This window comes from Chryseobacterium sp. JK1, from assembly GCF_050632815.1.
Taxonomy (GTDB): domain Bacteria; phylum Bacteroidota; class Bacteroidia; order Flavobacteriales; family Weeksellaceae; genus Chryseobacterium.
Genome location: NZ_JBODRU010000005.1, coordinates 230,687 through 284,148, shown reverse-complemented (window position 1 = coordinate 284,148; position 53,462 = coordinate 230,687). Strand labels below are relative to the sequence as shown.

Below are 53,462 nucleotides of genomic sequence, written 5' to 3'. Positions count from 1 at the left end.
ATTCCGAACACAGAAGTTAAGCCCACCAGCGCCGATGGTACTGCTAACGCGGGAGAGTAGGCCGCCGCCAGTTTTTATTTTATTTTTAAAAAATCCTTTATCTTAACGATAAAGGATTTTTTTGTTATATACATACAATCCCTTACCTTCCTCTCTTTCTTATACCTAAACACTTCTATACCCATATACTCACGTACTCTTACACTCTTATATACTTATAGCTTATAAAGATCTCAATACTAAGGAATGGTAAAGAAATACATTTTTAAAATCTAAAATATCTTTTTAAGTATAAATAAAAAAACGGCTACCCCAGAACTGAGATAGCCGCTTGTAGTCTATAATTTGTTTATCATACTTGTATAACCCCTAAATTAAATTTCTCTGTAATAGGAGAGTGGTTAGCTGCTTCTATTCCCATAGAGATCCATTTTCTGGTATCTGCGGGATTAATAATGGCATCTGTCCATAATCTGGCAGCTGCATAAGTTGATTCTGTCTGTTTCTGATACTTTTTAGAAATAGTATCTAGGATTTCATTATGTTCTTTCTCTGAAATTTCTTTACCTTGTTTCTTCAAAGTAGATTCCTGGATCTGAGCTAAAACTTTTGCGGCTTGTGCTCCTCCCATTACAGCAAGATCAGCCCAAGGCCATGCCACAATTAATCTAGGATCATAGGCTTTACCACACATTGCATAATTTCCAGCTCCGTAAGAGTTACCCGTAATAATGGTAAATTTAGGAACAACTGAATTTGCGACAGCATTTACCATTTTTGCTCCGTCTTTAATAATTCCACCATGTTCAGATTTTGACCCTACCATGAAACCGGTAACATCCTGTAAGAAGATTAAAGGAATTTTTCTTTGGTTACAGTTCGCAATAAATCGGGTCGCTTTATCTGCTGAATCAGAGTAAATAACTCCACCAAACTGCATTTCTCCTTTACCGCTTTTTACCAGTTTTCTCTGGTTTGCTACAATTCCTACGGACCAGCCATCAACTCTGGCTGTAGCACAGATGATACTTTTACCGTAATCGGGTTTATACTCTTCATATTCGGAGTTATCCACAATACATTTAATGATTTCAAGAGTATCATATTGTTCAGCTCTCGAGACTGGCATAATTCCGAAAATATTTTCCGGGTTTTCTTTTGGCGGGAAACTTTCGATTCTGTCGAAACCGGCTTTTTCGTTGCTTCCGATGGATTTCATGATATTTTTAATTCTATTCAGAGCATCTTTATCATCTTTAGCTTTAAAGTCTGTAACACCTGAAATAGAACAATGGGTTGTTGCTCCTCCTAAAGTTTCGTTATCTATGCTTTCTCCGATAGCAGCCTTTACAAGATAGCTTCCTGCAAGGAAAATAGAACCTGTTTTATCAACAATCATAGCTTCGTCGCTCATGATAGGAAGATAAGCTCCTCCAGCAACACAACTGCCCATTACAGCAGAAATCTGGATGATTCCCATAGAGCTCATCTTAGCGTTATTTCTGAAAATTCTCCCAAAATGTTCTTTGTCTGGGAATATTTCATCCTGCATTGGAAGATAAACACCCGCAGAATCTACCAAATAGATAATCGGAAGTTTGTTTTCCATAGCAATTTCCTGTGCCCTCAAGTTTTTCTTTCCAGTGATAGGAAACCATGCACCTGCTTTTACTGAGGCATCATTTGCAACAACGATACACTGTCTTCCCGAAACATACCCGATCACTACAACTACCCCTCCGCTAGGACATCCTCCATGTTCTTCGTACATTTCATAGCCGGCAAATGCACCAACTTCTATGGAATCTGAATCTTTATCGAGAAGATAATCTATTCTTTCTCTTGCAGTCATTTTTCCCTCATCACGAAGCTTTTGAAGCCTCTTTTCACCACCGCCTTTTTTGATCTCGGCAAGTAAGCGATTTATTTCAGATAATTTCAATCTGTTCTGATCTTCTCGTTTATTGAATTCGATATCCATAAAATTTTCAATTTTTTATGCTTAAAGATACTATTTTTATGAGGAATATGAATGGGAAGTAAAACAAGCGTTTAAAAGTTTGGTTTTTAGTAAATTGTGAAATTTTTAACAGTAAAATATTTTTAAATAATTTATATTTTTTCTAACTTTACAATAGAGTAACAGAGGTGATATTCTCTGCTAAATACTCTAAGTTCCTAGTTTATTTTTTTAATAGTTTATTATTTGAAGGCCCTGAAAGTTTAATAAATTTTCAGGGTTTTTTGTATTCTATTAAAAAAGAAAGACATTTTTTATTTTTGTTAACTTTTTTTAGATTAAACTTATCTTTTTATCAAAATTTGTCAATGCTATTTGTAAATTTGCATGTTAAAAATTCAAAGAAGATAGGTTATGCATAAATTGGCGCTTTTCAGGTTGCATTTAATAGTATTTTTATGGGGATTCACTGCAATTTTGGGGAAACTGATTCATGCCAATGCACAGATTCTGGTATTCTACAGGATGTTATTTGCAGCAGTATTTCTTTTTGTATTTATAAGAGTCTTTCGGAAGGAAAGTATAAAAGTCTCAAAGAAGATCTTTTTCCAGCTGGCGGCTATAGGTTTTGCGATGGCGCTTCATTGGTACTGCTTTTTCTATTCAATTAAAGTTTCCAATGTTTCCATTGCTTTAAGCTGTCTTTCATTGTCCACTCTTTTTGCTTCGATATTGGAGCCGATCATCTTTAAGAGGAAGATCGACATTTCGGAGGTCATCATGGGGTCCGTTATTGTAGCCTGTATCCTATTAATTTTTAAAACAGAGTTCCATTTTAAAGAAGGAATCATCTATGGTATTCTGTGTGCAGTTTTCGGGACTATTTTCTCTGTTTTTAACGGTAAAATGTTTGGTAAAACAAGCTCCGGAAATATTATATTTTATGAAATATTCTGCGGATGGTTTATATTAATGATTATTTATCTATTTTCCGGACAAATTTTTCAGATGGGTGAAATAAACTACAGAGATCTGGCGTTAATATGCTTGTTAGCCAGTGTGTTTACGGCTTTCCCCATGCTGGAGTCTGTTAATTTAATGAAATACATATCGCCTTTTACTTTAATTTTAACAGTTAATTTGGAACCTGTCTACGGAATTATACTAGCTTTTTTTATCTTTGGGGAATCAGAACATATGAGCCCTATTTTTTATATCGCTTCAGCTGTTATGATACTGGCAATCATAGTAAATGGATTAATGAAAGCCAGAAAAACTAAAAACTTAAACTAAGCATCAAATTTATATGATGAAAAAATATTTTTTACTTGCATTTTCACTGTTGTTTGGGGTGTCTCAGGCTCAGATTATCAGGAAATATTCCAATGAATTCTTAAATATAGGAGCCGGAGCCCGAGGATTGGCAATGGGAGGGGCAGTGATCTCCAATCAGGATGATGTATATGCACCAATGTGGAACCCTGCAGGTTTGATGGCTATTGATAAAGACTGGCAAGGTGCTGCTATGCACGCGGAATACTTTGAGTCTATTGCAAAATATGATTATCTGGCCTATGCTAAAGTACTAGAAGAAGGTGTTTTCGGAGTTTCTGTGGTAAGACTTGGGGTAGATAATATCCTGAATACTACTCAAATGATTGACTCGGAAGGAAACATTGATTATGATAAAATTACAAAATTCTCACAGTCTGATTACGCAGCGATTCTTTCTTACGCATTCAGACCGGGAGGTAACCCAAATCTTGACGTTGGGGTGAATGCCAAAATCGTCTATAGAAATGTGGGCAAGTTTGCTAATGGCTATGGTTTTGGTTTTGACGTAGGAGCTATTTATAAAGGAAATAACGGATGGAAGTTTGGGGGGATGCTTCGTGATATTACCACTACGGTCAACTTCTGGAGTATTAATCAAAAAGAGCTTTCTACCGTAGTAAATGGGGAAGAATTTAACCCTGCTCCGAAAGATAAAATGGAGCTTACAATGCCAAAACTTAATGTGGGAGCCAGTAAATTGTTTGAAATCAACAGCAGTGTATATGTATTGCCGGAAGCGGGGATCAATGTAGATTTTGCTAAAACGGCCTCTTTAATTTCAACCGATTTTGCAAGTATCAGCCCATATGCCGGAGCAGAACTGGGATATCAGAAAATGATTTTTGTGAGACTGGGGATCAACAGATTCCAGTCGATTACAGATATAGAAGACCTTAAAAGAAAAGTTTCCTTTCAGCCGAGTGCAGGTATTGGGATAAGATATAGAGGACTTACACTGGATTATGCAATTACGAATTCAGGGATAGGAGGATCTAATTTTTATTCTAATTTCTTCTCATTGAAGCTGGATATGGGAGCATTCAGAAATGATTAAACGGTAAAAAAATGAAAAAGATTTCAATGCTAGTGCTGGCAATCTGCTCAACAGGAGTTTTTGCACAAAAAGTTTCAGACTATAAGTATGTTTTTATTCCTGAGAAGTTTCAAACTTTTAAAAAGAGCAGTTTTGGATTGGAAGCTGCCTTAGCCAAAGCTTTAGAGGGAAAGAAGTATGAGGTTTTAACAGAAAGTATGGATAAGTGGCCATCAGAAGCAAGGAATAATACCTGTAATGTTCTGAATGCCGAAGTTTTGAATGATAAAAGTCTATTCACCAATAAAGTAATCTTACAGTTCAAAGACTGTAACAAAAATGTAGTCCTGGAATCCAAAGGAAGTTCCGATATTAAAGAATTTGAAGAAGGATTTGCAGATGCATTGAATCAATCTTTAACCAAGGTGAGCGTTTCCAACCCTGTTGCAATGTTACCGGCTCGCACTGCAGAAACCACTCAGGTTGCTCAGAGTAATACCGTGTCAGAATCAACAACAACATCAACCCCTCCATCGTCCAATAGCTTTTCTAATGGAAAAACAGATGTACAGAAAATAGAGATTGATGCTCATCAGTTTATTTTGGCAAAATCAGGAAGCTCGGTTCCGTTTGCATCTTTTAAAGCCACTTCAAAAAAAGAGGTATTCATTGTAAAACTAGCTGATGGAAATACAACGATTGGGTACTTTGAAAATGGAAATATTGTTATAGATATTCCTCAGGCGGATGGAAGATTCTCCAAAGAAGTTTTCAAAGGAAAATAATTCTCTTATAGAACATAAACATATAAAAGGCTCTTGAAAAAGAGCCTTTTACGTTCAGATATGTTGATGTGTTTTTTCCAGTTTCTGTGTACGAAACTATTAACAAACTAACCTTTGAATACGCAACTATTCTCTCTTTCCAGCCATTCAGCATCGATGATGATAAATGTGAAAAATCAAACAAATCCTTTATATTGCTAAACAAAGACACAATAATACCTTTGAATTTAGCAATATTTTCATGGGATTATTGTTTTTAGTTGATATGACTAATTTATGAAAAAAATATTAATAATACTGTTATTTGATAAATAATTTATTTTTTAACAATTATTTTTGATTATTTTTATTTCTAATTGGTGATTTTTTTAATGTTTTATATCTTTCCATGAAATAGAATAATATCCTTTATCTGTGGGATAAAAGATGATTTCTTAAGAACAGTCTGCAGACTATTTATTCATTGGTATTGAAGAATTCCCAGATGACTTTAGCTTTACTTTTGCCCAGAATTTCTTCTAAGGTTTCCAGATTGGATTCTTTGATTCGTTTTACGGATTTTAGCTTAGAAAGCAGTAATTCTATTGTTTTTTCTCCCACACCGGGAATTTCCTCCAGTTCTGATTTGATGGTAGAATTTTTTCTTCTGGTTCTGTGATGTTTTACCCCGAAACGGTGTGCTTCATCACGCACTCTTTGTAGAATCTTTAATGTTTCAGACTTTTTGTCAAGATATAACGGGATTGAATCTTCAGGGAAGAAGATCTCCTCAAGCCTTTTCGCAATGCCTACAATGGTAATTTTTCCGTAAAGTCCTAAAAGGCGTAAACTTTTCACAGCGGAGGATAACTGGCCTTTTCCTCCGTCAATAAGAATCAGTTGAGGAAGGTTTTCCCCTTCATCCAGCATTCTTTTGTATCGGCGGTAGATCACTTCTTCCATCGTAGCGAAATCATTAGGCCCTTCTACAGTTTTAGGATGGAAAATTCTATAATCAGATTTACTTGGTTTACCATCTTTGAATACCACACAAGCCGAAACCGGGTTGGTTCCCTGAATATTTGAGTTATCAAAACCTTCAATATGTCTTGGCTCTACAGGCATTCTTAGCAGCTTCTGCATTTCAGCCATGATTCTGTTGGTATGTCTCTCAGGATCTACGATCTGAACCTGTTTCAGCTTTTCCAGACGATATTCCTTCGCATTTTTCTCAGACAGTTCTACAATTCTTTTTTTGTCACCTACTTTCGGAACAATCAGTTTTACATTTGGTATTTCTACGGATAGATGGAAAGGGATGAGAACCTCTTTGGAATCTGAACCAAACTTCTGTCTGATTTCAATCAGAGCTTCTTCCAGGATATCTTCATCTGTTTCTTCCAGTATCTTTTTGATCTCTGTGGTGAAACTCTGGATGATATTTCCATTTCTTATTTTAAAGAAGTTTACATAGGCGGCCGTTTCATCACTCGTCATTCCGAATACATCCACATCGTCAATATTAGGATTTACAACCGTATTTTTAGATTGATAATCTTCAAGGATGTCCAGTCTTTCTTTAATGATCTGTGCTTCCTCAAACTTTAGATTAGAGGCTAGTTTCATCATTTGGTTCACCAGATACTCTTTCGCTTTTCGGAAGTCTCCTTTTATAATTCCGCGGATGGCGTCTATCTTTTCATCATAATCTTCCTTACTCTCAAGATCTTCACAGGGACCTTCACAGTTTTTGATATGATATTCAAGACATACTTTGTATTTTCCTTCAGCAATTTTAGCCGGTGAAAGGTTCAGATTACAGGTTCTAAGCTTATAAATATGTTTGATGGTGTCCAGCAATACTTTTGCAGGACGTACTTTTGCATAAGGTCCATAATATTCCGAGCCATCTTTTACCATATTTCGGGTGAGGAAGATTCTTGGAAATTCTTCATTTTTAATACAGATCCATGGATAGGTTTTGTCGTCTTTCAACATGACATTGTAAAACGGCTTGTGCTCTTTGATCAGATTATTTTCCAGCAAAAGAGCATCATATTCACTATTCACAATGGTAGTTTCCAAGCGCTGGATCTTACTCACCATTATTTTGATTCTGTACCCCGGAAGGTTTTTATTAAAATAGGAGAGAACCCTTTTTTTTAGATTTTTAGCTTTCCCTACGTACAATAGTTGTTCGTTTTTATCATAATAACGATAAACGCCGGGTTCGGATGGTAAAGTTTTGAGCTGTAATTCTAAAGAAGGATTCATATAACAAAATTAAGGAAACTTTCCCTATTTTGAAAAAAGAAAACCTGCAGAATATTCTGCAGGCTTTTTTACGATAATGATATATTTTATGATTGACTCATTTCTGTATAAGTGTAGATCAGGAAGCTCAGATTATTCCAATCTACAGAATTTTTAGGATACTTTTTCATGAATTCAGCATTGTCTCCAAAAAGAAAATCATAATTGTCTTCAAAGTCATCCTTGTGAAGCCACATTACTTTATTCCCTTTCTTCACATAATAAGATTTGATAACACCTCCTCCAAAGGCAGGAGCGCCCACAAAACCAGTTGACATCGTTTCAGAAGCAAAAGGATCATGATAAACAGTAATGAATTCATTAAACTCAGGATTGATGACCTGCATCAGGAACGTTTTGCTCTCTTTTTTATTTTTTAAAGAAACTGTTTGATTTTCGTAGGGAACGGCTTCGTTTGTTACAGATTTACTATATTTTTTAGTGCTGTAATTTCTCATATTGGAAATGAACTTGCCTGCTTTTCTGGATTTTTCAATCTCTGTGGGGTATAAATACATTTGAGAAATTTCTGAGGCAGCAAACTTTATCGGCTTTCTTGTATCAACATCTTCCATCGTTATAGATAGAATCTGACCCCGCTGTTTTTCCCATGATTTAGTGTATCCCTGATGTTCTGTATTATCTTTTAAGATAAAGGTGGAAACCTTTTTATCTGTTGCCGTATCAAAGCCTTCGTTAAAAAGATAACGGTTCATTTCTTTTTTTTCTTCCTTAGAATACTTTACTTTTTGCGCAAATGTAGATGTCCCAGCAACGCATAAAGCAAGTACTAATGTTTTCAGTCTCATGTATTATTGTTTTTAATTTCGGAGCCAAAAGTAGTAAATTAATTCACGCAATTTTATAAAAATATAGAAGATTGAAATTTAGTTTTTCCAATTATTGTTAAATGCTTAATTTTAAGAAAATTTTTTAGAAATGATATACGGAGTAGATGTTTTTACTTTCCATGATGTTCTGGAAATCTGTAAAAAACCCAATAAAGCCAAGCTGAATAAAGCGGCTAAAGAACAGATCTTAAAATCTCAGAAAAATGTACAGCAAATAGTAGAATCGGATAGATGTGTATATGGCATCAATACCGGATTCGGGCCTTTGTGCGATACCAAAATATCTGCCGACGAAACAGCTCAGTTACAGTATAATCTTATCATTTCCCATGCAGTGGGTGTGGGGAAACCTATTCATAAAGAACTTTCCAAAATCATGATAATTGCAAAAGTTCATGCATTATCAAAAGGATTTTCAGGAGTTTCTCTGGAAGTTATTGAAAGGCTGATTCTTATGCTGGAGAAAGATATCATTCCTGCTGTGCCGGAACAGGGATCTGTGGGAGCTTCTGGTGACCTTGCTCCTTTGGCTCATCTTGTGTTGCCTTTATTAGGGCTAGGACAGGTTTGGGATGGTGATCAGGTTGTAGAGACCATAGATGTTTTGACTAAGCACGGTCTTGAACCATTGGCGTTGGGACCTAAAGAAGGATTAGGATTGATCAATGGTACACAGTTTATTCTGGCCCATGCTATCAAAGGACTGGAAAAATTTGAATATCTGCTGGATCTTGCAGATATGACTGCTGCCATGAGTATTGAAGCATACAGAGGTTCTGAAAGTCCATTTAAGAAAGAACTTCATGAGATAAGACCTTTTGAAGGAAGTAAAAAAGTAGCGGCAAGAATGCTTAAATTCTTAAAAGGATCAGAAAATATGAAAGCTCACGAAGACTGTGAGAGAGTTCAGGATCCTTATTCCATGAGATGTGTGCCACAGGTGCATGGAGCCAGCAGAAATGCTTTTGAACATCTTAAAGCAATGGCAGAAACAGAATTGAATTCAGTAACAGATAACCCAATTGTACTAAGTGCTGAAGAATCTATTTCCGGAGGGAATTTCCACGGACAGTTGATGGCCTTACCTTTAGATTATGCTACACTGGCTGCTGCAGAGCTTGGAAATATCTCTGACAGAAGAAGTTATCTGCTGCTGGAAGGAAAATACGGACTTCCAAGATTACTGACAGAAAGCTCAGGGTTAAACTCAGGATTTATGATTCCTCAATATACTTCGGCTGCTTTGGTGACTGAAAATAAAACACTATGTTTCCCGGCCTCTGCAGATTCTATTCCTACAAGTTTAGGTCAGGAAGATCATGTTTCTATGGGAAGTATTTCGGGTAGAAAGTTCAATCAGGTTCTTGGTAATTTAGTGAATATCTTATCCGTAGAATTAATGTTTGCCGCTCAGGGATTGGAATTCAGAAGACCTTCCAAATGTTCTAAAATCATAGAAGAAAACTTTACCATTCTTCGTTCAAAAGTTTCCAAACTTGAAGATGACAGGCTGATTGGTAAAGATATGCTTGCCATTGCAGAATTGATTAATGAGAGAAAGTTTATTGTTGATGTAAAATAGATCATGAAGAAAGGTATTATTTTATGCTTATTTTTGATTGGGATAAATACTTTTTCTCAGTCAAATGAAGCAAAATTGAAAGAATTGATCACTTTAACAAAATCAGATAAGATGCTGTCTATGGCTTTTCAACAGTTTATGAACCATTATAACAATAAGTATAAAGATTTACCGGATAATTTTTGGGATGAGTTTAAAAAAGACATGTCTACTGATAAAATTTTCGCTTTGTACATTCCTGTCTATAAAAAGTATTTTACTGATGCGGATGTTGATGAGCTCATTAAATTTTATAAAACCCCGGCAGGTCAGAAAATGATTGAAAATATGCCAAACTTAATGAAAGATTCAATGGAACTTGGGACTAGTTATGCAGAAGCATTAGATAAAAGGGTTAATGATAAATTGAATAAACATTATAATTTTCAAAATCCTCCTCCACCAGCTCCATAAAAATAAAAAGCTTCCTAAAGGGAGCTTTTTTGTTTCCATAAATCTTTAAATCCTTCAATTTTTAAATCAAATAAAAATGCACATCCTCAGAACAAATTCCTCCAATACAGATTTTCAAAACCTTGTAAAATCCCTTGATGCCACTTTGTCTGAGCATAATGGAGAAAATGATGATTTCTTTGCTCAGTTCAATACCATTGACACTATCAAAAACTGTGTTGTAGCTTACATAAATGATATTCCGGCTGCTTGCGGAGCCTTTAAACCGTTTTCAGAAGATACCGTAGAAATAAAAAGAATGTTTACCCATCCGGATTTCAGGAAAAAGGGACTGGCTTCTGCCATCGTAAAGGAGCTCGAGATCTGGGCTAAAAATTTAGGATTTAAAAAAGCCATCCTGGAAATTTCTGTTGATCTGAAAAATGCTATTTCCGTCTATGAGCAAAGCGGATTTTATAAGATTCCCAACTATGGACATTATGCAGACATTGAAAGCAGTGTGTGTTTTGAAAAAATATTATAACTGTATGTAAAGTATGTATTGTTAAATTGTTAATGAATTAACGAAATGGTTTGTTTATTAATGTGAAATATGTAAATAAATTATCTTTTGTATTTATACTTTGGTTGTAAATTAATATTCATGTAATGCTAAATTCATTTTTTTTGAGATTATAATTCCCGGTAAAGTGTTATATTGTGCCTCCAAATAAAATTATAACATATGAAAAAAACTGTATTCCTATTAGCAATATTCTTTGCTTTAAACTCTTGTACCAGGGAAGACCTTCAAAATGAAAATGCCAAAATTGAAATGTCTCAAAGAGATCCACTGACGGATAAACAGATCAATGAAAGAATCAACCAGGCCATCAAAAAAGATGGAACGTTCAACTGGAGAAATGAATCCGATCACTTTTTATGGAGCGCAATCCTCAATGGTAACAGAATGGTATCTATAGGATTTGGTTCTTCTAAAGATGATTTCGACAGAAGCAAGTCGCCAAACAGTGGTGATATGGAAAAAGAGCTTCTGGCTGTTATCAAAAAATATGAAGGAAAAGATGAGAGAGAATTTGTTCTCCTTTCCGATAAGTACCTCAACCAAATGGATGTGGTTATTGCAAAAGAAGAAACTATTACAGCTCTTCGTCAGATGAAAACCATCCGATATGTAGAACCTGCTGACTATCATTATTTCGAAATTGAATCCAAATATAATACTGCTGCAAAATCTTCAGGCAGCGGATCTTCAGGATGTGGTTTTTCATCTTCAACTTTAAGTGCAGTAGATTATACCTCAACAACGCCAAGTGCAAAAATTCCATGGGCTTTCACCAAACATAATATTCCTGATGCATGGAGCTATAGTACAGGAGCTGGTGTTACCATCGGACTTATTGATACAGGAGTTTCTCCGGAACAGACTTTGTTGGGAGGAAGTTTTAATAACGGATCTTCTTCAGGAAGAACAATTTCTAAAATTGGAGTATTTAATTCAGATGGTTCCGCGGATCAGTGTGGGCACGGGACTAAAATGGCTTCTGTGATGGCCGCTCCAAGAAACAATGCAGGGTTACCTGTTGGAGTTGCCTATAATGCTAACTTAATTGCTTACAGAGCAGCCGAAAATGTTGTATTGGAAACTTCCAATGAGCAGACTGCCGTAAAAACAGCTTTCACAGAACTGGGGAACAATACCAATGTGAAGATCATCTCAATGTCTATGGGACATATATTTTCAGTAGGAAAAATAGAAGACGGTGTAAAATATGCTTATTCTAAAGGAAAACTTATTTTCTGTGCCGGAGGAACATCTACCAGCTTTACCAATTTTGTAGGCGTTATTTTCCCGGCTTCAATGCCTGAAACACAAGCGATCACAGGAGTAAAAGAGAATACATCTAACCAGAAATGTGATGTTTGCCACTCAGGAAGCCAGATCGACTTTACCTTCCAGATGGAAAGAGCTTCAGGAAATACAGTACCGGTTCTAAGCTATTATAACGGACAGGCTGATTATGTAGGAGGTTCTTCTGTAGCGACTGCTGCAACAGCAGGTATTGCCGCTTTAGTATGGGCTAAAAACCCATCATGGACAAGAGATCAGGTTCTAAATAAAATGAGACAGGCTGCGACTTACTACCCGAATGTAAACTCAAGCTATGGATATGGAAACATTAATGTTTTAAAAGCTGTCCAGTAAAATATTGTCTTTTCAAAAAAAAATAGGTTATCTCAAAACGGGATAACCTATTTTATTTTCAGCAACGGATACACCAAATTTATGAATGTATTCGTCGCTGAAAAAAATTTTATAAAATTAATAGGTTGATGGGTTCTTCCTACCCAATCCTTACACTTGTCATACTCAATGAACCACCAATAAGTTCATCATTGAATAAAGTAAGTTCTTCAGATTGATCTTTCAGTCCCAACGTATATAATAACGGAAGATAATGATCAGGAGTTGGAACGGCATATTGCAGAAAAGTTCCCTGTTTCTGATAGTCGATAATATTTTGAAAATTTCCATCCAGAAGCCAGTTGTTGGTTTTTTCTCTTGCTTCTACAGCCCAGTCCCATCCGGCACCTACCGTATTAATATTCTTCCAGTCAATCAAACGCAGATTGTGAACAATATTTCCGCTTCCGATGATAAGAATTCCCTTTTCTCGAAGCTTGTTCAATCTTTTGGCCAGATCATAATGATACTGCGGAGGTTTTGTATAATCAATACTCAGCTGAATAACGGGGATGTCTGCGTTAGGATACATATGCTTGATGACGGACCAGGCTCCATGATCCAATCCCCAGTTATGGTCTTCTTCTACATCAACCGGTAGCAGAAGCTCAGTGGTTTCTCTGGCAAGTTCCGGATTTCCGGGAGCAGGATATTGTACATCAAACAATTCTTTGGGAAAACCGTAAAAATCATGGATCGTTTTGGGCATATCCATTGCCGTTACAAAGGTACCCTGAGTATACCAGTGAGCAGAAATACAAAGAATAGCATTAGGCTTGGGAATTTCGGTTGCCGCTTTTCGGAAACCCTGTACAAACTGATTTTCTTCAATGGCATTCATAGGCGAACCGTGCCCCAGAAATAAAACGGGCATTCTTTGAGTATTACTGAAATGGTCACTTATGTTTTGAAGATCGTTGAGGTTCATAAATTTTGAAGATTAAGGTAAAATAAAAGGTTCAAGGCTTTTAGACAAATCCCTGAACCTTTCACATATATGTTAAAAAACTATGCTTGTTTTACAAACTGTAATTCTCCGGCGATTTTTACATCATCACTTACCATTACACCTCCTGCTTCAAGAGCTGCATTCCAGTTAAGTCCGAAATCTTTTCTGCTGATTTTTCCTTCAAAAGAGAACCCAGCTTTTGTATTTCCCCATGGGTCAACGTTGATTCCTCCAAAATCTACGTCAAGGGTTACTGGCTTTGTAACTCCGTTGATCGTAAGGTTTCCTACGATAGCATTGTTTAATGCCTGAGACTCGAAAGTAATTGTTGGATGCGCTTCTGCATTGAAAAACTCTGGAGACTTTAAGTGATTGTCTCTGTCTGTGTTATTAGTAAATACAGAATCAGTCTGGATCGTTGCTGTAGTTTTAGCATTGGCGAAAAATTCGTCTTCTGCCTCAATTTCTGCAGTGAAGGTTCTGAAACTTCCTTTTACGTTAGAGATCATCATGTGTTTTACTTTGAATGTAAGTTCACTATGTGTTGGGTCTAAAATCCATTTTGTTGCCATTGTATTTAATATTTTTGTTTGTTATTAATAATGCAAATTTAGAGTAGAACCCCTATACAAATCATTGATATAGGTTAAGAAATGAGTTTTTTAATCAATCGGCAATTTTACTTCGCAAGTATACAGCTCTCCAAAAATCAAATAATGACAGGCGGAGCAGATTGATAATCCATCTATTTTACTCCCTTAAAAATTGTACTATTAAGGTAAGAAATTATTTTCATCAATGTATTAATTCCATTTTATGAATGTTTTAATTTAACATTTCTTAACGGATGGTTTTTATTTCTTATTTTTGATGGATTCAATTTTATACAATGAAATTACATAAATTTTCTTTATTGATGCTGGTTTTGGGCAGTTCAGCATTTGCCCAGACGCAGAAGTTCACAATGGCGGAGGCTGTAAATGGGATGAGAACAAACCTTGCCGTGAAAAATATTTCACAATTTTCATGGTCTGCAGACGGAAAATCTTACATTCAGGGAGTAAAAGGAGGATATCTGATTACCGATGTAAAAACCAATAAACAGGATACTCTGATTTCTTTGAGTCAACTCAACCGAAACCTTACCAATGATAGGCTAAAGGCCGTTCCTGCAATCAAATTTACAGGAAATTCCAATGGGTATTTTACTACGGGCGGCAAAATGTCCTGGATTGAAAAGTCAGGAAACGACTGGAAAGTAAAAAGCTCCGCAGCAATAGATCAGGATGCTGCCAATGTGAAAATGTTTGGAGATGGTCAGACGTTTGCCTTTACAGCAAAGAACAATTTATTTGTTAACAAAAACGGAAAAACTATTGCGGTAACCAACGAATCCAATGAGAATATCATCAGTGGACAGGCTGTTCATAGAAATGAGTTCGGAATTGATACAGGAATTTTTCCAGCTCCAAATTCGGAGAGTGTAGCGTTCTACAGAATGGATCAGAGTATGGTGGCAGATTACCCGATCATCGACTGGTCTGTAACGCCTGCTGTAAATCACAATATCAAGTATCCAATGGCGGGGCAGGCTTCTCATCAGGTGACTTTAGGTGTTTTCAATATTAAAAGCCAATCTACAACTTTCCTGAAAATTGAAGGAGAAAAAGATCAGTATCTGACAGCTGTTACCTGGAGCCCGGATTCGAAATATATTTTTGTTGGCGTATTGAACAGAGGACAGAATCATATGAAAATGAATCAATATGACGCTGTTACAGGACAATTGATAAAAACTTTATTCGAAGAAACGGACAGCAAGTATGTGGAACCTCAGCATCCTCTTACTTTCTTCCCAAATTCCAATACAGACTTTATCTGGCAAAGCCAAAGAACCGGATATAATCACCTTTTCCATTACAACCTTGAGAAAGGATTGATTGCACAGATCACAAAAGGTGACTGGTTGGTAACAGATATTCTGGGATTCAACGAAAAGAAAAAAGAGATTTATTTTACATCGACTAAAGAAACCCCTCTGGAAAGACATTTGTACAGAATTAACTGGACGAATTTCAAGATGCAGAGATTAGACAGTGCTGAAGGAATGCACATCGGAACTTTGAGCAGTGACGGAAATTATTTATACGATGCTTATAGTAATGCCAATTCTCCAAGAGTAGGAAATATTATTAATACGGCTAACTTAAAATCTACTAACATCCTTACCTCTGAAAACCCTTTAAAGAACTATCAGAGACCGGAAATTAAAAACATAGAATTAAGAGCTGACGACGGAACACCTTTGTATGGGAAAATTATCCTTCCAACAAACTTCGATCCTAATAAAAAATATCCTACCATTGTTTACCTGTACAACGGGCCGCACTTACAGCTGATTACCAACAGCTTCCCGGCTTCAGGAAATCTTTGGTATGAATATATGGCTCAGAATGGATATATCATCTTCACAATGGATGGAAGAGGATCTTCTAACCGTGGATTGAAATTTGAACAGGCCGTATTCAGAAACCTGGGAACTACAGAAATGAACGATCAGATGAAGGGAGTAGATTACTTAAAATCTCTTCCATATGTAGATTCAGAGAAAATGGGAATACATGGATGGAGCTTCGGAGGATTTATGACGACAAGCTTTATGCTTCGTAAACCGGACGTATTCAAAGTGGGAGTAGCAGGAGGGCCTGTAATTGACTGGAGTATGTACGAAATTATGTATGGAGAAAGATATATGGACACTCCGCAGGAAAATCCACAAGGGTATGCAGCAGCCAATCTTTTGGATAAAGTTCAGAATCTGAAAGGAAAATTACTGATGATTCACGGAGCGCAGGATGACGTAGTGGTATGGCAGCATTCTATTAAATTTATCAAGTCTGCTGTGGATAACGGAGTTCAGCTGGATTACTTCACTTATCCGGGGCACCCGCATAATGTAATCGGTAAAGACAGAGTTCACCTGATGCAGAAAATCACAGATTATTTTGATTTGTATCTGAAGAAATAATAGTAGGATCCAGCCTGATTTTAGGCTGGATTTTTTATTTTGCTAGTTTTTTTGGAAACGAAAAGGAGCAAATCTATTGAATGCTTCATGTTGTAAGTCAACAGTATAAAAATAGAAAACTTTTGTGTCTTTGCATTTTTCCAACCTAAAACACCAAGACATCCGATCTTAACAAACATCAATGTTTTTAATATTTCATAGTGGTAATTTTGTACTACTAAAAACAACAATATGGAATTAGGAATAGGAATGTTCGGTGATTTGGCTTTTGATCAGTCAACCGGTAAATATAGAGACGCAGGAGTTAAGATCCGTGAAATACTGGAGCAGGTAAAACTGATGGATGAGGTGGGAATTGATGTCTTCGCAATGGGAGAACATCACCGTCCGGATTATGCCGTGTCATCACCGGAAATGATATTGGCAGCAGCGGCAAGTATCACAAAAAATATAAAACTGGCAAGTGGAGTAACGGTTTTAAGCTCTTCAGAACCGGTAAAAGTATATGAAGACTTTTCTACTCTGGATCTGATTTCAGACGGAAGAGCCGAAATATTTGTAGGACGCGGAAGTTTTATTGAATCTTTTCCGTTATATGGTTACTCTCTGAATGATTATGAGGAGCTTTTTGATGAAAAACTGGAATTATTATTAAAAATAAATTCTGAAGAAAACGTAACCTGGTCAGGGAAACTTCGTGCTCCAATGCAAAATCAGACTGTTTATCCAAGAGCGAAAAACAATGGAAAAATTGCTATATGGAGAGCGGTGGGTGGAACTCCTCAGTCTGTACTCAGTGCAGCACAATTGGGAATGCCTTTAGTTGTAGCTATCATTGGTGGAATGCCTGTTCAGTTCAGAAATCTGATTGAATTTTACAAACAGGAATATATAAAAGCGGGCCATGATGTCGCTGATATGCAGATTGCGGTTCACTCTCATACATTTGTAAGTGATGATCCGAAGGTTATAGATGGATATTTCCAAAACTACAAATCTCAGATGGATAGAGTAGGAGCTTCCAGAGGTTGGGCGCCTTATACCAAAATGCAGTATGACGGAGGAAGAAGTAAAGACGGTGCTTTATTTATGGGAAGTCCGAAAGAAGTCGCTGATAAAATTACGTACATGAAAGAACTTTTCGGGATTACAAGATTTATCGGTCATATGGATTTAGGAGATCCGGCACATGATCTGATGATGAAATCTATTGAATTGTTCGGACATGAAGTAAAACCTATCATTAAAAATTTATAAAATAGAAACCGCTGTTGAATATACCAACAGCGGTTTTTATGGAAGTCACAAAAATTATATTTCCTGATAATAAGCAATGGCAATCTGAGGATGAAATGGCAGCATATACGTCTCAAATCCATTTTCCTTGTCTACATCATGGCTCAAAAGGTATTTGTTGTCAATAATGTCAATTAATAATAACTCAGGAGTAAAAAAAGTTAATCCTACCTTATGTTTGGAAGGATCTTCTATATTGGAAGAAATCAGATCTAATCTAAAATTGTCAATCGGGAAAAAAGTATTTCCCAAAACATCAGGAAGACTTCTGATAATACCTCCCAATTGTGATACATAATTACTTGCTGCACCACTTAACAAAAACGGAATCTGCTTTGCATTGGGATTTCTCTGCAGAAGTTCCCAGTAGTTTTTTACCGGATTTTCTTTATGATCAAAAACCTGATGCTGTATTTTGTATTCGAAATAAGTGTCGTCAAAAATATAACGGTCCCAAATCATTTCAGAACTTTGATCAATTATAATACGAAAAGCAAGTTTTATTTTTTTCATGGCTTACAAGATAAAGAGGTTTCAAAATAGATTTCAGCGCAATAATTTTTACCTTCCGGGAACTATTTTATTTTACTAAAACCTTCATCGTTTCATGAAAACTTCCATTGGAATTTTCAATATAAATTTTCGCCAGATACATTCCAGGTTTCAATTGGTTTCGTGATAAGGATATTCTTTGTGAACCTGCAGAAAGTCTTTCCCTGTCTATTACTTTTATTACTCTTCGCCCGCTGAGGTCATACAGCTCTATGCTTACCTTAGAAGAAGTTTTCAGTATTATTGGGAAAACCGTTTCATCACGAAAGGGATTAGGATAGTTTTGTTCTATTGTAAAATTATTTTCTGAGACTTCCTGAGTAGATAATACGGAAGATCCGGCAACATAAATTGTATGAGTAAGTGTATATCCAGCGGAAAGAGAACCTGTAACAGTAGACATTTCGTTGCTGGTTCCGTCTGAAAAAACATTGTCAGTGGCATTATAGGTATAGCCGTTCATCCCTTTTGTATACCCATATGAAGTTCCGTTGACGTTCACATTGTATACAGCATTGGTACTTGTATTTCCTTCAGGAAAGGCAATTTGGGTAACCAGCAGAGAAGTTCCGTCGGGTTTATAAACATGCACATGAATATGGGTGGCACGCCCCTGATACCATCCTGGAAAAATACTGGTAAATGTAACCAGACCGGCAGTATCCGTGGTTTGTCTGCCTCTGAGGAAATTGTAGGCCGTGTAATTGGTAGGCTGCATCTGGCTTCCTCCGTATTGCGAATAATTACCATCTTTATCACAATGCCACACATCTACTAAAACTCCTTGATAGGGATTACAGTTGGCATTGGTATTCATGATATAAATATTCATAGTAAAAGCTACTCCTGTTCTGTCTCCCACAATATTGGTGCGTACATAATTAGCGGGAGTGATGGTGGGAAAAGGTCCTGCCGTTTCAGAATTGGTTACAGAGCAGATGAGAGCACTGCTATTTTCTGTAACCTGTTCAGGAGAACGATTGAGAAGATCCTCTGCCCGAAACAGTACGGGTGCTATGGCAGCAATTCCTGCCAGTCCAAGTCCGTTTTTCAAAAATAATTTTCTGTCCATATGAAAGTATTAATGGTTAGGTTTCTATAAAAAGTATCAGAGCATCTTCGCTCAAAGCTTCAAATTCCAGTTCCTGAATTTCCCAGAGAAGAATAGCATCCCGGTTTTCCAAAAGTCTGTTTTGAAACTCAAAGGCCCCGTTCAATACCATACCGAAGATGGATGTGTCTGTATTCTTCAAAGCATAAAATCCCTCCGCCCGACCCTTATAAAGTCCAATAAAATTGGGAAAAGGTAACGCTGTCGAAATAGGGGAGAAATTGTTTTGTAAAGTAAAATCCAGTTCTTTCTTGGAAAAACTCAGAATCTGTTCCTGTTTTTCGAATTCGAAGATTAAAAGATCTGCTTTATCGTGGTAAACGAGATTCTTAATCACAATATCTTTTTCTTCTTTCGTATTGAAAGTAAGAGATTTCCCGGCAGAAAGAGGTTCATAAAAATCGGTGATAATGATTTCTCCGTAGAGAGGAAGGATCAGAATAGTTCTCTCCCCATCAAAATGAAGCCTCAGCTCACCTTCAATATCCAAAACGGCTTCTTTTACACTGAGCAAAGGCCCGGTTGTCATCTGGTGTTTCAGAATATCACTGACAGCATATTTTTCCGCTTCATTCCAAATTCTGAAATCGTTTTTAAAAATCTTTGATGGGGTTTGAACTAACATAGTCTACAGAGGGTTAATATTTCCACGAAGCACAGACGGGTACATTGCTTTTGATTTTAACACTTTGGGTCTATATGATACTATCTATTAGGCCTGTGCTTTTGTGGAAATGGGTAAAAACACTAATATTATTATGGTTGTTCCGAAAAATGCTCTTTTCAGAACAAACACTGAATTTTCCAGAGTATTAGGCAGAAACTTTGATTGCATGAGTAAGAGAGAATCCACCACTTACACTTCCTGAAATACTGGACATTTCGTTGGAAGTTCCGTCACTGAAAACATTATCATTGGCATTGTAGGTATAGCCGTTCATTCCTTTGTAACCAGTACTTGCCGCAACCTGTACGACAGCGCTGTCACTTCCTTCAGGAAAAGCAATCTGGGTAACCAGAAGAGACTGTCCTGCAGAATTATACACATGAACATGGATATGAGTGGCTCTTCCGTTGTACCAACCTGGAAAGATAGAGGTAAATTTCACCTGTCCGTTCGCATCTGTAGTCTGTCGTCCTCTTAAAAAGTGAACCGTTGTATAGTTGGTAGGCTGCATTCCTGTTCCTCCATATTCGGAATAGTTTCCGTCTTTATCACAATGCCAGATATCTACAAAAGCTCCCTGCAATACTGTACAGCTTGTATTCACATTTTGAATGGTAATGGTGATCGTAAAAGGAACTCCGGTTCTGTCGCTCACAATATTACTTTGAACAAGGCTGGAAGGAGACTTTGTGGGAAAAGGACCTTCCGTTTCGCTATTGGTAACAGAACATCCTGTTGAGGAAGATCCGGAAGAGGTATTGGAAGACGAATCTAGGGTATCATCATCACTTCCGCAATGGATTAAAAGAGGAGCAGCAACGGCAGTTACCCCAGCTAAACCCAGGCTTTTCAGAAAGCCTTTTCTATTCATTGTTTTCATAATACAGGGTTTTTAAGGTTAATACTTTAAAAGGTAACGGAAGTAGATCCATCCGTTTTTTGAGTTTCTTATTCCAAAAGTATTTTCAAAAAACGAAGCTGTAAAATTTATGAGGTGAACGAATAAAATGTGTCGGTAAATGATTGTTTTTTAAGAGATATTAAGAGTTAAAAGAGTATAATTTTGTTGATTTTTCTAAAGAAAATGGTGAAAAAATTATCGGTTGACAAGCTTCATTACGAGATCTTTATAAGTTTCTCCGATAGGAATAATAAAATTCTCAATATGAATATTACGGTTAACGATCGTTTTAATGTTTTTTACAGGAACAATGTAGGAGCGGTGAACTCTTACAAAATCTTTCTCAGAAAGTTTCTCCAGAATGCTTTTCATAGAAGAGCGGGCCGTTATGGTAGAATGATCGGTTATGCGGATCTGGATATAATCATCCAGTCCTTCAATCAGCAGGATATCATCAAAGTTAATCTTATGAAGTTTGTAATCTGCTCGTATAGAAAGATACTTCACATCATCTGTTTCCGGGGTTATTTTCACCTTTTCCACGGCTGCCTTGAATCTTTCAAAAGAAAATGGTTTCAGAAGATAATCTATAGCGTTAACATTAAAAGCATCCACAGCATATTCTGAATAAGCCGTTGTAAAAATAACTTTAGTATTCTGAGAAATGTTTTTATAAAAATCCATACCGTTTTTGGATGGCATTTCTATATCTAAAAAGATAAGATCTACAGGAAATTTGTTGAGGTACTTTTGTGCATCACTCTGGGTATTGAAGATCTTTTCAAGAGACAGATTTTCAATTTTTCCGGCATAGTTCTCAATAATTTTTAAGGCCAGAATTTCATCGTCAAGAGCAATCGCTTTGATCATAGTTACTATAAGTTAATTTTTAAATCTACTTCAAAAGTTTTTCCATTATGATGGGTATTGAATGTGTATTTCCCCTGATAAACATGATGCAGATGTTCAAGAGTGTTTTTCATTCCGATTTTTAAACTGTTCTCATCTGTAATGGTAGAGTTGACAATATTATTAAAAACATTAAAATGCAATGTATTTTCTTCAATGATTAATTTTACTGCAATCTTCGATTTTTCTTCTGCGTTAAATCCATATTTAAAAGCATTTTCAATAAAATTCACCAAAATAAAAGGAGCGATCTGCAGGTCTTTGGTTTCTCCTATTTCTGTGTAGGAAAAATCTAAACTGCTGTCAGTCCTTATCAGTTGAAGAGCAATATAGTCCTTTAAATAATCAATTTCCTGGCTGAGTTTTACAAAATCTTTGCTGCTTTCCTGTACTACATATCTCATGACATTCGAAAGCTTCAGAATTCCATTGGGAGCATCATCAGATTTGAACAATGCCAATGAGTAAATAGAATTTAAAATATTAAATAAAAAGTGAGGTTGTAACTGATATTTTAAACTTAATAATTCAGCTTTGGCCTTGGAACGTTCCAGTTCCTTTTTTTCAATATTTCTAAAAATAAAAAGAGAAGACAGGAATGAAAACAGAAAGGGCAAAAGTGAAGAAAAAATCATTTGGCCGTAAGAGATGTGATTTCCGGGTTCAAAGTTTTTCTGTGGAAATCTCTCTCCCATGGGTGGCGGAATATTTCCTGGAGAATAGATCGGCGGAGGTTGCATCTGGCTCGGAAAAGGATGACCTGCCATTCCATTTTCTGCAGTGAGGTAATTGGGGACAAAAACCATAATCCCGAAACAGATCAGAATGCAGATGACAAAGAGAACATATTTTTTTCGATTATACAGTTTGGGAAGAAACAGATTAAGATTTACATAGAAAAAGATAACAACGAATACAAAACGAATAAATTCTCTCTGAAAAGGAGATACTCTGAAAACCGACAGCGTACCGTCAAAATCCGGTGAAGAAACAATCGGAATCGTTAAAAGCAGAAGGATAAGGATAATATGCTGTCCAATTTTTTTCATTCGGTAGATCATTTAATATCAATTATCTCTTAACAGCCTGAATTGTGAAGTAAAGGCCTTTCTAAATTCAAATGTAATAAAATGAACGGTAATTATATCTAATATTTTTCAGAATGGGTTTTTTTAGCCACGAATGTACCCATCTATTTCCATGAATACATTCGTGGCCATTTAATTATATAAACTTATCAGATTATCTCAATCAAGCTTCCTCTTTCTTCATCTTTTATGATATTGAGTGCAGTAGGAATTTTTTCTTTCAGCTCTTCTACGTGAGAAATAATTCCTACAATTCTGTTTTCCTTCATCAGATTGTTGAGGGTTTCAAATACAATATTGACAGATTCCGTATCCTGAGTTCCAAAACCTTCATCAATAAAAAAGAAGTTTTTATCAGCTTGTGCATTGGACTGTACACTTTCTGCCAAAGCTAAAGCAAGACTCAGAGATACCTGAAATGCCTGACCTCCGGAAAGTGTTTTAACACTTCTGCTTTTACCCTCGTTGAGGTAATCTATAATCTCGAAATCATTATTTTCATTGAGCTGAAGACTCAGCTGATTTCTGGTCATCCTGTGAAAGCGTACATTGGCATGATCGCAAAGCTGGCGCAGATAAATAGATGAAACATATTGTACAAAACCTGCTCCTTTAAACAGATTCATCATCAGTTTTAAATTCTCGGAACGTTTCTGAAGCTGTGTCAGTGTTTTCAGAAGTGTTTCCTTTTTCAGGAACTCTTTTTCCAGACGGTCTATTTCTGCCGTTTTTGTTACGACAGCATCGTTGATTTGTTGATGTTCTGTTTGTGCATCATTGAACAGCTTTTCGGTTGAAGAGAATTGTTCTTCATTAAAAGAAAGATCCTTCAGTTTCAATTCCAGCTCTTCAATAAATTTTTTCAGGGTTTCAAATTCGATTCTGAACTTTTGTATTTCGGCTCTGGCAGTTTGAATATTGATTTCCTGCTGCAAAAGATTTTCAACTTCTTTCAGCACTGCAAAATTTTGTTCTGCAAGTGCTTTTTTCAGCTCTGTTTCATTATCTGAGATTTCCTGTTGCAATGTAGCGATTTGCTTTTCAGTCTCTGCGACAATTGTTTTTTGCTCTGCCAGTTTTGGAGCAAGAAGTTTTTCTTCCTGTAGAGCTTTCTGATAATTTTCTTCTGTTGCTTTATTGGAGGCAACCAGCTGTTGATAAGATTCTTCAACTTCAGCTGTGTTTTTTAGAGCATACAGATTCCAATCTAATGTTTTAAGGCTGGCTTTACTGAAATTAATGTGCTCCTGCTTGGAAATTTCTTTCTTTTTGATTTCATCCAACGCGGTTTTAAATTTATCCAGAAGCTGCATTTCTTTTTCAAGATTTTCCCTTTCTGCAATGATATTTCGCTCTGCTTCTTCAATCTTTTTTTCCAAAGCAAAAGAATCAGAACGTTTTTTCTCAAATTCATCTTCATGATCCGGAGAAAATTGCTTCCAGCTAAACTGCTGAATATGGGTTTCAATATCTTTTTGAATTTGAAGCAAAACCTTCTGTTCGGAAAGACGTTGTTCTTCAAATATTTTTTTTCGGTCCAGAATTTTATCAATATCGGCTTCCTGTTTCTGAATGTGGATAACTTCCTGGTCAATACCTGCTATTTTATCCTGAATTTCCTGCAGCTCTGTATGTACATCCTGAATTTCTACAATGTGAGGATGTTCTTTGGAACCGCAAAGAGGACAATTTTCACCATCGTGAAGTTCACTGGCAAAGCGGGAAAGCTCTTTCTGGATTTTAAGATGATCCAGTTTTTGAGACCATTCTTTTTTGCTTGCTTCTAACGTTTCTTTCCTTATTTTGAAATCCTCTTTATACTTCTCATGATAGAAAAAGGACTTCAATTCATTTGCAATAGTATCAATCTGAACGGTATATTTTTCAATTTTCTCAGTTTGTTCCTGCTGTTTCTTTTTGAGATTTTTTTGTTGAATAAACCAATTTCCAACTTCAGAAAGCAAAGAAGAATCGAGTTTCTGTTCTTTTAAATTTTTAACGTTGGCAGAAAGCTCGTCAATGATTTTCTGTATCTTTTCTCTGTTGAGGTCGACCTCTTTTACTTTTTCAGAACCTTTTTGAGTTCTTTCATTCAGAATTTTAATTTCCTCAGAATAGGAGAGGATCTGGATGATAAGATTCAGATCATTTTCTTGTAATTTAGATTGTTCCAGAGCCTTAAACTGGGGTTCGAGAGAAGTGAGCTGTTCTGTTACGACGGCAAAAAGACGTTCAGTTTCCTGAAGTGTTTTAATTTGTTGTTCCTTTTCATTGTGTTTACCAGCCATTTCTTTTGAGAGCTTGTTTTTTTCAACAATCAAAGGACTGAAAATTCTGAAAACGCGGTCGTACAATTCTGTTTTGTTTTCCAGATCATCTATTTGGGTTTTTTGTTCAGACAGTTTCCCGAATTTTTCTCTGTTTTGCTGTAAACTTTCAAAATCATTCTTTAAATTTTTCAGCTGCTGATAGATATTGGAGAGCTTCTCAAGTTTATCATATGCCTCCGAAAGTTTCTTCTGCTCTTCCTTTACAAGTTCTTTCTGGTTCAGAATTTTTTCTTCATTAATGTCTTCAAAACCTTTCAGTTGGCCCTCAAGCTGATCCAGTTCCGATCTGTTTTTTACGTGAAGGGTAGAGGTGTTGGATTGAAGATCAAAACGTTGAAGATTAAAAATTTCCTTCATCATATTGGTTCTTTCTGCAGCTCCCAGTTCCAAAAATTCTTTGAATTGCCCTTGCGGAATAATGATCGTTCTCTTAAAATTGGAATAGCTTAATCCTATAATAGTTTCTGCATTAGAATGATCCAAAGGAAGCCATTTACCATTACTGAACTCATAAAAAGTAACAGTATTGGGTTTTACCTCTTCGAATTTTTTTAAATTTCTTCTGAAATCTCTGGTTGCCCGAAACAGTCTGTTCTCATAGTTGATGAAATCGAACTCTATATAGGATGTGTTTGATTTTAAATTCATCATATTATACGCTCGTTTGTCACGCATATTCAGACGTTCCGTTTCACCGTACAATGCAAATGAAATGGCTTCCAGTACTGAAGATTTCCCAGAACCCACAGCTCCGAAAATACCAAACAATCCGGCATCAGTAAGATTTTTGAAATCAATAGTCTGGCGTTCCTGGTAGGAATACAATCCTTCGATAGTTAATTGAACAGGAATCATAAGCTAAGCATTTAAAATTTCGTTAAACAAATTCATCAGTTCTTCGTTGGCTTCCTGTCCGCCACTTTTAGATTTAAAATAGTCTTTGAACAATATTTCTATATTCTGATTTAAATTAATTTCCTGGTTCTGGTCTTCCGTAAGTTCTTTATTTTTGACTTTTGGGATAAGATGAACAATACCATCGTGAGACTGATAGATTTTTCTTCTCTCATCAGCGGTTAGAAAAGTTTCACTTTCCAGAGTAAGTTCAATAAAAGTATATGGGTTTTCAGAGAGCCACTGAACTGCATTTTCCACGGAGGTAAAAGTTTTTCGGACTAGAGATCTTCCGTTTTTTAAAGCTATTTTTTCGTAGGAGATTGCCTTTCCCGGTTCTGCATCAATAACAGTAACATATTTGGTTTGTCCAGCTTCACTGAAACTGTAACATAAAGGAGAAGAGGAATAGATGACCGGTTTTTCTTTTGTCCCGATATTCTGAAAAGCATGAAGATGCCCTAATGCTGTATATTGGATCTGCTCGGGAATAGTATCTGAGAAGATCAGGTCTGCATTTCCGATTTTAATAGGTTTTTCACCGTCTGGCTCTTCCAGGATTTCTGCACCTCTTTTATTCATATATAAATGAGCCATAAGAAGATTGATGCCGGAATCATCACAAAATTCATCCGCAAGCTCTTTCCACATTTGTGAAAGAACTTTATTGATTTCTTCTTCTTTATTTTCTCCAAAATATTCTTTTAACCGGATTTCGTTGGCAAAAGGTGTATGGAGTATTCTTACCGGAGAATCTTTGCCTTCCAGAGCAATCTCAATAAAGCCGGCTTTTGTTTTGGCAATCTGAAAATATTCTGTTGCAAAAGGAACGATCTCCGTTTTAGGATGTCCTATTAAAATAATCCCACATTCCCGGGCTAAAGGATCGGGTGCGCTTATTAAACTGGGAGAATCATGATTTCCGGATATGGCAACAACAGGGCGCTTTCCGTTTAATGATAAACGTTTCAATGTCTTATAAAATAATTCTACTGCTTCAACACTTGGATTGAAGTTATCAAACAGATCACCTGCTATCAAAACCAAGTCTACATTATTCTCATCAGCAATATGAACTATTTCATCCATGATTAAGGTTTGTTCTTCCAGCCTTGAAAAACGATCAAGACGTTTCCCTAAGTGCCAGTCGGCGGTGTGTAGAATTTTCATAATTTAAGTTTGAGAATTAAAAAAGATACGTTCTGTAATGCCCGATATTTATGCATTTTTATCAGTTTCTCTGGCTTTAAAATCTTCTCGAATTTGTTTCAGACGTGCTTTCCTTTCTGCTTCTGCATTTTGTATTTTACGTTTTTTCTGATCAATTTTCTTTTTATTTTTTTTCCTGTTTGCTTCGTTGTTTTTGCTCATATTATGGGTGCCGGATCATTTTATGGGTAAGAAATAGCTTCATCAAAAATACTAAAGATTAAGGGGGGAAACAATTTTAGTCGTCAAGTCTGATAAAATGTTTTAATTTTACTGTGTTATGGAAGAAAAATCAAAAGATCCTTTACACGGAAAAAGGCTGGATGCTATCCTTGAAGAACTGGTAGAGTACTACCAAGGTTTCGAAGGACTAGGCGAACAGATCAATATAAAATGCTTTACAGAGAATCCCAGTATAAGTTCTTCTCTGAAGTTTCTAAGAAAAACACCATGGGCAAGAACGAAAGTCGAGAGTTTATATCTCTTTGTCCTGAGACAAAAGAAAAGAGACGAAGGAAAGAAGAGCAGATAGAAATCTGAAATCATTTCAAAAACGTATATTTGTGTTATGAATCGTGAAAAGACTCACGAAAAAAAATAGAAAATATGACAATTGAAAACAATCATGTTGTAGCTGTAAAGTACATCCTTCACACTATTGAACCAGATGGGACTAAAATTCTTGTAGAAGAAACAACAGCAGAAAATCCACTTACATTTTTGTACGGTGTAGGAATGATGATTCCAAAATTTGAACAGAATATTCTTGGTTTACAAGCTGGTGATAAAGCTGCTTTTACCATTCAGCCGGAAGAAGCTTATGGTGAAAGACAGGCTGATGCTATTGCAGAATTACCGATTGATATGTTTAAAGAATCAGGAATTCCACCAGTGGGAGCGATCTTACCTTTATCTGATAATCAAGGGAACAATTTTCAGGCATTTGTGGTAGAAGTAACTCCAGAAGCTGTTGTCGCAGATCTTAACCACCCAATGGCTGGTAAAGTATTAGATTTCCAAGTGGAAGTTTTAAATACTCGCCCTGCAACAGAAGAGGAGTTGACACATGGTCACGCTCACGGAATTGACGGAACAGATACTCACTAAAAAATATTATAAATGTCTGGTTTTTATCGGACATTTTTTTGATCGTAAAAGATAAAAATAAGCCACAGAATTTTCTGTGGCTCATTTTTTATACAGTGTACAGCTTATGTATACTTAAGCTCTGTTGAAATATAGATAGAAGGGGTAGAAAATATATAATATTAATCTAAAAATTCTCCTGAAACATAATACCAGCGGTCATGCATTTTCTGGAAAAGAGAAAACTCGTGGTGAACTTGTGGATGACCGTCCTGATCTGTGTAATAAGCCTTAAACTCTACGTGATTTAAAGCAGGGGTTCTAATAATTTCAAGTTTTGTCCATTGATTGATTTCTCCCCATTCCTGGAGATCTCTTTTGTTGTGAAATTTTCGTTTTCCCGGAAGGGTAGTTTCCATCAGATATTCCCCGTTGGGGATGGCGAAAGCACAAAATCGGGAACGCATCAATGCTTCAGCTGTTGGAGCGTTCTTTTCTCCGGTATGATAGGGTTTGCAGCAATCTTCGTAAGGTTTTCCTGAACAGCAGAGACAGTTCATATATTGTTTTTAAAATTTTATTCCACAAAAATAATAAATATGAATAAAAATAATCTTTAGCCAAGTCACAAAAAAAGAAGCACTCTTAATAAAGAATGCTTCTCGTTGATTTATTTAATAAAACCTCTGTTTCTCAATAAAGGTTTGATATCCGGATCATGCCCTGTAAAATCTCTGAATGCCTGGTTCAGGTCTACAGAATTTCCTACAGAAAGAATATATTTTCTGAAACGATCTCCATTTTCTCTGGTTAATCCCCCATTTTTGCTTATCCATTCCCATGCATCATTGTCCAATGTTTCAGACCATAAGTAAGCGTAATATCCTGCAGAATATCCACCGCCCCAGATGTGAGCGAAATAAGGCGTATGGTATCTTGGCGGAACCGTTGCTAAGGTAAACCCATGGCTTGCCAAAGATTGTTTTTCAAAATCTAAAACAGGAATAAACTGGCTTTCGTTAGCAATTGTATGCCAGTCCATATCAAGCTCTGCTGCAGAAACCAATTCAGTAGTCATATAGCCTTGGTTGAAAGTAGCTGCTTTTTTAATCTTTTCTACTAAAGCTTGTGGAATAGGCTGTTTTGTCTGGTAATGTACCGCATAGTTCTTCAAAACAACAGGATCTAAAGCCCAATGCTCATTGATCTGTGAAGGAAATTCTACAAAGTCTCTCGGTACGTTGGTTCCTGAAAGAGAAGGGTATTTCTGGCTGGCAAACATTCCGTGGATAGAGTGACCAAATTCATGGAAAATTGTTGATACATCATCATAGCTGATTAATGAAGGTTTTCCCGGAGCTGGTTTTTGATAATTGTAACAGTTGACAATCACCGGTTTTGTCCCTAAAAGATAAGACTGCTCTACAAAGTTGCTCATCCATGCACCTCCGTTTTTAGAATCTCTTGTATAGAAATCCAGATAATAGATCGCAATAGATTTTCCATCATGATCGAATACTTCATACGTAACCACATCAGGATGATAAACAGGAAGGTCTGTTCTTTTTTTGAATGTAAGTCCGTAGAATTTTTCAGCAGCGAAGAAAACTCCCTTTTCAAGAACGGTTGTAATTTCGAAGTAAGGCTTTATTTCACTTTCATCAAGATCAAATTTTGCTTTTCTTACCTGTTCAGCATAGAAATTCCAGTCCCAAGGTTCTACTTTGAAGCCTCCTTTTTGCTGATCGATAAGATCCTGAATATCTTTTGCTTCTCTTCTTGCCGTTTCTACAGCAGGAGTAGCAATCTGGTTCATCAGTTTAGTGGCAGCTTCCGGAGTTTTTGCCATTTGATCCTGAAGTTTCCATTCTGCAAAATTCTTCTTACCTAAGATCTGAGCTTTCTTCAATCTTAGTTTAGCCAGTTTTTCAATAGTATCTCTTGTATCATTGGCATCTCCTTTTTCAGCTCTTGTCCATGAAGCTTTAAAGAGTTTTTCTCTTGTCGCTCTGTTTTTTAAGTTTTGTAAAAGAGGTTGCTGTGTGGTATTTTGTAAAGCAAGAAGGTATTTCCCAGGTTGTCCTGCAGTTTTAGCATCTGCCGCAGCGGCTGCAATTTCGTCAGTAGAAAGCCCGTCCAGTTCTTTTGCATCAGAGAAGAATACACCGCCTTGCTTTCTTGCTTCCAATAGTTTGTTGGAATATTGAGTAGAAAGGGAAGCCAATTCCTGATTGATCTGTTTCAGTTTTTCTTTGTCGGCAGCAGAAAGATTAGCACCGGCAATCTCAAAGTTCTGCTTGTAATATTGTACCAGTCTCTTACTTTCAGGATCAAGACCGTCTTCTTTGATCGATTTTATTCTTTTATAAAGATTTTCATTCAGGTACATTTTATCAGAATGTGCTGCAAAAATAGGAGCATATTCTTCATCCAGAGCCTGTAGCGTAGGATTGGTGTTGGCACTTGTAAGATTAGAGAACACGATCTGAGTTCTTTTCAGTACTTCACCACTTTTTTCCAATGCAACGATGGTATTTTCAAACGTAGGAGCAGCAGGGTTGTCTGCTATTTTTACGATTTCGGCCTCATGTTGTTTTAAACCAAAATCGAAAGCAGGCTTGAAATGCTCATTTTTGATTTTGTCGAATTCCGGAGCTTCGTACTGAAGCTTACTCTTCTTCATGAAAGGGTTTGAAGATAAAGAGGGATCAGGTGCAGGAAGCTCCTGTTGTGTATCGGTCTGTTTCATTGTAGTACAAGATTGGTTGAACGCCAAGGCAGAAATTAATAATACCGATGAAATATTCTTCATAAATATAGTTGTTATTAAACCATAAAGATATTAAAAACTTACCTCATAGAATCTATTTTGGGTGAGGTATTTCGCAAGAGAAAAAAGTAGGCAAATAATGGTAATGATTTAATAACTGACAGTTTTAAATTTGTACTGAAGGAAATGTAGTATTTTTAAGTGCGATGTAATATTTTTTATAAATTAGTTGTCATTTAAATAAGAAATCAAAAAGATAATATATAAAAGAAATAACTCATGAAAAAAAGAACTCTTTTTATTTTTTCAGCCTTTGTGCTATTGGCCTCATGTAATGATAAACATGAGAAAAGAAACGAAGAAAAAAGCAGCTGGGTAGAGAAGGTGGTTACCGCAGATAACGGACCGATGCAGCATAAAACAGTTACCGGAGATTTTAATGAAATTCAGGTTTCACAGGCTATAGAAGCGGAAGTAATAAAATCGGATGTAGAGAAAGTAGAGATTTCTGCCCCTCAAAATATCATCAACGAAATTCTTGTGGATAACGAAGGCGGTAAATTGCATATTCATTATAAGAGTGGTATCAGAGTGATGAACACCGCTAAGGTAACGGCAAAGATCTATGCTAAAGATTTTACTAAGCTTTTGGCAGATTCGGCGGCGAGCATTGATGTGAAAGATAAATTCACTCAGGAAAAAACAGGTATTGAGGTATCCAGTGCGGCGAGTATTTCTGGAAATCTGGAAGCTAATGATATGGATATCAATATAAGCAGCAGCAGTAATTTTACCGGAAAGGTATGGGCGGTGAACCTGGGAATTGAATCTTCATCAGGATCAAGTCTTGAGATTTCAGGGAAAGCAAAAAAGGCAGAGATCAGTGCTTCTTCGGGCAGCAGTATTTCTGGAAAAGAAGTTATTGTAGATCATGTGGAAGCTGATGCATCCAGTGGGGCAAGTATTCATGTAGCAGCCGTTTCCAGTGTTAAAGCAGAAGCATCTTCTGGTGGAAGTGTTACGATTTCCAAGAAAGGAGAGCTTACAAGCGTTACCAAAGACGAGAGCAGCGGTGGAAGTGTAACCATCCAATAAACTAATCCTGGGATTCTTCCTCATCTTCTTCTGTGGATGAGGAACCTTCCCAATTTCGGTTATCAAAATTAAGATTATCGTATGCCAATAATTCCTCCTCACGTTGGAGGATTTCTTTTGTGCTGAATAAAGCAATATCATCATCTTCCTTCATTTTTGCCAGCTTCCTGATCGATGCCTTATCAATCGCCATAAATCTCTGGCCAAGACGCCTTGCTGCATATTTTCTCATTCCGGTTTCGTGGAGTACATCAACAGCCATATCAACCGCAGTACCTAATGTTTCACGATAGATATGATTAATTCCGTTGTTGAGGTATTCATAAGCGTCAATTCTGTTTTTAGCCCTTACGAAAATCTTTACATCAGGGTAATGTTCACGGACAAGCTCAGCGATAAACATATTGTCGTCCGGATCATCAAGACATAGAACAAGGATTTCAGCATCTTCAATTCCGGCAGCTCTTAGAATCGGAATTCTGGTAGCATCTCCATAATATACTTTAAAACCATAGCTTCTCAATAGCTTTACACGATCTGAATCTCTGTCCAGAACAGTGGCCGATACTTTATTCGCTTTTAAAAGTCGCCCTACAGTACTTCCAAAATGCCCAAAACCGACAATGATAATCTTTTTTTGAGTGACATCACTGTCTAAAATATTAAAGTCGTGATCTTCTTCAGGAATTTCTTTGATAAATTTTGGGGTGATAAACTTGTCATTAACAATCAGAAGGATAGGAGTGATACACATGGTAATTGCTGTTACAGCCATGAGCTGGGCATTCAGTTCCGGGCTCAGAAGATAAAGGTCGGAGGCGTAGTTGATTAATACAAATGCAAATTCCCCTACCTGAGAAAGAGCAAATGCATAGAAAAGGCTTTGTGGAGTATCTATCCTGAAGAACTTTCCAATCGCATACAAAACAAAAAACTTCACAATCAGCACCGCAAAAACAGTACTGAATATAAATAAAGGATCTTTCTGAATAATATTAAAATTAATTGTTGAGCCTACACTTACAAAAAACACAGCTAACAGAAGCCCTTTGAATGGATTTATCTGTGCCTCCAGTTCATGCCGGAATTCACTGTTGGCAAGCATTACACCAGCCAGGAAAGCGCCCAATGCAGGAGAAAGCCCAATTACAACCATGAGTTCGGAAACGCCAATTACCAGAAATAGTGAAGATGCCGTTAACAGTTCCGCCATTCCCGATTTTGAAACATAGCGGAGAAAAGGGACAAATACATATCTTCCCAATAGAATCAGTAAAACAACTCCCAGAATTACGGTGCTTGCCTGTAACCATTCCGGTAACTTCTGGATGAGAATCTGAATTTCATTATCATGATGTTTCGCTTTATAATTAGCAATAATAGGAAGAATTGCCAGAATAGGAATCACCGAAATATCCTGAAACAGAAGTGTGGAAAATGAAGCTTCCCCTGCCGTTGTTTTGAGGTTGTTTTTTTCCTGTAGGGTTTGAAGAACAATGGCTGTAGAAGATAATGCAAAGCACATGGCAACAGCTACTGCTTTATCTATCTGCCATCCAACACTGATGAATACTGCGAATAACAGTGATATGGTGAGGAGCATCTGAGAAAGTCCCAATCCTATAATTTTTTTTCGCATTTCCCAGAATTTGCGGGGCTCCAGTTCCAATCCTACAATGAATAAAAGCATGATCACCCCAAACTCACTGGCGTGCATAATGTCGTTTACATTATTCCCGGTAAGTCTTAGAACATAAGGACCTATAATGATTCCTCCTAAAATATATCCGATCACAGAACTCAATCCAAATTTTCTGGCCAATGGAACCATAATAATGGCTACACCCAGAAAAATTAATGTGTTCATCGCTAAGCTGGATTCCATATGCTATTGATTGAGTAGTTCTGTAAATTCTTTTTTATGTAAAATAATTTCTTTTTTAGAAAGCTTGCTGGCTTCGTATACGATTTTAATATGCTTGATATCGGCTTTGAAAACCTTTAATGAAACAATCAATCCACTGATAAGTTCATCAATGGTATACTGATAAGTTCCTGTTTTGCTGAATGATCTTTCTTTTCCTCCCGTCGTAATAAGAATGTAGACTTCTTTTCCTTCCAATGGATTATATTCACCTTCTATAAGCCAGTCTCTATCAAAAACTTCATCAATCCATAATCTGAGGAGAGGAGGCATTCCGAACCATATCAATGGAAACTGAAAAATAAAACGGTCGTAGTTTTTAAGGCGTTTTCTTTCTCTGAAAGCTGCAATATGAAAATCAGGATATTCTTCGTAAAGATCTCTTAAGGTATAATGTTGATGGCGAACGTAGAAATTGATGAGCTCAACATTCGAATTGGAGTGCTCCAGATAAGGGTGCGCAAATACTACCAAGGTCTTCTTCATAATCCTGTTTTCAGTAAATATAGTGAAAAAATATTGAATAAAAGGTAGTTTTTGTAGGGTTTTGTTAATTTTTTAATATGTAAAATTGAATTTAATATTAATATTACACGAAGAATGGGTTTATTTTTGAGGTTTAGATAAAAATTTTAACTCAGATTTAGAGATCCTTTTGAATCGACTCTGTTTTGATGTTTTTTCTGAATATATAAAAATTGTAAATCAGGGCTAGAAGGTAAAGTGAAGAAGGGCTGTAAAGGATAAGCAATAGAGCGAGGTCACCTTCAGTATTTTGCAGAATTGTAATAATATGAACAGCTAAAGGGAATGCAAAGAATGAAGCGATACTTAGATACAAGCTTTTCCTCATCCATACAGCTAAGTTAAGAAACGCAGTTACAGAAGAAATAAAACAGCTTATAGAAATGAAAGACGCATAAAAAAACATGATATTTCGAGCCTGCGTGTTTTCAGATCCTCCTGAATCTCCTGAGATCAATAAAACAATCAATAAAGATAATCCCAGAGAAAATAAAAAGGAATATAGTAATCGTTTGAAAATTTCTTTCCCCATTTTTTAATTGGAAATAATTACGATTAATGAATAAGACTGAAAAGTAGAGTAGAAACAGTACTTCCTAAGAACAGTAAACTACCATCCTCCTGAAGCGCCTCCGCCTCCAAAACTTCCTCCGCCACCGAAGCCTCCAAATCCTCCGCCACCGCCGGAACTTCCACCACCAAAGCCTCCTCCTCCAAATCCACCAGGGAAAGGGAAAAATCCACCAGGATAGTTTCTGCGTCCTCTTCGGGTAATGATCACGTCATCGTCATCATCATTATTACCGCCACCACCGCCGCCGCCTCTGTTTCCAAAAAGAATAGCGATAATGATGAAGATAACAAAGGCAATGATAAGGACCTTTAATGCACTTCCGTTACCAGAAGGCGCTGTTGTGGCAACAGGTTTGAATTTCCCCTGAACAGCCTCCATAATAGCTGAGGTTCCTCCATTGATACCTTCATACCAAAGTCCTTTTTTGAAATTGGGAGTAACAATATAGTCAAGGATCTGTCCTGCTACTGAAGCGGTAAGGTATTGCTCTACAGCACGTCCCTGTTGGATAGACATGGTTCTGTCTTCCGTTGCAATAAGAAATACAACTCCGTTATCTACATCTTTTTTCCCGATTTTCCATTTTTCACCGAACATGGTTGCCAGGAAGTTCACATCTTCTCCTTTTGTAGATGGAATAATGATTACTTCAATTTCTGTAGAAGTAGAGTCGGCAAACTTAATGAGTTTATTATTCAGATCATTTTTTTCCTGTGGAGTAAGAAGATTGGCTTCATCAAAAACAGGATAAAGAACTGCTGGTTTTTCAGGAATAGTATACTGTGCTGATACAAAAGTGTAAAAGCAGAGCAGTAGAAATGAAAATACTATTTTAAGAGAACGTAATTTCATTCGGAAGTTGGTTTGGGTTTTCTCCTTTTACAGGAAAATGTTTTTTAAGTTCAAGGCCTGTTTCCAGGATCGCACTTTTCAATGCTTTGTAGTAATTGCCTTTGGCAAATTCAGCGGTAATATAATCATGGAGATGATTCCAATAGGATTGCTGTACTTTATCATGAATTCCGACATCTCCAATGATGGTAAGGTATTTTTTTTCAAAATTAACATGAAAAAGCACTGCATTTCTATCGGCAGTTTTATCCATACAGAGTTCCCGGAATACCTCAAATGCAGTTTTTGCAAGATGATCATCAGTATTGGAATCTATATGCACTCGGATCTCTCCCGTAGAATGATCTTCCGCAGACTGAATCGCTTCCACAAGGGAAGCGATCTGTTGATTTGTAAGGTAATTACCCATTGTTATTTGAATACATCAGGTGCTTTCTGAGCTCCTGCGTCAGCTTTGAAGTAAGGTTTTTCTTTAAAGTTGGTGAAGTTCGCCAAAATATTGTTTGGGAAAGTCTTGATAGAGGTATTGTAACTCTGAGCAGCATCGTTATAATAAACAGTTTCTGTTCTGATGCTGTTTTCAATAGCGGTATATTCTCTTTGGAAGTTGATATACTGTTGGTCTGCCTTTAAATTAGGATACGACTCTACGACTGCCATTAGTCTGCTCAACGCTCCGGATAATTCTCCCTGTGCTGCCTGAAACTTTGCAATGTCAGCATCAGTCATATTGGTTGGATCAATATTGATGGACGTTGCTTTAGAGCGCGCTTCAACGACTTGAGTTAAAGTTTCCTGTTCAAATTTTGAATACGATTTTACCGTTCTTTCAAGGTTAGGAATAAGATTGGCTCTTTTTTGATATACCGTTTCTACGTTGGACCATTTTGCGTTCACATTCTGTTCTTTATCTACAAAACTGTTATATCCGCTTTTTCCCCAGAAGAACAGACCAATAACAATAATAAGAAGAACAATACCAATGGTTCCTGCGCTTAGGCATCCTTTATTTTTCATAGTTTATTTTTTTTAATTTTTTGTGCTAATCAAATATACAAATTATGTGCTAATTTTGTAAAAAATTATATTTGAATGACAACAATAGTGGTGGCAATGGGAGAGAAAAATGAAATTGGTTTTGAAAACCAGATGCTTTGGCATCTTCCTAAAGATTTAAAACATTTTAAAGATATTACTTCAGGACATCCGGTGATTATGGGAAGAAAGACCTATGAGAGTATTGGTAGAGCACTTCCTAATCGTACTAATATTGTTGTTTCAACAAAAAAGGATTGGTTTGAAGAGGGTATTCTCATTGTAGGAAGTCTGAAAGAAGCAGTGAAATTTGCCAAAAAGATTGATGAAGAGATCTTTATTATCGGAGGGGGTAATATTTATGAGCAGACGATGGATATGGTAGACAAACTTGAAGTTACTTTAGTGAAAGCAGATCTTCAGGCAGATACTTTCTTTCCGAAAATAGATGGTAAGATCTGGAAAAAAACACACGAAATCTGCCATGAAAAAGACGAGAAAAACGGCTACGATTTCTGTTTTCAGACGTTTGAAAGAATTAAAAAAGAAGCATAAGTGTCAATAGTGAGTTTTTGCTTCGCAAAGTGAATCATGAATTTCTCACAGGTACGAAAATAAACAAGCGCAGCGAATTGACTATTCACCATTGACTTTTTGAACTTTAAGACCTAAATTTATTATCTTTGCACTTCTAAAATTTAATAATGAATAAATACATAAAAATTGCAGTAGCAGCAGTTCTTATCCTACTGGGACTTTATATGATGTTTTTTACAAGAAATCTTGGTTGGGGTATTGTGGTTTTTCTTCTTGCCGCATTTCCGATCCTGCTTTTCTTTAAAAATGAATATATTCTTCTGGCATTCTGGCAATTGAGAAAACAGAATATGGAGAAAGCTGCAGAGTGGTTAACAAAAATAACAGATTATAAAGGACAACTTCATAAAACTCAATATGGATACTTCCATTATTTATTAGGTTTAACACAAGCTCAGGATCACCCGACAAAAGTAGAACCTTTAATGAAGAAAGCATTGGAGTACGGTTTGAATATGAAGCACGACAGAGCGATGGCAACATTGAATCTTGCAGCAGCAGCTATTTCCAAAGGAAGAAAACAGGAAGGGCAAAAGCTACTGGAAGAAGCAAAAAGATTAGACAGCGCTGGGATGATGACCGATCAGATCAAAATGATGAAAGATCAGTTGAAAATGCCAACCATGCAGAAGCATATGCATAATCCTAATATGAGAAATAGAGGAAAATTCTTCTAGTCAGAAAAAATAAAAATAAAAAGCACCTGAGATAGGTGCTTTTTTTATATCTGTCATATCTTTTTTTACATTTCCGAATTATGATGATCGTAGCCATAGAACTTAGGCATCTGCCAGTGGTATTTTACTGCCAGAGTACGTATACCAACAATCAGTAAGATAGTGAAAATCTGGATGAAAGTATAAGAAAGCGGAGTGTATTTGGTCATCAGCAAAAATGCCGAGCCTCCCAATATACAAGCCGTTGCATAGATCTCCTTTCTGAAGATCAGCGGAATCCTGTTAAGCAATATATCCCGGATAATTCCACCAAAGCAACCTGTAATTGTCCCTAAAGCAATACAGATCATAGGGTGAATTCCTGCATTCAATCCTTTCTGAATACCAATAATTGTAAACAGACCCAAACCAAAACTGTCGAAAATAAAAAGGGTTACCTGAAAGTTTTTCTCCAGCGATTTGAATACCATGGAAAATACACTGGTAAGCAGAATGAGTGAACACATCAGAAGATCATGCATCCAGAATACCGGAATATCCAGCAATAAATCTCTTACAGTTCCTCCTCCCACGGAAGTTACAAAGGCAATGATAAGAACCCCGAACGGATCGAGCCGTTTCTGCATCGCTGCAAAACTTCCCGACATGGAAAACGCGATGGTCCCAAGGACTTCTATAGCAAAATTGAACTGTTCGTGCATATATTATGAATGATAAATAATAAATAATGAGCAATGAGTAATAAAAATTATGCCATTTAAATTTGAGATAATTTAAACTTATATGTAGTCATAACTTTTACGAGTTCTTCGCATTCTGATTTTAAATGTAAAATTTTTTCCGGATTTAAATATTGTAATTCTTCAATAATTTCAAGCCAAAGTTGAGTTTAACCAATTTCTTCGACTACTATGCACATTTTAGCGAATTTTTCTTTTCAGATCTTGCTCTGGATACTGCCCGGTAATTGGCAGCAACAGAGGTTGCTGATCTGATGATTTGTTTTCTTATTATTGAAATATCATCCGAAAAAGGTAATGAAGAAAGAGTCTTAATGATAGCGATGGAAAAGTTTTTGGTTCTTTCCCTGAAAATTTGGTTAAAATCTATTCTATCAAAATTATTCATTACTTATTGCTCATTACTAATATATTTATCTCTCTACTCTCACAGAATCCGGAACCATCAGTTCATATTCGCCGCCGTGAGTAATGATTTCTCTTACAATACTGCTGCTGATGAAAGATTTTCCAGAAGAGGTCAGTAAAAATACCGTTTCGAGTTTTTTATGAGCTAATGTTCTGTTGGTATGAGCAATGGCTTTTTCAAATTCAAAATCTGCAGGGTTTCTTAAACCTCTGATGATGTACTGTGCATTTTTTTCAAAACAGTAATCAACCGTTAAGCCCTCAAAGGAATCTACTTCCACGTTGGGAAATTCTGCTACAGAATTTTGAATGAATTCCATTCTTTTATCCAGAGGAAACATATATTTCTTTTGGGAATTCTGCCCAATGGCAATAATTAATTTATCAAATAGCGGTGCCGCTCTTTCTATAATATCGTAATGTCCCAAGGTAATAGGATCAAAAGATCCAGGGAAAACAGCAATTTTCATATCCTAGTTGTTTTCGTTAGATTTTTCATAAAACAGCCTTAGATTTTCAAGGTTTAGACTGCAGTTGTTATTTAGAACCTGATTGGAAGATAAATTTAAGATTAAATCATTTCTTCCTATAATTTTTGAATTTTTATACACTTTGTCGATGGGATGAAACTTAATCTTACTTTCAAAATTCCCACTATCATTTTTCTTTATTATTCCTGAAAATAATACCTGATTATCTAAAGAATTTATTTCAAAATAATTGGGTACTGTTTCATTATCGATGATCACATCATTTTTTTTGATGTAGTTGAAGCACTTTTTATCATCCAGAAAAATTTCGTTATCGGAAAACTTAACGTGCGTGGGCTCAAGTTTATTTTTAGGTAAATTCAATGCAAGTGTCCTGGCATCTTTTTGAGCGTATGCAAAGGAAGAAATAAATAATGAAATAGTAAGAAGTTTGATCATCCTCTTTATTTGTTAAGTGCTTTTTCCACTTCGTTACCGCAAAGATCCATAATAGAAATTCCGTAATGTTTGGCCTGTTGAGGAAGAATACTTGCAGGAGAGAATCCAGGGTTGGTATTCATTTCAAGCATATAGGGAATGCCATCCATTAAGATATATTCGCTTCTTGAAAATCCGCTCATTCCTAGTGAATTGTATGCTCTTTTGGCAATTTCTTCCACTCTTTTTGTGGTCTCTTCATCAATTCTTGCCGGGGTAATTTCCTCAGAAGCTCCTTCATACTTCGCTTCATAATCGAAGAATTCGTTGGTAGGAACAATCTCTGTAATTCCTAAAACAATGGTTTCTCCTTTAAAATCAATAACTCCTACGGAAACTTCCATTCCGTCTAAGAAACTTTCAATAAGAATTTCATCATCTTCTTTGAAAGCAACTTCTGTGGCAGCGATCAGTTCAGATTTATCTTTTACTTTTGAAATTCCCAGTGATGATCCGGACTGGTTAGGTTTTACGAAAAGAGGAAGTTTCAGTTCTGATACGATCTCTTCTACATTAATGGCTTCTCCTTTTCTTAAATAGATACTTTTAGCAGATGGGATACCATATTTTGACAATACAGCAAGAGTATCTTTCTTATTGAACGTAAGAGCGCTCTGATAGAAACCACATCCGGTATACTTTTGTCCGATTGCATCCCAATATGCCTGCAGAATACCATTTTCTCCAGGAGTTCCATGGATGATATTGAAGCATACATCAAACTTCAGCACTTCTCCGTTATCTAATGTAACAGAAAAATCACCTCTGTTGACGTCATATTTTTTGTCATTTTCGCCTAAAAAATACCACTCATCTTTAAGGACAACAACCTTATATACATCATATAGATTTCTGTCTAAAGAATCATAGATTAACTGTCCGCTTTTTAAAGAAACTACATATTCATCAGAATAGCCTCCCATTACTACGGCAACACATTTTTTGTTCATAACCATATAGTATCAATTAAGGCAAATTTAATCATTTTATGGAATGCAATAAGGGAAATCGGCAAATTTTAAAATCAAAAATGAAATGTGTTAAATAAAAAGCCCATTCTAAAATTATTAGCTATATTTGCCGTTATAATTAAAGTATTTTTAAGTATGCTTAAATCACTTTTCAATTGGAAAGTTTTACTGAATTTAGTAGTAGCCATCGGTGTTTTTGTAGGGCTGGTATGGCTCACATTCCGTTGGTTGGAATACCATACTAATCATGGTCAGGAAATTCCTGTGCCTAATGTTGTCAATAAATCCATACACGACGCTGTTAAAATATTGGATGATACAGGTTTGGAATATGAAGTAGACAGTGCCAATTATGACCCCAAATACAGACCTTTTCAGGTTCTTCAGATCTATCCTGCACCAGGTTCCCGTGTAAAAGACGGAAGAACGGTACGTCTTAGAGTAAATCCTAGAACATGGGCGCAGATTGCGGTTCCTGATGTTATCAATAAATATTCAGGCCTGGCTTTCCAGAGATTGGATCAGGTTGGTCTTAAAATCGGAGATACCATTTACGAACCGAGTATTCAGAAAGATGCTCTTCTAAGAATCTTATATAAAGGAAATGCAGTTAATCCGGGAACCCGTTTACCTAGATTCTCAGTAATTGACGTGGTGGTAGGATCCGGACCTATGAGAAATATTTCTATTCCTAATGTGGTAGGGCTTTCTGTAAAAGAAGCAAGAGCTGTTATTGCAAAAAGTATGTTTGAAGTAGGATTGGTAGAACATGAAGACGGAAGTAAGGACGAATCTGATATTATCTATTATCAGGATCCTGCTTCAGGAGATGTTCGTGATCAGGGAATGCAGATTGACCTTTGGGCAAGTAAGCGTACCCCTGCAGAACTTAGAGCAAAAGTAGAACAGCTGAATGCAATGTACCGTATGAAAGTAGATACAACATTGCCTCCGGTACGATATGAAGAAGTTCACAGTGAACCAGTTTATGATGCTCCGGTAGTTCCGCCTCCGGCTCCAAAGAAGGAAACCCCTAAGCCGGAAGTTCCTAAAACAGAAGCTCCGAAGACTCAGACTACTGCCGCTAAACCGGCAGCTTCAGCAACAGATAAGCCGAAGACGTCAGCAACAAATGGTACTCATACTGCCGGAACTGCAGCAAAACCAGCTAACTCAATAACGACACAACATCCAGCTCAGAATCCTAAGGCTAAGAAGGTCGTCGTAGAATAAAATTAGATTAATATTAAAAATAATGGCTTCAACTGCAAAATGTTGAAGCCTTTTGTGTAAAAAATATAAACAAATGTCAGAAGATAACGAAGATTTTTTAGATGAAGAATTATTAGATTCCAACAGTATCGAAAATATGGATATTGATGAGGAAAATAAAGGATTGTATGAACATCTCAATATCACTGTTGATCCTAAGCAGGAGCCATTAAGAATCGATAAGTTCCTTTTAATATACAGACAGAATTCTTCAAGAAATAAAATTTCACAGACCTGCCGGGCTGGGAACGTTATAGTGAATGGTGCCGCCGTAAAGCAGAATTACCGTGTAAAGCCTGGAGATCAGATCTCTGTATTGCTTGCTCACCCACCCAGAGCGAATGTTATTATTCCGCAGGATATCCCATTACATATTGTCTACGAAGACGATGATCTTGTTGTGGTAGATAAAGAAGCAGGAATGGTAGTGCATCCGGGACACGGGAACTGGGATGGAACCCTGGTGAATGCACTGGCATATCACTTTGAAAAGAATGGTCAAAAGTCTGATCTTGACAGAGTAGGTCTTGTTCACAGGATTGATAAAGATACTTCCGGATTGCTTGTTATTGCAAAGAATGAATATGCATTAAGCTTTTTGGCAAAACAGTTTTTTAACAGAACTACAAAAAGACTCTATTGGGCCTTTGTATGGGGAAATCCTCAGGAAGAAGAAGGAACAATAAGAGGACATATCGGAAGACATCCTAAAAACAGAATGCAGATGTCCGTATATGAGGACGGAAGTCAGGGAAAACACGCTGTTACCCATTATAAAGTCTTAGAAAGATTTAAATATATGACCTGGGTAGAATGTAAGCTTGAAACAGGAAGAACGCACCAGATCAGGGCACACTTCAAACATATTGGCCATACCCTGTTCAATGATGAAAGATATGAAGGCCATACGCCTTTGAGAGGGATAAATCTGCCAAAATATAAGCAGTTTATTAAAAATGTTTTTGAGATTTTACCAAGACATGCCCTCCATGCGCACACCCTAGGATTTATACACCCAACGACTAAAAAGGAATTATATTTTGAGAGCCCAATGCCCAAAGATATGGCGGATGCTGTAAAAAAATGGAGAAATTATTTGGAAAACTAAAAATATATTGAGAATTTTTTTATATTTGTTGAATTGAAATCAAGATTTGTTATGAGAAAACTATATGCTATCGTATGTTTAGCTCTTTTGTCAAATGCATACAAAGCACAAGAATCACTACCATACTATCAGCAATATCTTTTGGATGGTGAGTTCCTGTTCAACCCAGCTCAATACGGAAAAACAGATTACGTACAGCTCAACGCCAATTATCAACAACAATTTTCAAAATTCAGTAATTCTCCGAATGTACAGTCAATCGGGATTAATGCGAATATCTTTGATAGAGTAGGTGCTGGTATTTCCGTATTCAGAGACAGTAATGGTCCTATTTCTGCGGGAGGTATTACAGCGGGTGCTTCATATTTTATTCCTCTAAGTAGTGAAGGAGATAGAAAAGATCAATTCTCTTTCGGTACAAGTGTTAATTTTTATAACATGAATTTTGATTATTCAAAAATCAATACTGAAGAAGGGGGTGATCCATTATTAAGAGGTGACGAGAGCAACATCTTCATGGTATATGCTAACTTCGGTTTGGCTGCAACCTATAGAGGTTTATTCGGAGGGGTTTCCGTGAATGATATTGCATTAAGTAATGATGCTTCTATTGTAAACAACTACGAGCCTTCTCCAATTAAATTCTTCTTAAATTTAGGATATAACTGGAATATTGCTGACAATATTACGTTGGCACCATCAGCATTGATCAACCTGAATACCAACTCTACGAGAATGATCGACTGGAACCTAATGGCGACATTCTCTAATGATATCAATGCTTTCTCTTTTGGGGTAAGCTACAGAACAGTTCAGAACAGATTCGACAATCAGAACCTGAGCATTTCTCCAATTGTAAAAGTAAGATTCAACAAATTCATGATTGGAGCTACTTATAACCTTGGAATCTCTGATATTCAAAGCTATGGAGGAAACAGCTTCATGATTGGTCTTGGCTATAACTTCGATAACTTTATTAATGTTAGAGGATTTAGATATTAATCAATTTAATTTAAATAAATTTGAGCTCTGAATTTTTTCAGAGCTTTTTTTATGATATATATTCACATTCCGTTCTGTAAACAAAAGTGCAGCTACTGCAATTTCCACTTTTCAACATCTTTGAATTTTAAAGATGAAATGCTTCGTGCTATGAAGACCGAAATTGCGCTCCGAAAGAATGAACTGCAGAACAAAAACCTGAAATCCCTGTATTTTGGCGGTGGAACACCCTCCATCCTTTCTGTGGATGAAATTCACGCTTTGATTGATGAGGTACTGCAATATTTCAGTTTTGAAAACAATATAGAAATTACTCTGGAAGCCAATCCTGATGATCTGGATAAAAGCTTTCTGAAACAGCTTGCCGGAACACCTGTCAACAGACTTTCAATAGGAACTCAAAGCTTTTTTGAAGAAGATTTAAAATTGATGAACCGTGCTCACAACGCTTCCGAAGCGGAAAGTTCGATAAAACGCGCACAGGATTTTGGTTTTGAAAACCTGAGTATTGATTTAATTTACGGTTCACCTACTTCCAACCTTGAGATCTGGAAAGAAAATCTGAACAGAACAATCGCTCTGGAAGTTCCTCATATTTCGTCTTATGCTTTAACTGTTGAACCTAAGACTGCTCTGGAAAACTGGATTTCGAAAGGAAAAGTGAAAAGTCCGAAAGAAGAAGAACAAAACAGGGAATTTTATTATCTGTCAGACTTTTTGAAAGATAACGGCTTCGAACATTATGAAGTTTCCAACTTTGCAAAACCCGGATTTTACTCCAGACATAATTCTGCCTACTGGAAATATCAGGAGTATCTTGGGATTGGCCCTTCTGCACACTCTTATAACGGTTTCGATGTAAGAAGTTGGAATGTCGCCAATAATCAGCAATATATAAAGAAGCTTAATGACAAGCTGTTGGCGAAAGAAGAAGAAATTCTTTCTCAGGAAGATCAGTTTAATGAAATGATTATGATTGGTTTAAGAACAGTTTGGGGTGTTGATATTACCAGTTTGAAAACTAAATTTTCAGATAAAGTATTGGAGCATTTCCAGTCCGAAATACAAGCGAAAATAGAAGAAGGAATCTTAATTATTGAAAATGATCATTTAAAAATTCCTGAAAAGCATTGGTTTATGGCAGACGGAATTGCTTCAGATTTGTTTCTTGTATAATGGCTCTATATATACAAATGTGCCATAAAATTCACTATTTTTGTATAAAATTTCAGTTCATTTGAAAACTAAAAAACAAGATTATTCACATCTTTCACCTAACCAGCCTATCGGAATTTTCGACAGTGGGGTAGGAGGTCTTACCGTTGCCAAAGAGATTAAGAGACTTCTTCCCAACGAAGATCTGATCTATTTCGGAGATACCAAACACCTTCCTTATGGAGAAAAATCCAAAGAAGCTATTATTGAATACTCTACAAAGATTACCAATTTTCTATTAGAGCAAAATTGTAAAGCTATTGTGATTGCGTGTAATACTGCCACAGCGAATGCTCTGAATGAAGTGATGCAATCTGTTGCGGGAAGAGTTCCTGTGATAGACGTTATCAATCCTGTAGCTGAAAAAGTATCTTACGAGATTCATAATAATGTGGGAGTTATTGCAACTAAGGCAACTGTAAATTCCGGGTTGTATAAAAAAAGTATCCGTAAACATAATAAATGGATTAAAGTAGACGAACTGGCAACGCCATTATTGGTGCCCGCTATCGAAGAAGGCTTTAAAAATCATCCAATTACACATGCTATTATTTACAATTACTTAAGCAATAGTAAATTAAAAAATATTGAAACATTAATTCTGGGATGTACCCATTATCCTCTCTTAATAGATGAGATCAAGCAATATTATGGAAACAGGGTGCGTGTTATAGACTCTCCGAATATTGTGGCCAATCATCTGAAGATTATCCTTGATAAGTACAACCTTCTGAATGATAACAATCCAAAACCGAATTATCACTTCTATCTTTCGGATCTTACCAAGAACTTCGAGAAAATTTCCAAAAAGTTCTTTGGGAAAACCATAGATCTGGAATTTAAAGTATTATAAATTAAAAAGTCTGTCTCATAAGAAGCAGACTTTTTTATCATTTTTGCCAAGGAGAACAAAAATTGATTTAATGAATAAACTTTTAGGATTAGGCTTCCACAATTACTTTTTCAGCCTTAAGTCTTGTCTTTGGGTTGAATTTTGGCTGGTTGGCATCCGTTTCATCCTTCTCTCCAATGGCTACAGCAAATAACGTTTCATATTTTTCATTGTTTAGAATGGCGTCATATTTTTCGGGTTCAATGCCTTCCATCGGCGTAGAGTCTATACCCATATCTGCACAGGCAGATAAAAGAACACCCAGTGATAAGTAAACCTGATGTTTCATCCACGATTTGATTCCTTCTTCTCCCTTAGGCTTTACAAAATTTTTATAATAATTCACAGAACCTTCAGGAAGTACTCCATCAATCTGCTTTTCAAAATCTTCGGAATTTTTAAGAACCTGGAATACGATCAAATGGCTGCTTTCCAGTATTTTTTCTTTATTCCAGAAAGAAGCTTCTGCAAGCTGATTCTTTACTTTAGAGTTATCATTTGCAAAAATAAAATTCCATGGTTGGCTGTTGATGGAAGAAGGGCTTAAATTTAAAATCTCTTGAAGTGTTGCAATATTTTCTTCACTTATTTTTCCCTTTGGGTTATACTTTTTTACAGTATACCTGTTTTTCATTTTGTCTAAAAAGTTCATAATTTTATACTATCATTTTTATAGTTACAAAAGTAATTTAAGTTTACTAACTTTGCAATAACGGTAAAAAATGATAGTATAAAAATGTATACAATAGATAATAAATCCTATCCCTGCTGTACGAGCGTTACAATGAAGTTCATTGGTGGGAAATGGAAAGCTGTAATTTTGCACCATCTTCTTGAAGGGGCTAAGCGGTATAATGAGATAAGAAAATCAATTCCTACCATTACGGAAAGAACGTTGAGTTTACAGCTAAAGCAGATGGAGGAGGACGGTATTATAGACAGAACTGTTTTTACAGAAAAACCACCTTTGGTGGTGGAATATGAGCTGACAGATTTTGGAAAAACCTTGCTGCCTGTACTGGAGGCGATTACCAAATGGGGACAGGAAGCTCCTGTCATTTCAAAAAAAATAATCAGGAATTAAATTTCCTGATTATCTTCTTTATTCGGTTCAAAAAAACTGAAACTTACGTTTCCGTATTTTCGGGTATCTATTAAATTAGGATGTTCAAGCTTCATACGGCTTTGGTGCTCTACAATAAGTACTCCGTTTATTTTCAGGTATTTATTGTTTAAAACCAGAGAAAGCAGTTCGTAGTATTTTTTTTCTTCCATTTCAAAAGGAGCATCAGAAAAAACAATTTCAAAGGATTTTTTGTTTCTGAATTTTTTAAGCCAGTCGAATACATCTCCTCGCTGCACATTGATTTGAAGGGACATATCAAGATCTGAGGCTGTAGAATTGATAAAAGCAGTATGCTTAGGATTCATTTCCACAGAAGTTACATCCTGACATCCTCTGGAAGCAAATTCAAAAGTAATAGAGCCAATTCCGGCAAAAAGATCTAGCACAGAGATAGACTGCATATCGTATTTGTTTTCCAGAATACTGAATAAGGCCTCTTTCGCAAAATCGGTGGTAGGTCTTACATCAAAATTTTTGGGAGCGGCAATTTTTTTGGCTTTCCATTTGCCTGATATGATTCTGAACATAATTTTTTTAGGGTTTAGGTGGTAGATTATAGGTAGCAGGTGGCTTGTTTAGGAACTAATTCCTAATCCCTGCAGCCTTCAACCTAGTTAAGTATAAAATTCTTGTTAGGAATATTGTCAAAAACAATTTTCAGGTTTTTAACAAATTTCTGAAGTTCGGAGATAAACGTCTCATTCTCTGTCGTTTCTCCGTAAGCATAAAAACTGGTTTCATTGATTCCGAAACCTATCTTGCTTAATGTGAACATAATAAAGTACAGAAAGTCTACTTCAGAGTTAACATCCAGGTTATTATAAAGTATGATCTTTTTATTGTCTATCGCAAAAAACTCACATTGATTATGATAAAGATTGATGTGAATTTCCTTACTGTTTTTATTCTGAACAGAGCTCAGAAACTTTTCACCGGAGAAATTGAAATGTACCGGTACAGCAAGCTCCTTTATTTTTTTATAATAATTTTTAGGGAAAGTATAATAAAACTGAATTCCAAATTTTTTGTTGATGGAAAGCATCAGTTCTTCTTTCTCTTTATCTGCAGGAGCATTAAAGGCAATGAGGTCAAATCCTGTTTCATGCTCAGAAAACCCTTCCGGCATCAGAGTGAAATGATTAAATGCGGAAATGATCTGAATTTCATCAAAGCGCTGTTTGATAAGAACTTCATCAAGTTTTTCTTCAATAAGATTAGGCGAAGTTTCTTCTGTAACGAAATAAGACTGTTCCTCCAGAATGTTTTTGTTTTTCACAATCTGATAGATCAATCCGTCTTTGGTAAAAAGTAAATTAAGTACGTTCATATTTCAATTCCTGCAAATTTAGTGAAATTCTACCATTACCGCACCCGATTGATGGTGAAGTATTTCCTTATTATAAAAATCAATATTAATCTGGCTTTCCAAAACATCCCGAACCATCCTTTGCAATACTCCGTCCCCAATACCATGTACAATTTCGAGACGTTTCAGGTTATTTTTTCTGCAAAAGGCTATAACTTCAATCAGTTTTTCCTTTTGAATGAACAGTCTCTCAAAGCTGTCATAGTCATTAGGATTCTTTACCAAATTATGAAAATGCAGATCCAAAACCAAATGATTTTTCTGATGTTTCTTGGAAACAATCTTTTTCGGTTCCGACTTTTTTACCACACGGATATTTTCGTATAGATCGGCATCTTTCGGAACAAGTTTTTCTTTTGGATATTGATGGGTAAAGCCATACTCGTCTTTGAAAACCACAATATTCCCCTTCACGGAAGTTACCATACCGCTTAAATCTTCATCTACTACCGAAACTTTATCGCCGATTTTCATAATTTTTAAGAATTGCCTAAACCCAATATGGGTACAAAGGTAAAAACTAAAATGGATTGAAGGCAAACTCTTATACTCTCACCGCCCTCACACTCTAGATCCCAGTTCAATAACTTCCAGGTCTTTTATTTCCTCACCGTCTACCACAAAGCGCATCATGGTTCTCATTTTATGCCAGCCCTGTTTTCCACAAGCTCCGGGGTTAAGATGCAAAAGACTATTTTTCTCATCGTACATTGCCTTTAAGATATGAGAATGCCCGGAAATAAATAGTTTTGGAGCTTTTTCAGCGATTTCTTTTTTCGTTAGAGGACTGTATTTCCCCGGGTAGCCACCAATGTGTATCATTAATACTTCCAGTTTCTCACAAAAAAAACGGTTAACTTCGGGAAATTCAGCACGAATTTTAGCATTGTCAATATTCCCGTAAACTCCCTTTAAAGGTTTTATTTTCTCAAGCTGTTCAATAACATCGATGCTTCCAAAATCTCCACAATGCCATATTTCATCGGCCTGTGCAGCATATTCTAAAATCCGGTCATCTATATAAGAATGAGAATCGGAGAGAAGGAGGATCTTTGTCATTATCTAATAGTTCTTGCAGTGATACTTTCGTTGTATTTTTCTTTGAAAATAGCCAGATGTTCAGGGTTCAAATCTCCATCATGAGTAAGAACTCTTTCTTTCAACAGCCATTTTATTATCTTTTCCATGGCTTTTTTAGAATTCATAAAATTAGAAATTTTCCCCAGATCTTTAGATTTTACGATAACTTTTTCAGAGAGAAAGTTAAGAATGAAATAGTCGTCGCTTACATAGCTTGGCGTTTCATTATCCATGTATTTATAGAGTAAAACTTCCTCATCATTCTTCATCGAGAAAAATGAATACTGTGCAAGCGTTATTTTTTCAGCCTTTAAAATCTGTTTTCCATCCAGTAAAACTTTGGTGTCTTTAATCGTTACATTCTGAGAGAAGTATAAATTACAGCTTACCGTTAGTAAGAAGAAAGCTAATAATCGGTTTATTGCCATTTTCAATGCTTTTATAAATTGCAAATATAAAGAAGCTTTATTACATCTCCTGAACAAGGATACTTCAGAGAAATCAGTCACCAATATTTTTTGTTCTGCGTATAGAATCAAGTTTCTTTTCAACATCCGCGGTGAATACTTTTTTTAGTTTCAGTTCATTCTCCGTAAGTTTTGAAATAATAAAAGTACCATTCATACTGGAGTTGGAAGGAAATAAAATGCTAAGCGTAGTATCCGAAACTTTTTTCCAGCTGCCGATGTAAAGATCAAATTTTAATTTTTTAGGATTAATATCTTCCTCTGTATCAAATTTGTAGGGAGAACTATTGAGATTTCCGGTAATTTTATCATTTTTCTGAAATCTGAGACCGTGTCTTTTCTTTTCAAATGCATCCTGTTTTTCATACGTATAAATATAAGTATCGGCATTCTTCAGGTTCCATGTTTGCAAAAGAAGAGGGCTAGACACTTTATTCTGGCTTTTCATAAAACCAAGTGCAAAAAGAGAGAGGAGACAGGTACAAATAGACTTTTTCATTGATTAAAAAACTGATTTGCCCGAAATGTAAGTAAACTTTTAACACGATCAAAATGAGCATCTCTTAATATTTATTAAATTTGGGAAAATTAAAAAAGCAATGAAACAGAAATTTTCTTTTTTCATTTTTCTTTTGACTGTAGGATTAGCCAATGCACAGGTAGAAGAGAAAAAGCTGGATGAACTGATCCAGAATACCCTGAAAACTTTTGATGTTCCGGGAATGTCGGTAGGAATTATTAAAGATGGGAAAATAACCTATTCCAAAGGTTTCGGTGTTCGTTCTCTTACCTCCAAACAACCTATGGATAATAATACTCTGGTAGGTATTGCTTCCAATTCCAAAGGATTTACGTGTGTATCATTAGCTATTCTTGCCGATGAAGGAAAACTGAACTGGGATGATAAAGTTTCAAAATATATCCCCGAGTTTCAGATGTATGATCCTTATGTTTCTCAAAATGTAACCATCAAAGATCTTATTACTCACAGAGCTGGATTAGGATTGGGACAGGGAGACTTAATGTTCTTTCCGGAAGGTGGGAGCTTAACCGTTAATGATATCGTTCATAATGTAAGATATCTGAAGCCGGAAAATCCTTTCAGAACGAAATTAGATTATAACAACATCATGTTCATTGTAGCAGGAGAAGTTATCCACAGAATTTCCGGACTTAGCTGGGCGGAATTTGTTGAGCAGAGAATTATGAAACCAGTAGGGATGAATTCAAGTTTCGGAAGCTATAACAGAGCAAAGGCCGTTGCCAATAAAATTGATGCGCACGCTCCTGTAGACGGTAAAGCAATTGCTGTACCTCACGATTGGAACGAAACAGGAAATGCGGCAGGTGGAATTTTGAGTAATATTAAGGATATGACGACCTGGGCAGAATGCCTTCTCAATAATTTTACCACAAAAGATGGGAAAAAACTGGTTTCAGATAAAAATGCACAACAGCTTTGGAGTCTGCAGATTCCTGACAGAGTAGCGGCAAAAAATCCATATGATACAAGTTTTTACGGATACGGTTTAGGCTGGTTCCTTAGTGACGTTAAAGGACATAAACAAATACAGCATACAGGAGGATTGATAGGAACCGTTACACAGTTCACTCTGATTCCAGATCTTAAACTGGGAATTGTTGTATTAACCAACCAACAGTCTGGTGCTGCTTTCAATACAATTACCAATACAGTAAAAGATTCTTACCTCGGAATTGCAGATAGAAACTGGCTTAAAACTTATGGTGAAAGAATGTCTAAAGTAGAAGCAGAATATGATAAGCAAAAGAAAGAAGCATTTGCTAAATCTGAAGCATTTAAAAAAGAGAAAGCTCTTCAGCCAAAAGCAGAACAGTTTACAGGAACATACAACGATGTATGGTTTGGTGATGTTCAAATTGCAGCAGAGGGAAATACATACAGAATTTCATGTAAAAACTCTCCAAGGCTGAAAGGGGAATTACTTCCGTACTCTAATAATTCTTTTATCATCAAATGGGACGACAGAAGCTATGATGCCGATGCCTATATTATTTTCAGCTATGATGAAAATGGAAAAGCAGAATCTGCAAAATTGAAAGCTATTTCTGATGTAACAGATTTTAGTTTTGATTTTGATGATTTAGATCTGAAGAAGAAGTAAAAATGAAATTGCAAAATATATTCAATAGAAACGGGCTAAAGCCCGTTTTTTTATTAACCACCCCTCCAAAGGAGGAGAATATGCAGTTAGCAAAATAG

The 53,462-nt window shown here is 36.2% G+C and carries 55 protein-coding genes and 1 rRNA gene; 22 read left to right on the top strand and 34 right to left on the bottom strand.

Annotated features, from left to right (window positions below):
* A 5S ribosomal RNA gene (rrf, locus tag ACQ76T_RS21915) occupies positions 1-73 on the top strand; the annotation flags it as partial.
* A gap of 279 nt (positions 74-352) precedes the next feature.
* Here rrf and ACQ76T_RS21910 read toward each other — a convergent pair.
* A complete protein-coding gene (locus ACQ76T_RS21910; RefSeq protein WP_431345330.1) occupies positions 353-1,981 on the bottom strand; it encodes an acyl-CoA carboxylase subunit beta in 1,629 nt (542 codons plus the stop codon).
* A 393-nt stretch (positions 1,982-2,374) separates the two neighbouring features.
* Here ACQ76T_RS21910 and ACQ76T_RS21905 point away from each other — a divergent pair, with 393 nt between their 5' ends.
* Genes ACQ76T_RS21905 through ACQ76T_RS21895 form a run of 3 tightly spaced genes read left to right on the top strand, consistent with a single transcriptional unit; the run spans position 2,375 to position 5,113 of the window.
* The gene (locus tag ACQ76T_RS21905; RefSeq protein WP_431345329.1) at positions 2,375-3,253 is read left to right on the top strand and encodes a DMT family transporter; all 879 of its coding nucleotides are present in this window, start codon (positions 2,375-2,377) and stop codon (positions 3,251-3,253) included.
* Positions 3,254-3,266: 13 nt separating this feature from the next.
* Complete coding sequence (locus tag ACQ76T_RS21900; protein WP_431345328.1) at positions 3,267-4,349, top strand: PorV/PorQ family protein; 1,083 nt, start codon at positions 3,267-3,269, stop codon at positions 4,347-4,349.
* Between the two features lie 11 nt (positions 4,350-4,360).
* A complete protein-coding gene (locus tag ACQ76T_RS21895; protein ID WP_431345327.1) occupies positions 4,361-5,113 on the top strand; it encodes a hypothetical protein in 753 nt (250 codons plus the stop codon).
* A 456-nt stretch (positions 5,114-5,569) separates the two neighbouring features.
* Here the strand turns inward: ACQ76T_RS21895 and uvrC are convergent, their stop codons facing one another.
* Together uvrC and ACQ76T_RS21885 are read right to left on the bottom strand one after the other, a co-directional pair.
* Positions 5,570-7,366: an excinuclease ABC subunit UvrC gene (gene uvrC / locus ACQ76T_RS21890; protein ID WP_431345326.1), complete on the bottom strand. Its 1,797-nt coding sequence runs from the start codon at positions 7,364-7,366 to the stop codon at positions 5,570-5,572.
* 86 nt (positions 7,367-7,452) lie between these two features.
* Complete coding sequence (locus ACQ76T_RS21885; protein ID WP_431345325.1) at positions 7,453-8,214, bottom strand: hypothetical protein; 762 nt, start codon at positions 8,212-8,214, stop codon at positions 7,453-7,455.
* A gap of 130 nt (positions 8,215-8,344) precedes the next feature.
* On the opposite strand from ACQ76T_RS21885, the gene hutH reads away from it, so the two are divergent.
* The 4 genes from hutH to ACQ76T_RS21865 all read left to right on the top strand — a co-directional run bounded on the left by hutH (position 8,345) and on the right by ACQ76T_RS21865 (position 12,497).
* On the top strand, positions 8,345-9,838 hold the full coding sequence (gene hutH, locus ACQ76T_RS21880) for a histidine ammonia-lyase (protein WP_431345324.1): 1,494 nt from the start codon (positions 8,345-8,347) through the stop codon (positions 9,836-9,838).
* 3 nt (positions 9,839-9,841) lie between these two features.
* Positions 9,842-10,291, top strand: coding sequence for a DUF2059 domain-containing protein (locus ACQ76T_RS21875; RefSeq protein ID WP_431345323.1), 450 nt, complete (start codon positions 9,842-9,844; stop codon positions 10,289-10,291).
* Between the two features lie 76 nt (positions 10,292-10,367).
* Positions 10,368-10,814, top strand: coding sequence for a GNAT family N-acetyltransferase (locus ACQ76T_RS21870; RefSeq protein WP_431345322.1), 447 nt, complete (start codon positions 10,368-10,370; stop codon positions 10,812-10,814).
* A 201-nt stretch (positions 10,815-11,015) separates the two neighbouring features.
* On the top strand, positions 11,016-12,497 hold the full coding sequence (locus tag ACQ76T_RS21865) for a S8 family peptidase (RefSeq protein WP_431345321.1): 1,482 nt from the start codon (positions 11,016-11,018) through the stop codon (positions 12,495-12,497).
* A gap of 139 nt (positions 12,498-12,636) precedes the next feature.
* On the opposite strand, the gene ygiD is transcribed toward ACQ76T_RS21865, so the two are convergent.
* Together ygiD and ACQ76T_RS21855 are read right to left on the bottom strand one after the other, a co-directional pair.
* Positions 12,637-13,464: a 4,5-DOPA dioxygenase extradiol gene (gene ygiD / locus ACQ76T_RS21860; RefSeq protein ID WP_431345320.1), complete on the bottom strand. Its 828-nt coding sequence runs from the start codon at positions 13,462-13,464 to the stop codon at positions 12,637-12,639.
* 80 nt (positions 13,465-13,544) lie between these two features.
* Entirely contained in the window at positions 13,545-14,057 is a 513-nt protein-coding gene (locus ACQ76T_RS21855; RefSeq protein ID WP_431345319.1) for a YceI family protein, read from the bottom strand.
* Positions 14,058-14,374: 317 nt separating this feature from the next.
* On the opposite strand from ACQ76T_RS21855, the gene ACQ76T_RS21850 reads away from it, so the two are divergent.
* Together ACQ76T_RS21850 and ACQ76T_RS21845 are read left to right on the top strand one after the other, a co-directional pair.
* Positions 14,375-16,513, top strand: coding sequence for a DPP IV N-terminal domain-containing protein (locus ACQ76T_RS21850; RefSeq protein ID WP_431345318.1), 2,139 nt, complete (start codon positions 14,375-14,377; stop codon positions 16,511-16,513).
* Positions 16,514-16,744: 231 nt separating this feature from the next.
* Complete coding sequence (locus ACQ76T_RS21845; protein WP_431345317.1) at positions 16,745-17,770, top strand: LLM class flavin-dependent oxidoreductase; 1,026 nt, start codon at positions 16,745-16,747, stop codon at positions 17,768-17,770.
* 54 nt (positions 17,771-17,824) lie between these two features.
* On the opposite strand, the gene ACQ76T_RS21840 is transcribed toward ACQ76T_RS21845, so the two are convergent.
* From ACQ76T_RS21840 to ACQ76T_RS21800, 9 genes are all read right to left on the bottom strand, one after another.
* Positions 17,825-18,322, bottom strand: coding sequence for a hypothetical protein (locus ACQ76T_RS21840; protein ID WP_431345316.1), 498 nt, complete (start codon positions 18,320-18,322; stop codon positions 17,825-17,827).
* Positions 18,323-18,389: 67 nt separating this feature from the next.
* A complete protein-coding gene (locus ACQ76T_RS21835) occupies positions 18,390-19,433 on the bottom strand; it encodes a T9SS type A sorting domain-containing protein (RefSeq protein WP_431345315.1) in 1,044 nt (347 codons plus the stop codon).
* Between the two features lie 16 nt (positions 19,434-19,449).
* On the bottom strand, positions 19,450-20,097 hold the full coding sequence (locus ACQ76T_RS21830; RefSeq protein ID WP_431345314.1) for a hypothetical protein: 648 nt from the start codon (positions 20,095-20,097) through the stop codon (positions 19,450-19,452).
* Between the two features lie 187 nt (positions 20,098-20,284).
* A complete protein-coding gene (locus ACQ76T_RS21825; RefSeq protein ID WP_431345313.1) occupies positions 20,285-21,019 on the bottom strand; it encodes an intradiol ring-cleavage dioxygenase in 735 nt (244 codons plus the stop codon).
* A 216-nt stretch (positions 21,020-21,235) separates the two neighbouring features.
* Positions 21,236-21,910 (bottom strand): LytR/AlgR family response regulator transcription factor, encoded by a 675-nt coding sequence (locus ACQ76T_RS21820; protein ID WP_431345312.1) that lies wholly within the window; start codon positions 21,908-21,910, stop codon positions 21,236-21,238.
* Between the two features lie 5 nt (positions 21,911-21,915).
* The gene (locus ACQ76T_RS21815; RefSeq protein WP_431345311.1) at positions 21,916-22,998 is read right to left on the bottom strand and encodes a sensor histidine kinase; all 1,083 of its coding nucleotides are present in this window, start codon (positions 22,996-22,998) and stop codon (positions 21,916-21,918) included.
* 188 nt (positions 22,999-23,186) lie between these two features.
* Positions 23,187-26,222 (bottom strand): AAA family ATPase, encoded by a 3,036-nt coding sequence (locus tag ACQ76T_RS21810; protein ID WP_431345310.1) that lies wholly within the window; start codon positions 26,220-26,222, stop codon positions 23,187-23,189.
* A gap of 3 nt (positions 26,223-26,225) precedes the next feature.
* Positions 26,226-27,431 carry a metallophosphoesterase family protein gene (locus ACQ76T_RS21805; protein ID WP_431345309.1) on the bottom strand — a complete coding sequence of 402 codons (1,206 nt, stop codon included), beginning with the start codon at positions 27,429-27,431 and terminating at the stop codon, positions 26,226-26,228.
* Positions 27,432-27,479: 48 nt separating this feature from the next.
* A complete protein-coding gene (locus ACQ76T_RS21800) occupies positions 27,480-27,632 on the bottom strand; it encodes a hypothetical protein (RefSeq protein WP_431345308.1) in 153 nt (50 codons plus the stop codon).
* Positions 27,633-27,750: 118 nt separating this feature from the next.
* Between ACQ76T_RS21800 and ACQ76T_RS21795 the strand changes: the two genes are divergently transcribed.
* Both ACQ76T_RS21795 and ACQ76T_RS21790 read left to right on the top strand, forming a co-directional pair.
* Positions 27,751-28,002: a VF530 family DNA-binding protein gene (locus ACQ76T_RS21795; protein ID WP_431345307.1), complete on the top strand. Its 252-nt coding sequence runs from the start codon at positions 27,751-27,753 to the stop codon at positions 28,000-28,002.
* A gap of 74 nt (positions 28,003-28,076) precedes the next feature.
* Positions 28,077-28,577, top strand: coding sequence for an FKBP-type peptidyl-prolyl cis-trans isomerase (locus tag ACQ76T_RS21790; protein WP_431345306.1), 501 nt, complete (start codon positions 28,077-28,079; stop codon positions 28,575-28,577).
* Positions 28,578-28,738: 161 nt separating this feature from the next.
* Here ACQ76T_RS21790 and ACQ76T_RS21785 read toward each other — a convergent pair whose 3' ends face one another.
* Both ACQ76T_RS21785 and ACQ76T_RS21780 read right to left on the bottom strand, forming a co-directional pair.
* Entirely contained in the window at positions 28,739-29,116 is a 378-nt protein-coding gene (locus ACQ76T_RS21785) for a YchJ family protein (RefSeq protein ID WP_431345305.1), read from the bottom strand.
* 110 nt (positions 29,117-29,226) lie between these two features.
* Positions 29,227-31,368 carry a M3 family metallopeptidase gene (locus tag ACQ76T_RS21780; protein WP_431345304.1) on the bottom strand — a complete coding sequence of 714 codons (2,142 nt, stop codon included), beginning with the start codon at positions 31,366-31,368 and terminating at the stop codon, positions 29,227-29,229.
* 237 nt (positions 31,369-31,605) lie between these two features.
* On the opposite strand from ACQ76T_RS21780, the gene ACQ76T_RS21775 reads away from it, so the two are divergent.
* Positions 31,606-32,421 carry a GIN domain-containing protein gene (locus tag ACQ76T_RS21775; protein ID WP_431345303.1) on the top strand — a complete coding sequence of 272 codons (816 nt, stop codon included), beginning with the start codon at positions 31,606-31,608 and terminating at the stop codon, positions 32,419-32,421.
* A 1-nt stretch (position 32,422) separates the two neighbouring features.
* On the opposite strand, the gene ACQ76T_RS21770 is transcribed toward ACQ76T_RS21775, so the two are convergent.
* The 6 genes from ACQ76T_RS21770 to ACQ76T_RS21745 all read right to left on the bottom strand — a co-directional run bounded on the left by ACQ76T_RS21770 (position 32,423) and on the right by ACQ76T_RS21745 (position 37,313).
* Positions 32,423-34,306, bottom strand: a complete 1,884-nt coding sequence (locus ACQ76T_RS21770) for a monovalent cation:proton antiporter-2 (CPA2) family protein (RefSeq protein ID WP_431345302.1) — start codon at positions 34,304-34,306, stop codon at positions 32,423-32,425.
* Positions 34,307-34,309: 3 nt separating this feature from the next.
* A complete protein-coding gene (locus ACQ76T_RS21765; RefSeq protein ID WP_431345301.1) occupies positions 34,310-34,831 on the bottom strand; it encodes an NAD(P)H-dependent oxidoreductase in 522 nt (173 codons plus the stop codon).
* A gap of 157 nt (positions 34,832-34,988) precedes the next feature.
* Positions 34,989-35,402 carry a hypothetical protein gene (locus tag ACQ76T_RS21760; RefSeq protein WP_431345300.1) on the bottom strand — a complete coding sequence of 138 codons (414 nt, stop codon included), beginning with the start codon at positions 35,400-35,402 and terminating at the stop codon, positions 34,989-34,991.
* Between the two features lie 78 nt (positions 35,403-35,480).
* Positions 35,481-36,296 carry a TPM domain-containing protein gene (locus ACQ76T_RS21755; protein ID WP_431345299.1) on the bottom strand — a complete coding sequence of 272 codons (816 nt, stop codon included), beginning with the start codon at positions 36,294-36,296 and terminating at the stop codon, positions 35,481-35,483.
* Positions 36,277-36,705 carry a TPM domain-containing protein gene (locus ACQ76T_RS21750; RefSeq protein WP_431345298.1) on the bottom strand — a complete coding sequence of 143 codons (429 nt, stop codon included), beginning with the start codon at positions 36,703-36,705 and terminating at the stop codon, positions 36,277-36,279. Before ACQ76T_RS21750 ends, ACQ76T_RS21755 begins: the two co-directional genes overlap by 20 nt.
* Positions 36,706-36,707: 2 nt before the next feature.
* Complete coding sequence (locus tag ACQ76T_RS21745) at positions 36,708-37,313, bottom strand: LemA family protein (protein ID WP_431345297.1); 606 nt, start codon at positions 37,311-37,313, stop codon at positions 36,708-36,710.
* A 75-nt stretch (positions 37,314-37,388) separates the two neighbouring features.
* On the opposite strand from ACQ76T_RS21745, the gene ACQ76T_RS21740 reads away from it, so the two are divergent.
* Positions 37,389-37,886, top strand: coding sequence for a dihydrofolate reductase (locus ACQ76T_RS21740; RefSeq protein ID WP_431345296.1), 498 nt, complete (start codon positions 37,389-37,391; stop codon positions 37,884-37,886).
* A 149-nt stretch (positions 37,887-38,035) separates the two neighbouring features.
* Positions 38,036-38,605, top strand: coding sequence for a DUF2892 domain-containing protein (locus ACQ76T_RS21735; protein WP_431345295.1), 570 nt, complete (start codon positions 38,036-38,038; stop codon positions 38,603-38,605).
* 65 nt (positions 38,606-38,670) lie between these two features.
* Here ACQ76T_RS21735 and ACQ76T_RS21730 read toward each other — a convergent pair whose 3' ends face one another.
* The 5 genes from ACQ76T_RS21730 to ACQ76T_RS21710 form a co-directional block, all read right to left on the bottom strand.
* Positions 38,671-39,306: a trimeric intracellular cation channel family protein gene (locus ACQ76T_RS21730; protein ID WP_431345294.1), complete on the bottom strand. Its 636-nt coding sequence runs from the start codon at positions 39,304-39,306 to the stop codon at positions 38,671-38,673.
* 208 nt (positions 39,307-39,514) lie between these two features.
* Entirely contained in the window at positions 39,515-39,733 is a 219-nt protein-coding gene (locus tag ACQ76T_RS21725) for a four helix bundle protein (protein ID WP_431345293.1), read from the bottom strand.
* Between the two features lie 25 nt (positions 39,734-39,758).
* Positions 39,759-40,223: a pantetheine-phosphate adenylyltransferase gene (coaD, locus tag ACQ76T_RS21720; protein WP_047423933.1), complete on the bottom strand. Its 465-nt coding sequence runs from the start codon at positions 40,221-40,223 to the stop codon at positions 39,759-39,761.
* Between the two features lie 3 nt (positions 40,224-40,226).
* A complete protein-coding gene (locus ACQ76T_RS21715) occupies positions 40,227-40,682 on the bottom strand; it encodes a hypothetical protein (protein WP_431345292.1) in 456 nt (151 codons plus the stop codon).
* Positions 40,683-40,687: 5 nt separating this feature from the next.
* Positions 40,688-41,671: a D-alanine--D-alanine ligase gene (locus tag ACQ76T_RS21710; RefSeq protein ID WP_431345291.1), complete on the bottom strand. Its 984-nt coding sequence runs from the start codon at positions 41,669-41,671 to the stop codon at positions 40,688-40,690.
* A 156-nt stretch (positions 41,672-41,827) separates the two neighbouring features.
* On the opposite strand from ACQ76T_RS21710, the gene ACQ76T_RS21705 reads away from it, so the two are divergent.
* The 5 genes from ACQ76T_RS21705 (at position 41,828) to murI (ending at position 47,142) form a co-directional block, all read left to right on the top strand.
* On the top strand, positions 41,828-42,925 hold the full coding sequence (locus ACQ76T_RS21705; RefSeq protein ID WP_431345290.1) for a PASTA domain-containing protein: 1,098 nt from the start codon (positions 41,828-41,830) through the stop codon (positions 42,923-42,925).
* A gap of 73 nt (positions 42,926-42,998) precedes the next feature.
* Complete coding sequence (locus ACQ76T_RS21700) at positions 42,999-44,072, top strand: RluA family pseudouridine synthase (RefSeq protein WP_431345289.1); 1,074 nt, start codon at positions 42,999-43,001, stop codon at positions 44,070-44,072.
* Positions 44,073-44,123: 51 nt separating this feature from the next.
* Positions 44,124-45,074, top strand: coding sequence for a PorP/SprF family type IX secretion system membrane protein (locus tag ACQ76T_RS21695; RefSeq protein ID WP_431345288.1), 951 nt, complete (start codon positions 44,124-44,126; stop codon positions 45,072-45,074).
* A gap of 51 nt (positions 45,075-45,125) precedes the next feature.
* Positions 45,126-46,250 carry a radical SAM family heme chaperone HemW gene (gene hemW, locus ACQ76T_RS21690; protein WP_431345287.1) on the top strand — a complete coding sequence of 375 codons (1,125 nt, stop codon included), beginning with the start codon at positions 45,126-45,128 and terminating at the stop codon, positions 46,248-46,250.
* A 61-nt stretch (positions 46,251-46,311) separates the two neighbouring features.
* Positions 46,312-47,142: a glutamate racemase gene (murI, locus tag ACQ76T_RS21685; protein ID WP_431345286.1), complete on the top strand. Its 831-nt coding sequence runs from the start codon at positions 46,312-46,314 to the stop codon at positions 47,140-47,142.
* Positions 47,143-47,230: 88 nt separating this feature from the next.
* Here the strand turns inward: murI and ACQ76T_RS21680 are convergent, their stop codons facing one another.
* Entirely contained in the window at positions 47,231-47,833 is a 603-nt protein-coding gene (locus ACQ76T_RS21680) for a nitroreductase family protein (RefSeq protein WP_431345285.1), read from the bottom strand.
* 84 nt (positions 47,834-47,917) lie between these two features.
* Here ACQ76T_RS21680 and ACQ76T_RS21675 point away from each other — a divergent pair, with 84 nt between their 5' ends.
* On the top strand, positions 47,918-48,265 hold the full coding sequence (locus tag ACQ76T_RS21675; protein WP_431345284.1) for a winged helix-turn-helix transcriptional regulator: 348 nt from the start codon (positions 47,918-47,920) through the stop codon (positions 48,263-48,265).
* Here ACQ76T_RS21675 and ACQ76T_RS21670 read toward each other — a convergent pair.
* From ACQ76T_RS21670 to ACQ76T_RS21645, 6 genes are all read right to left on the bottom strand, one after another.
* On the bottom strand, positions 48,262-48,834 hold the full coding sequence (locus ACQ76T_RS21670) for an RsmD family RNA methyltransferase (protein WP_431345283.1): 573 nt from the start codon (positions 48,832-48,834) through the stop codon (positions 48,262-48,264). The genes ACQ76T_RS21675 and ACQ76T_RS21670 overlap by 4 nt on opposite strands.
* An 83-nt stretch (positions 48,835-48,917) precedes the next feature.
* Positions 48,918-49,634 (bottom strand): DUF3822 family protein, encoded by a 717-nt coding sequence (locus ACQ76T_RS21665; protein WP_431345282.1) that lies wholly within the window; start codon positions 49,632-49,634, stop codon positions 48,918-48,920.
* A gap of 18 nt (positions 49,635-49,652) precedes the next feature.
* On the bottom strand, positions 49,653-50,147 hold the full coding sequence (locus ACQ76T_RS21660) for a Smr/MutS family protein (RefSeq protein ID WP_431345281.1): 495 nt from the start codon (positions 50,145-50,147) through the stop codon (positions 49,653-49,655).
* A gap of 87 nt (positions 50,148-50,234) precedes the next feature.
* Positions 50,235-50,732, bottom strand: a complete 498-nt coding sequence (locus ACQ76T_RS21655; RefSeq protein WP_431345280.1) for a metallophosphoesterase family protein — start codon at positions 50,730-50,732, stop codon at positions 50,235-50,237.
* A complete protein-coding gene (locus ACQ76T_RS21650; protein ID WP_431345279.1) occupies positions 50,732-51,181 on the bottom strand; it encodes a hypothetical protein in 450 nt (149 codons plus the stop codon). The genes ACQ76T_RS21655 and ACQ76T_RS21650 overlap by 1 nt, the downstream gene beginning before the upstream one ends.
* Positions 51,182-51,254: 73 nt before the next feature.
* On the bottom strand, positions 51,255-51,719 hold the full coding sequence (locus ACQ76T_RS21645; RefSeq protein WP_431345278.1) for a hypothetical protein: 465 nt from the start codon (positions 51,717-51,719) through the stop codon (positions 51,255-51,257).
* Between the two features lie 100 nt (positions 51,720-51,819).
* Here ACQ76T_RS21645 and ACQ76T_RS21640 point away from each other — a divergent pair, with 100 nt between their 5' ends.
* The gene (locus tag ACQ76T_RS21640) at positions 51,820-53,364 is read left to right on the top strand and encodes a serine hydrolase (protein ID WP_431345277.1); all 1,545 of its coding nucleotides are present in this window, start codon (positions 51,820-51,822) and stop codon (positions 53,362-53,364) included.
* Positions 53,365-53,462: the final 98 nt, after the last annotated feature.

Bases quoted from the DNA above. Each gene is read 5' to 3' on its own strand.
- ACQ76T_RS21910 (WP_431345330.1), bottom strand. From the start codon at position 1,981: ATGGATATCGAATTCAATAAACGAGAAGATCAGAACAGATTGAAATTA.
- ACQ76T_RS21905 (WP_431345329.1), top strand. From the start codon at position 2,375: ATGCATAAATTGGCGCTTTTCAGGTTGCATTTAATAGTATTTTTATGG.
- ACQ76T_RS21900 (WP_431345328.1), top strand. From the start codon at position 3,267: ATGATGAAAAAATATTTTTTACTTGCATTTTCACTGTTGTTTGGGGTG.
- ACQ76T_RS21895 (WP_431345327.1), top strand. From the start codon at position 4,361: ATGAAAAAGATTTCAATGCTAGTGCTGGCAATCTGCTCAACAGGAGTT.
- uvrC (WP_431345326.1), bottom strand. From the start codon at position 7,366: ATGAATCCTTCTTTAGAATTACAGCTCAAAACTTTACCATCCGAACCC.
- ACQ76T_RS21885 (WP_431345325.1), bottom strand. From the start codon at position 8,214: ATGAGACTGAAAACATTAGTACTTGCTTTATGCGTTGCTGGGACATCT.
- hutH (WP_431345324.1), top strand. From the start codon at position 8,345: ATGATATACGGAGTAGATGTTTTTACTTTCCATGATGTTCTGGAAATC.
- ACQ76T_RS21875 (WP_431345323.1), top strand. From the start codon at position 9,842: ATGAAGAAAGGTATTATTTTATGCTTATTTTTGATTGGGATAAATACT.
- ACQ76T_RS21870 (WP_431345322.1), top strand. From the start codon at position 10,368: ATGCACATCCTCAGAACAAATTCCTCCAATACAGATTTTCAAAACCTT.
- ACQ76T_RS21865 (WP_431345321.1), top strand. From the start codon at position 11,016: ATGAAAAAAACTGTATTCCTATTAGCAATATTCTTTGCTTTAAACTCT.
- ygiD (WP_431345320.1), bottom strand. From the start codon at position 13,464: ATGAACCTCAACGATCTTCAAAACATAAGTGACCATTTCAGTAATACT.
- ACQ76T_RS21855 (WP_431345319.1), bottom strand. From the start codon at position 14,057: ATGGCAACAAAATGGATTTTAGACCCAACACATAGTGAACTTACATTC.
- ACQ76T_RS21850 (WP_431345318.1), top strand. From the start codon at position 14,375: ATGAAATTACATAAATTTTCTTTATTGATGCTGGTTTTGGGCAGTTCA.
- ACQ76T_RS21845 (WP_431345317.1), top strand. From the start codon at position 16,745: ATGGAATTAGGAATAGGAATGTTCGGTGATTTGGCTTTTGATCAGTCA.
- ACQ76T_RS21840 (WP_431345316.1), bottom strand. From the start codon at position 18,322: ATGAAAAAAATAAAACTTGCTTTTCGTATTATAATTGATCAAAGTTCT.
- ACQ76T_RS21835 (WP_431345315.1), bottom strand. From the start codon at position 19,433: ATGGACAGAAAATTATTTTTGAAAAACGGACTTGGACTGGCAGGAATT.
- ACQ76T_RS21830 (WP_431345314.1), bottom strand. From the start codon at position 20,097: ATGTTAGTTCAAACCCCATCAAAGATTTTTAAAAACGATTTCAGAATT.
- ACQ76T_RS21825 (WP_431345313.1), bottom strand. From the start codon at position 21,019: ATGAAAACAATGAATAGAAAAGGCTTTCTGAAAAGCCTGGGTTTAGCT.
- ACQ76T_RS21820 (WP_431345312.1), bottom strand. From the start codon at position 21,910: ATGATCAAAGCGATTGCTCTTGACGATGAAATTCTGGCCTTAAAAATT.
- ACQ76T_RS21815 (WP_431345311.1), bottom strand. From the start codon at position 22,998: ATGAAAAAAATTGGACAGCATATTATCCTTATCCTTCTGCTTTTAACG.
- ACQ76T_RS21810 (WP_431345310.1), bottom strand. From the start codon at position 26,222: ATGATTCCTGTTCAATTAACTATCGAAGGATTGTATTCCTACCAGGAA.
- ACQ76T_RS21805 (WP_431345309.1), bottom strand. From the start codon at position 27,431: ATGAAAATTCTACACACCGCCGACTGGCACTTAGGGAAACGTCTTGAT.
- ACQ76T_RS21800 (WP_431345308.1), bottom strand. From the start codon at position 27,632: ATGAGCAAAAACAACGAAGCAAACAGGAAAAAAAATAAAAAGAAAATT.
- ACQ76T_RS21795 (WP_431345307.1), top strand. From the start codon at position 27,751: ATGGAAGAAAAATCAAAAGATCCTTTACACGGAAAAAGGCTGGATGCT.
- ACQ76T_RS21790 (WP_431345306.1), top strand. From the start codon at position 28,077: ATGACAATTGAAAACAATCATGTTGTAGCTGTAAAGTACATCCTTCAC.
- ACQ76T_RS21785 (WP_431345305.1), bottom strand. From the start codon at position 29,116: ATGAACTGTCTCTGCTGTTCAGGAAAACCTTACGAAGATTGCTGCAAA.
- ACQ76T_RS21780 (WP_431345304.1), bottom strand. From the start codon at position 31,368: ATGAAGAATATTTCATCGGTATTATTAATTTCTGCCTTGGCGTTCAAC.
- ACQ76T_RS21775 (WP_431345303.1), top strand. From the start codon at position 31,606: ATGAAAAAAAGAACTCTTTTTATTTTTTCAGCCTTTGTGCTATTGGCC.
- ACQ76T_RS21770 (WP_431345302.1), bottom strand. From the start codon at position 34,306: ATGGAATCCAGCTTAGCGATGAACACATTAATTTTTCTGGGTGTAGCC.
- ACQ76T_RS21765 (WP_431345301.1), bottom strand. From the start codon at position 34,831: ATGAAGAAGACCTTGGTAGTATTTGCGCACCCTTATCTGGAGCACTCC.
- ACQ76T_RS21760 (WP_431345300.1), bottom strand. From the start codon at position 35,402: ATGGGGAAAGAAATTTTCAAACGATTACTATATTCCTTTTTATTTTCT.
- ACQ76T_RS21755 (WP_431345299.1), bottom strand. From the start codon at position 36,296: ATGAAATTACGTTCTCTTAAAATAGTATTTTCATTTCTACTGCTCTGC.
- ACQ76T_RS21750 (WP_431345298.1), bottom strand. From the start codon at position 36,705: ATGGGTAATTACCTTACAAATCAACAGATCGCTTCCCTTGTGGAAGCG.
- ACQ76T_RS21745 (WP_431345297.1), bottom strand. From the start codon at position 37,313: ATGAAAAATAAAGGATGCCTAAGCGCAGGAACCATTGGTATTGTTCTT.
- ACQ76T_RS21740 (WP_431345296.1), top strand. From the start codon at position 37,389: ATGACAACAATAGTGGTGGCAATGGGAGAGAAAAATGAAATTGGTTTT.
- ACQ76T_RS21735 (WP_431345295.1), top strand. From the start codon at position 38,036: ATGAATAAATACATAAAAATTGCAGTAGCAGCAGTTCTTATCCTACTG.
- ACQ76T_RS21730 (WP_431345294.1), bottom strand. From the start codon at position 39,306: ATGCACGAACAGTTCAATTTTGCTATAGAAGTCCTTGGGACCATCGCG.
- ACQ76T_RS21725 (WP_431345293.1), bottom strand. From the start codon at position 39,733: ATGAATAATTTTGATAGAATAGATTTTAACCAAATTTTCAGGGAAAGA.
- coaD (WP_047423933.1), bottom strand. From the start codon at position 40,223: ATGAAAATTGCTGTTTTCCCTGGATCTTTTGATCCTATTACCTTGGGA.
- ACQ76T_RS21715 (WP_431345292.1), bottom strand. From the start codon at position 40,682: ATGATCAAACTTCTTACTATTTCATTATTTATTTCTTCCTTTGCATAC.
- ACQ76T_RS21710 (WP_431345291.1), bottom strand. From the start codon at position 41,671: ATGAACAAAAAATGTGTTGCCGTAGTAATGGGAGGCTATTCTGATGAA.
- ACQ76T_RS21705 (WP_431345290.1), top strand. From the start codon at position 41,828: ATGCTTAAATCACTTTTCAATTGGAAAGTTTTACTGAATTTAGTAGTA.
- ACQ76T_RS21700 (WP_431345289.1), top strand. From the start codon at position 42,999: ATGTCAGAAGATAACGAAGATTTTTTAGATGAAGAATTATTAGATTCC.
- ACQ76T_RS21695 (WP_431345288.1), top strand. From the start codon at position 44,124: ATGAGAAAACTATATGCTATCGTATGTTTAGCTCTTTTGTCAAATGCA.
- hemW (WP_431345287.1), top strand. From the start codon at position 45,126: ATGATATATATTCACATTCCGTTCTGTAAACAAAAGTGCAGCTACTGC.
- ACQ76T_RS21680 (WP_431345285.1), bottom strand. From the start codon at position 47,833: ATGAACTTTTTAGACAAAATGAAAAACAGGTATACTGTAAAAAAGTAT.
- ACQ76T_RS21675 (WP_431345284.1), top strand. From the start codon at position 47,918: ATGTATACAATAGATAATAAATCCTATCCCTGCTGTACGAGCGTTACA.
- ACQ76T_RS21670 (WP_431345283.1), bottom strand. From the start codon at position 48,834: ATGTTCAGAATCATATCAGGCAAATGGAAAGCCAAAAAAATTGCCGCT.
- ACQ76T_RS21665 (WP_431345282.1), bottom strand. From the start codon at position 49,634: ATGAACGTACTTAATTTACTTTTTACCAAAGACGGATTGATCTATCAG.
- ACQ76T_RS21660 (WP_431345281.1), bottom strand. From the start codon at position 50,147: ATGAAAATCGGCGATAAAGTTTCGGTAGTAGATGAAGATTTAAGCGGT.
- ACQ76T_RS21655 (WP_431345280.1), bottom strand. From the start codon at position 50,732: ATGACAAAGATCCTCCTTCTCTCCGATTCTCATTCTTATATAGATGAC.
- ACQ76T_RS21650 (WP_431345279.1), bottom strand. From the start codon at position 51,181: ATGGCAATAAACCGATTATTAGCTTTCTTCTTACTAACGGTAAGCTGT.
- ACQ76T_RS21645 (WP_431345278.1), bottom strand. From the start codon at position 51,719: ATGAAAAAGTCTATTTGTACCTGTCTCCTCTCTCTTTTTGCACTTGGT.
- ACQ76T_RS21640 (WP_431345277.1), top strand. From the start codon at position 51,820: ATGAAACAGAAATTTTCTTTTTTCATTTTTCTTTTGACTGTAGGATTA.